The sequence below is a fragment of the Paenibacillus sp. MAEPY2 genome (assembly GCF_000499205.1).
Lineage (GTDB): Bacteria > Bacillota > Bacilli > Paenibacillales > Paenibacillaceae > Paenibacillus > Paenibacillus vandeheii.
Map to the genome: position 1 here is coordinate 115343 of NZ_AWUK01000028.1, position 46859 is coordinate 162201.

At 46.8% G+C, this 46859-nt stretch carries 39 protein-coding genes (1 of these 39 cut by a window edge); 8 read left to right on the plus strand and 31 right to left on the minus strand.

All coding sequences use genetic code 11. The features are described 5' to 3' along the window. The 13 genes from P364_RS0120825 to P364_RS0120885 form a co-directional block, all read right to left on the minus strand. Positions 1–1119, minus strand: the 5' portion of a protein-coding gene (locus P364_RS0120825) for a 5'-deoxyadenosine deaminase (protein ID WP_024632009.1). 204 nt of this gene lie to the left of the window's left edge; the window shows 1119 of its 1323 coding nt (coding positions 1–1119); its start codon is at positions 1117–1119; its stop codon lies beyond the left edge, outside the window. A 110-nt stretch (positions 1120–1229) separates the two neighbouring features. Then, positions 1230–2825, minus strand: coding sequence for a gamma-glutamyltransferase (gene ggt / locus P364_RS0120830; RefSeq protein ID WP_029881165.1), 1596 nt, complete (start codon positions 2823–2825; stop codon positions 1230–1232). Next, a complete protein-coding gene (locus P364_RS0120835; protein WP_024632011.1) occupies positions 2819–4060 on the minus strand; it encodes a pyridoxal-phosphate-dependent aminotransferase family protein in 1242 nt (413 codons plus the stop codon). Before P364_RS0120835 ends, ggt begins: the two co-directional genes overlap by 7 nt. 6 nt (positions 4061–4066) lie before the next feature. Next, positions 4067–5368: a Zn-dependent hydrolase gene (locus P364_RS0120840; RefSeq protein ID WP_029881166.1), complete on the minus strand. Its 1302-nt coding sequence runs from the start codon at positions 5366–5368 to the stop codon at positions 4067–4069. Next, positions 5365–6771, minus strand: coding sequence for an allantoinase AllB (allB, locus tag P364_RS0120845; protein ID WP_024632013.1), 1407 nt, complete (start codon positions 6769–6771; stop codon positions 5365–5367). Before allB ends, P364_RS0120840 begins: the two co-directional genes overlap by 4 nt. Positions 6772–6809: 38 nt before the next feature. After that, entirely contained in the window at positions 6810–7187 is a 378-nt protein-coding gene (gene uraH / locus P364_RS0120850; RefSeq protein ID WP_036664803.1) for a hydroxyisourate hydrolase, read from the minus strand. After that, on the minus strand, positions 7187–8692 hold the full coding sequence (gene pucL, locus P364_RS0120855) for a factor-independent urate hydroxylase (protein ID WP_024632015.1): 1506 nt from the start codon (positions 8690–8692) through the stop codon (positions 7187–7189). Before pucL ends, uraH begins: the two co-directional genes overlap by 1 nt. Before the next feature lie 257 nt (positions 8693–8949). After that, positions 8950–10572 carry a PucR family transcriptional regulator gene (locus P364_RS0120860; protein ID WP_024632016.1) on the minus strand — a complete coding sequence of 541 codons (1623 nt, stop codon included), beginning with the start codon at positions 10570–10572 and terminating at the stop codon, positions 8950–8952. Between the two features lie 255 nt (positions 10573–10827). Then, complete coding sequence (locus P364_RS0120865) at positions 10828–13572, minus strand: CHASE3 domain-containing protein (protein WP_024632017.1); 2745 nt, start codon at positions 13570–13572, stop codon at positions 10828–10830. A gap of 178 nt (positions 13573–13750) precedes the next feature. Further along, positions 13751–15139 (minus strand): class II fumarate hydratase, encoded by a 1389-nt coding sequence (gene fumC, locus P364_RS0120870; protein ID WP_024632018.1) that lies wholly within the window; start codon positions 15137–15139, stop codon positions 13751–13753. Between the two features lie 231 nt (positions 15140–15370). Next, positions 15371–16375 (minus strand): aldose 1-epimerase, encoded by a 1005-nt coding sequence (locus P364_RS0120875; protein WP_024632019.1) that lies wholly within the window; start codon positions 16373–16375, stop codon positions 15371–15373. 213 nt (positions 16376–16588) lie between these two features. Beyond that, on the minus strand, positions 16589–17398 hold the full coding sequence (locus tag P364_RS0120880; RefSeq protein ID WP_024632020.1) for an MBL fold metallo-hydrolase: 810 nt from the start codon (positions 17396–17398) through the stop codon (positions 16589–16591). A 183-nt stretch (positions 17399–17581) separates the two neighbouring features. Continuing rightward, positions 17582–17848 carry a hypothetical protein gene (locus P364_RS0120885; protein WP_024632021.1) on the minus strand — a complete coding sequence of 89 codons (267 nt, stop codon included), beginning with the start codon at positions 17846–17848 and terminating at the stop codon, positions 17582–17584. Between the two features lie 214 nt (positions 17849–18062). Between P364_RS0120885 and P364_RS0120890 the strand changes: the two genes are divergently transcribed. From P364_RS0120890 to P364_RS0120910, 4 genes are all read left to right on the plus strand, one after another. Next, complete coding sequence (locus P364_RS0120890) at positions 18063–19295, plus strand: aminopeptidase (RefSeq protein ID WP_024632022.1); 1233 nt, start codon at positions 18063–18065, stop codon at positions 19293–19295. A 99-nt stretch (positions 19296–19394) separates the two neighbouring features. Beyond that, a complete protein-coding gene (locus tag P364_RS0120895; protein WP_024632023.1) occupies positions 19395–20627 on the plus strand; it encodes an aminopeptidase in 1233 nt (410 codons plus the stop codon). A 213-nt stretch (positions 20628–20840) separates the two neighbouring features. After that, on the plus strand, positions 20841–21431 hold the full coding sequence (locus tag P364_RS0120905) for an RNA polymerase sigma factor (protein ID WP_024632024.1): 591 nt from the start codon (positions 20841–20843) through the stop codon (positions 21429–21431). Further along, positions 21409–22374 carry a hypothetical protein gene (locus P364_RS0120910; protein ID WP_024632025.1) on the plus strand — a complete coding sequence of 322 codons (966 nt, stop codon included), beginning with the start codon at positions 21409–21411 and terminating at the stop codon, positions 22372–22374. Before P364_RS0120905 ends, P364_RS0120910 begins: the two co-directional genes overlap by 23 nt. Position 22375: 1 nt before the next feature. On the opposite strand, the gene P364_RS0120915 is transcribed toward P364_RS0120910, so the two are convergent. The 8 genes from P364_RS0120915 to P364_RS0120950 all read right to left on the minus strand — a co-directional run bounded on the left by P364_RS0120915 (position 22376) and on the right by P364_RS0120950 (position 31535). Then, the gene (locus P364_RS0120915) at positions 22376–22870 is read right to left on the minus strand and encodes a hypothetical protein (protein ID WP_029881169.1); all 495 of its coding nucleotides are present in this window, start codon (positions 22868–22870) and stop codon (positions 22376–22378) included. A 272-nt stretch (positions 22871–23142) separates the two neighbouring features. Continuing rightward, the gene (locus P364_RS0120920; protein WP_024632027.1) at positions 23143–24108 is read right to left on the minus strand and encodes an ABC transporter ATP-binding protein; all 966 of its coding nucleotides are present in this window, start codon (positions 24106–24108) and stop codon (positions 23143–23145) included. Next, the gene (locus P364_RS0120925) at positions 24101–25084 is read right to left on the minus strand and encodes an ABC transporter ATP-binding protein (protein WP_024632028.1); all 984 of its coding nucleotides are present in this window, start codon (positions 25082–25084) and stop codon (positions 24101–24103) included. Before P364_RS0120925 ends, P364_RS0120920 begins: the two co-directional genes overlap by 8 nt. A gap of 9 nt (positions 25085–25093) precedes the next feature. After that, positions 25094–26035: an oligopeptide ABC transporter permease gene (gene opp4C / locus P364_RS0120930; RefSeq protein WP_024632029.1), complete on the minus strand. Its 942-nt coding sequence runs from the start codon at positions 26033–26035 to the stop codon at positions 25094–25096. A 12-nt stretch (positions 26036–26047) separates the two neighbouring features. Then, entirely contained in the window at positions 26048–27004 is a 957-nt protein-coding gene (locus P364_RS0120935) for an ABC transporter permease (protein WP_024632030.1), read from the minus strand. A gap of 100 nt (positions 27005–27104) precedes the next feature. Continuing rightward, positions 27105–28829 carry an ABC transporter substrate-binding protein gene (locus P364_RS0120940; RefSeq protein WP_024632031.1) on the minus strand — a complete coding sequence of 575 codons (1725 nt, stop codon included), beginning with the start codon at positions 28827–28829 and terminating at the stop codon, positions 27105–27107. A gap of 321 nt (positions 28830–29150) precedes the next feature. Beyond that, positions 29151–30059 carry an ArsR/SmtB family transcription factor gene (locus P364_RS0120945; protein WP_024632032.1) on the minus strand — a complete coding sequence of 303 codons (909 nt, stop codon included), beginning with the start codon at positions 30057–30059 and terminating at the stop codon, positions 29151–29153. Positions 30060–30218: 159 nt separating this feature from the next. Continuing rightward, positions 30219–31535 carry a hemolysin family protein gene (locus P364_RS0120950; protein WP_024632033.1) on the minus strand — a complete coding sequence of 439 codons (1317 nt, stop codon included), beginning with the start codon at positions 31533–31535 and terminating at the stop codon, positions 30219–30221. Positions 31536–31914: 379 nt separating this feature from the next. Here P364_RS0120950 and P364_RS0120955 point away from each other — a divergent pair, with 379 nt between their 5' ends. Then, complete coding sequence (locus P364_RS0120955) at positions 31915–33771, plus strand: alkaline phosphatase (RefSeq protein ID WP_052016700.1); 1857 nt, start codon at positions 31915–31917, stop codon at positions 33769–33771. 163 nt (positions 33772–33934) lie between these two features. Here the strand turns inward: P364_RS0120955 and P364_RS0120960 are convergent, their stop codons facing one another. From P364_RS0120960 to P364_RS0120995, 8 genes are all read right to left on the minus strand, one after another. Further along, entirely contained in the window at positions 33935–35506 is a 1572-nt protein-coding gene (locus tag P364_RS0120960) for a sigma-70 family RNA polymerase sigma factor (protein ID WP_024632034.1), read from the minus strand. A 216-nt stretch (positions 35507–35722) separates the two neighbouring features. Beyond that, entirely contained in the window at positions 35723–36244 is a 522-nt protein-coding gene (gene gerQ, locus P364_RS0120965) for a spore coat protein GerQ (RefSeq protein ID WP_024632035.1), read from the minus strand. A gap of 18 nt (positions 36245–36262) precedes the next feature. Beyond that, positions 36263–36685, minus strand: coding sequence for a cell wall hydrolase (locus tag P364_RS0120970; protein ID WP_024632036.1), 423 nt, complete (start codon positions 36683–36685; stop codon positions 36263–36265). A gap of 159 nt (positions 36686–36844) precedes the next feature. Further along, a complete protein-coding gene (locus P364_RS0120975; RefSeq protein WP_236642211.1) occupies positions 36845–38530 on the minus strand; it encodes a hypothetical protein in 1686 nt (561 codons plus the stop codon). Positions 38531–38734: 204 nt separating this feature from the next. Then, the gene (locus P364_RS0120980) at positions 38735–39484 is read right to left on the minus strand and encodes an SDR family NAD(P)-dependent oxidoreductase (protein WP_024632038.1); all 750 of its coding nucleotides are present in this window, start codon (positions 39482–39484) and stop codon (positions 38735–38737) included. 184 nt (positions 39485–39668) lie between these two features. Beyond that, positions 39669–40061 (minus strand): DUF2500 domain-containing protein, encoded by a 393-nt coding sequence (locus P364_RS0120985; RefSeq protein WP_024632039.1) that lies wholly within the window; start codon positions 40059–40061, stop codon positions 39669–39671. A 304-nt stretch (positions 40062–40365) separates the two neighbouring features. Beyond that, entirely contained in the window at positions 40366–41601 is a 1236-nt protein-coding gene (locus P364_RS0120990) for a hypothetical protein (RefSeq protein WP_094939859.1), read from the minus strand. A gap of 19 nt (positions 41602–41620) precedes the next feature. Next, positions 41621–41989 (minus strand): hypothetical protein, encoded by a 369-nt coding sequence (locus P364_RS0120995; protein ID WP_024632041.1) that lies wholly within the window; start codon positions 41987–41989, stop codon positions 41621–41623. Between the two features lie 193 nt (positions 41990–42182). Between P364_RS0120995 and P364_RS37400 the strand changes: the two genes are divergently transcribed. Further along, positions 42183–42629 carry a hypothetical protein gene (locus P364_RS37400; protein ID WP_152532730.1) on the plus strand — a complete coding sequence of 149 codons (447 nt, stop codon included), beginning with the start codon at positions 42183–42185 and terminating at the stop codon, positions 42627–42629. 43 nt (positions 42630–42672) lie between these two features. Then, entirely contained in the window at positions 42673–43125 is a 453-nt protein-coding gene (locus P364_RS0121000; RefSeq protein WP_024632042.1) for a hypothetical protein, read from the plus strand. Between the two features lie 332 nt (positions 43126–43457). Here the strand turns inward: P364_RS0121000 and P364_RS0121005 are convergent, their stop codons facing one another. Continuing rightward, on the minus strand, positions 43458–43667 hold the full coding sequence (locus P364_RS0121005; protein WP_024632043.1) for a hypothetical protein: 210 nt from the start codon (positions 43665–43667) through the stop codon (positions 43458–43460). A gap of 135 nt (positions 43668–43802) precedes the next feature. Next, a complete protein-coding gene (locus P364_RS0121010) occupies positions 43803–45080 on the minus strand; it encodes a VPS10 domain-containing protein (protein ID WP_024632044.1) in 1278 nt (425 codons plus the stop codon). A gap of 312 nt (positions 45081–45392) precedes the next feature. Between P364_RS0121010 and P364_RS0121015 the strand changes: the two genes are divergently transcribed. Continuing rightward, entirely contained in the window at positions 45393–46322 is a 930-nt protein-coding gene (locus tag P364_RS0121015) for an L-lactate dehydrogenase (protein WP_024632045.1), read from the plus strand. Positions 46323–46859 lie beyond the last annotated feature (537 nt).

Genomic DNA, 46859 nt, shown 5'->3' on the forward strand with positions numbered 1-46859 from the left:
CAGCAGCAGCATATCTGCCTTTTTACCTATTTCCAGACTGCCGATCTCCTTGGACATACCGAGCACTTCTGCTCCACCCATTGTAGCCATGCGCAGCACCGTCCGGGCATCCATCACTGTTGGGCCATGAGGTACCTTTTGAATAAGCGCGGTCAGGCGCATTTCCTGAAACATATCCAGGTTGTTGTTACATGGCGCACCATCGGCACCTATTCCTACCGCAATCTGGCGATTCAGCAGATCAGGAATATCTGCTATACCCGAGGAAAGTTTCATATTTGATCCAGGACAGTGGGTGACTTTCACGCCGCGTTTGCGAATAATCTCCTTCTCTTCTTCACTCAGCCACACACAGTGTGCAAGCACCAGTCTTGGGGTAGCCAAGCCAATATGATCCAGATAGACGATATTACGCATGCCGCGTTCGTGTTCGACCAATTCGATCTCGCCACGGTTTTCGGAGGCATGGGTGTGCACTTTCACATGGTATTTATTCGACAGGTCGCGTACCTCAACCAATAATTCCTCGGTGCACGAGACGACGAAGCGTGGACAAAATGCATACTGAATGCGGCCACCGCCGAATCCGTTCCATTTCTCCAGCAAGTCCACACTTTGTTGCAACGAAGTGGCTGTATCTTCACGCAATGGTTTAGGAACTTCATCCCCGTGATCCATCATCACCTTACCGGAAATCACCCGAATTCCGCTCTGTGCCATCGCCTGAAAAGCCGAATCGGTATGATGCACCGTCTCCATATCCAAAATGGTCGTTGTACCGCTGGAGATCAATTCACCCAAGCCGAGCATCGCAGAGTAATAGACAGATTCCTCATCATGCGCTGCCTCAAGCGGCCAGATGCGTTGACGAAGCCAATCCATCAGCTCCAGATCGTCCGCACGTCCTCGGAACAAGGTCTGACATAGATGAATATGCGTCTGGATAAAACCTGGAAGCAGCACTTTTCCCTGAGCATCAATGACCTGATCTGCCTGAACATCAATATGCTCTGCAATTTCTTTAATTTTATTGTCCTCGATCAGCAAATCTCCCGTAAATACATCCTCTTCTGCATTCATTGTGACGAGCTGAGCGCCTTTCAGCAGGATTGTTCCCATGATAATCTCCCCTATCCGTATCTATCTGCGTACATTTTATTTTTTCTATGATCCTGCACATTGAAGATAATTTTCCTTGGATCTATACATGATCCACTGCATAAATCACGTTACCACCCGATAGCCATGCCATCTCCCCTGGGGTCTGCTGCGCCGCTGATCATGCCGTCTTCACGGATGACGATGCCCTGCGACTGTCCCATGATCCCGTCCCACGGCGCTCTGGATTCGACGTTATGCCCCCATTGAGCCAAGGTGATACATACGTCGTCATGATAGCGGTTCTCCACTCGCATCGTGTCGCCTTCCTCGCCCCAGGTGCGTCCGTACACCCAACGTGGGAGAGCGATCGCTTCCTGAATGGTCAGGCCATAATCCAACACGCCCGTAAGAACGGATAACTGTGTCTGAGGCTGGCCCTCACCGCCTTGTGTGCCAACAAGCATATAAGGCTTTCCATTACGTGTGACAAGACCAGGCATTAACGTGTGAAAAGAGCGTTTATTCGGCTCCAGCACATTGGCATCCATTGGATCAAGCGAGAAAAAGGACCCCCGGTTCTGCATAATCACCCCAGTATCCCCAGGCACATAGGCAGCCCCAAAATCAAAATACAGGCTTTGAATAAACGAAACAGCATTGCCTTCATTGTCCACAATCGCCGCATATGCCGTATCCTGACCCATCGTTTTGGACAGAAAAGGCTGCGCTACAGGGGGAGCGGACTGAATCTCGTTCCACAATTCATCTCCATAAACCTTGGATAACAGATCCTTCACCGGAATATCCCTGAACTCCGGGTCTGTGAGATAACGATCACGGTCACGAAAAGCCTTTTTGACCACTTCAGCCATCAGGTGATAAAACTCGGGGGACGTGCGCGCCACGGAAGATAGATCAATATGTTCCAGCATATTCAACATCATCAGCATCGAGAAGCCCTGTGAATTGGGTGGCATCTGGTGAACTTGATAGCCGCGGTAATCGGTAGTAATTGGCTTTACCCACTCTCCCTTGTGAGCAGCGAAATCCGCTGGGGCAAGCATGCCGCCATCTTCACGAATAGCCGAAGTTAGCTGCTCCGCCAATTCCCCGGTATAAAAAACATCGCGTCCACCTGCCTGAATCAGGCGAATGGAGGCGGCCAGCTCAGGCTGTAAGAGTAGTTCACCTTCCTGCAAAAGTGTACCAAAAGGGGCAAATACCGCTCGAAGCGGCGTATGCCCCATAATGAAATCCTCATCACGTTCCAGCCACAGGCGCAGATTCCGGGATACAGGACATCCCTTTTCCGCATACTGCGCAGCTGGTTCAAGCAGCTGCTCCCACTTCAACTTCCCGTAGCGGGACCAGACCTCCCACCATGCATCCACCATTCCCGGAACGGTAATGGCACTGAGCACGCCTCGTTGAGGAATGGTGCTCATCCCCATCGCTTTGAACGTATCGGCATGAATGCCTGCTGCGGAACGGCCACTTCCGTTGTAGGCAGTTATATCACCACTTGATCCGTCGTGGATCAGAAAGAACGCATCTCCGCCAAGTCCTGTCATGTGCGGGTAGACTACGCCCAATGCGGCACTTACAGCAACAGCAGCATCGTAAGCGTTACCTCCCTGCTGGAGGATTGAGCTGCCCACCGCGCTCGCCAAATAATGCGGGGAGGTGACCATCACCTCTCGGGTTATCGGCATTTGATTCAGCATAAGGCCTCCTCCTTCCCGGCATATACATCCAGCGCTGCCTGTACCGCATCCCCTGCCGGCAAGGCGTGACGATGACGCAATAGCACTGCTTCCAGTGCACCTAGTACATGCAGTACATTTTTGCGCTGGCAGCTGAATCCCATCGTACCAATACGCCAGATTTTGCCCTTCAACGGGCCGAACGAACTGGCTATCTCAATACTAAAATCATTCAGAAGCATGCTGCGTACCGATTCTCCATCCACACCGTCTGGAATTTGGATACAAGTGACCACAGGAAGTTTACTGGACATATCCCCATACAGTTTGAGCCCCATTCCCTGAATCCCTGCAACCAACGCTCGTTCATTGATCCGATGTCTCTCGAAACGGGTCTCCAGCCCTTCCTGAAGCAGAATACGCAATCCTTCGTGAAGTCCGTAAAGCATGGAGGTGGCTTCTGTATGATGATTCAATCGTGCTGAGCTCCAGTAATCTTGCAATTGGCTCAGGTCAAAATAGTTACTGGCAATAGTGCGACCTTCAGCCCGAGCACTAGTTGCATCCCGCAGTCCACGCTCAACCGTTTTACGGCTCATGAGTTTCTTCTCCACACGGCTGTTATACGTTAAAGGCGCCATCCCGGATGGAACGGACAGACACTTCTGTGTTCCGCCCATCACCGCATCCAGATGCCATGCATCTGTCTTGACCGGTGTACCGCCAATGGTAGCAACTGCATCTACAACGAGTAAAATATCGAGTTCACGACAGGCTTTGCCAATCTCGGCGAGAGGCTGCATTTGCCCGGTTGATGTCTCGCCATGAACCATCGCGACCAGACTTGGCTTATGTGCATGGATCGCCTTCATTACCTCTTCCGGATCAAATACCTTTCCCCATTCTGTTTCAAAAAAAATAACTTCGGCACCACAACGTTCCGATAGTTCCACAAGTAAATGCCCGAAGCGTCCATAGATCGGGACCAGCACCTTGTCCCCTGGCTGGATCAGACTGACCAGCACGGCTTCGATCCCTGAGCGGGATGTACCATCTACTGGATAACACCACTCATTATCTGTCATGTATAGTTCACGCAGCATCGCCATCGTCTCATTCATCAGGGAAGTGAACTCCGGATCAAACTGCCCCAGGATCGGGAAGGATAATGCCCTCAGAACTCTTGGGTCGACCTCAACTGGCCCCGGTGTCATGATCGTCCGCAAGGAAGGGGACAATTCTTTATAGTTGGACATCTTCACTCAACTCCCGTAACCGTATTTATAGAGTAGCTGCACCAGGACCCGGAAGCCTTTCATCAGGTCCTCTTCAGCTGTATATTCAAGGGGATTATGGCTAATGCCATCTTGGCTGGGCACAAAGACCATCGCTGTTGGGCAAGCCGGTTGAAAGATCTGCGAATCATGTCCTGCGCCGCTTGGCATGTGTATATAGGACAGCTGCTCCACTTCACAGATAGTACGAATGTCTACAGTCATCTGTTCGTTCATCGGAATAGGCGTGACTGACAAGTGTTCTTCCCAGTTCAGTCCGAGCTGCTGCTCGGCTGCGATGCGGCTAAATGCCTGAAGCATATCCTGCCAGCATCGGTCAATGCTCTCTTGCCTGATGTGCCGGATATCCAGTGAGAATACAGCTCGTGAAGCAACAACGTTGCCGACACCCGGTTCTGCGATTACTCGTCCCACGGTGGCTACAAGCGGTTCTCCTGCTCCCAGCGCGATACTTCTTACAGCTGTAATCATCTCGGCTGCACCTGCAAGTGCATCCTTACGCCAGAGCATTGGTGTAGTTCCGGCATGATTGGCCTCACCACTTACTGTGATGCTAAAGCGTTTCTGACCTACAATATCCGATACAATACCAATCGAATGGCCCAATCGTTCAAGGACTTGGCCTTGCTCGATGTGAAGTTCAATAAAGGCACCGTACGTGTGTGAAGCCGTTCTATAACAACTATCTGGTCCAAAGCCTGCATCACGTATCGCCTGTGCAAAGGTTATGCCCTCTTGATCCTTCAAATGCTGGACATCTTCCAGAACGGAGACGCCCGTTATACTTCGCGATCCCCAATAAGCAAACGGAAATCGGCTGCCTTCTTCTTCACAGAGCGAGACCACCTGAAGTGTTCGTTTCGGGGCCCCGAAATGGTTTTGCAGATACTCCAGTGCAAGCACTCCCGCAGCTACGCCATAAGCACCATCATACTTTCCACCATGTACGACAGTATCGATATGTGATCCTGTAACAATTGGCGCTTCTTCCGTTCCTGTTAATGAACCTGTTCCCTTCAATGTGCCATACAGGTTGCCAGATTGATCGAATTCGGGAGCCAACCCTTTCTGCTGCATTTTTGCCGCAAGCGCATGCTGTGCTTCACACCATGCTTTGTCATACAACAGACGTGTAACTCCTCCTAGGGAATCAGCCCCATATGCGGACAACCAGTCCAGCATGCTTTGCATCTTCACCTGCTCCAATTGCGGCAAAGGCTGGATGGAACATTCCGTACCAGACGGCGTGTGCACTTCAAAGTCCGTCATGATAACCCCTCCATTCCTTCAATACCAGCTGGAACAGATGAGTTGGCACGGACAAACCGTCCTACAGGTGGATCGGATAATCCTGTTTTTGAACTGTATACTCGCTCACCCCGGCAGAACACATCTGCAATGCAGGAAGAAAACGTGCGTCCCACATAAGGACTCTGTTTATGGGTGTAGAGCAGGTCATCCGTATTCAGGGTTGTAGTCTTCTCCCAATCAATAAGTACCAGATCCGCATCCTTGCCGATGGCGATTTCACCTTTACTATCCAACCCAAGCCTTCTGGCAGGTTGCAGAGCCAGAACTCTTCCAAGCAACGGAAGGGCTATATTTCGCCGAAGATGTCCTTCCTCCAACATAAGCAGCAACGTACTTTGCGCCCCGGAGATGCCACCCCAGATTTCGAAGAAATGATCAGATTGTTTCATCGAGGGAGGACAGGGTGAGTGGTCGGAAGCAATAACATCTATCAGGCCCGCTGCAAGGGCATCCCATAACTGATCTTGCTCAGCCTGACTACGCAATGGCGGCGCGCACTTAGCTACAGCACCCAACCGGACAACATCCTCATCAGTCAGACTCAGGTAATGCGGACATGTTTCGGAAGTTACATCCTGTCCGCGCCGTTTTGCCTCTGCAATCAGATCAAGCGCTTCCCGTGTACTGATATGAACAAAATGCAGTGCACATCCGGTCTGCTCCCCATATTGCAGCGCTCGGGTTACCGCTCGAACTTCTGCTTCAGCTGGACGAGATTGCACGTAATCCATTGGGCCGATGCGTCCTGCTGCAATACTTCTGGTCGCAAGTTCAGCAACCATCGCTTCGTCTTCGGCATGGAGCGCCAACACGCGGTTTAGCCTTGCAATCTCGTACATGCCATTCAAGAGTGTGTCCTCATCGGCTCTGGTGAAGATGTCTTCCCCTTCTCCGCCGGGTTCGGACATAAATGCCTTGAATCCAGCCGCTCCCATATGGGCCAAAGGAGCAAGCTCGGCCCGATTACCGGGAACAAGTCCTCCCCAGAACGCATAATCAACATAGGATTGACCGTCGGCTGCTTTCATTTTCATCTCCCACGCATCCGGTCTAATTGTTGGGGGGACACCATTGAGCGGCATATCAACATACGTCGTAATTCCGCCAGCAGCCAGCGATGCTGATCCCGACTTGAACCCCTCCCAACTCGCGAGTCCGGGCTCATTGAAATGAACATGAATGTCCACTACCCCTGGCATTACAGTAAGGCCAGCCGCTTCTATCATTTCCGTATCTTCATCACCCACCAGCTGTGGGGACAAAGCGATTATTTTTTCACCAGCAATCCCAATATCCAGTTCTTCTACGTTATCTCTCAATACAACCCGGGCCCCCCGGATGATCGTATCTATTTTTGCCATATGGATGCCCTCCCTGATCAGAACCGGATTCATGCATTTCAGCTTCCCCGGTATGTACTGTAACCTCCTGGAGCAATCAATAAAGGTATGTGGTAGTGGCTTGCAGCATCGGATACGGCAAACCGAATCGGCACAACTGTCCATAACACCTGCCCTAGTTCCTCAAGAGATCGCTGTGCATAATAATCCTCAACGTTGAACTGAAGCTCATACACCGCCTGCTCAAGCCTGCCGCTGTCCAGCAATGGCGCATTCAGACGCCCATCGGCATTGGTCACCGATTCAGCTACTTTTATTTTGGTTTCTTTTTCACCATCTCTGCGCAGTACATACAGTTCAACCCGCACATCTGCAGCCGGAACGCCCTTGGAAGTATCCAGCACATGCGTAGTAATCCGTCCTCTGGCCACTGACATCATGCCTCCCCTTCTTTCTTAGAGCCACCGATGTCATTCCCCAGATCGTCCCTTGTCATCGAGAAGCCTTGGAACCCATAAGGTGGTCTGGGCTCGGTAAATACTTTGCCCTCTCCTTCTTTTACTTCCTCCAACACCGTCTCCCATGTCCGATTGTTGGATTCGAATGAAACTTCACTGAGCTGTCCAAATCGACGCAAGAGCCTTGATCCAATCTGATAAATCAGATGCTGAATGGATGCGGAACGACACGTATGGAACACTGCTGCAGCTACATCTCTTACCTGCTCTGCCGCTACATAACGCCCGCGCTGATCATCCATGCCATCTCTCGGATCTTCATAACGCCAATTGATATTCAGGAAAATGAATAGCGGACGGTCCCACGTCTCTGGTAAGGTGGTGTATTCATCCTTGACAAAACCGGCAAATTCACTGCCCTTCACCTTAATCAGTCTGATATCTGCAACACCACTGAAATGATTGCTCAGCTCAACTCGACTTCCATTTCGCTGCGCTTCAATGGCAGCCGTCGCTCGTTCATTCTGGGAATAACGGAATACCAGCTCGCTTGGGCGAAGGCTTCCCTCTCTGCGAACAGGCACATCTTCAAAAGGAATCTGATCTGCGGTCATCTGAACTTTGCTCATCTGCGGATAGGTCTCCAGAAAACGTTGGCTGACGTAAGCGAGGAAGCCCTCCACTGTAGCTCCGGTGTAATCCGCAGCATATACTAGAATAAAATTCTTCATTGAATCCGTGGCAACAACACGGGAATTATCTCCTTCTATAAAAGAAGGCAGAAATTCGTCACCTTGGACGGCTACTTTAATGTTCAAACCAAACAGGATATTATTGCGTCCGGTAAATGGAGATTCCGGAATAGGCTGGATGCCCGTCAACGGCTTGGCGTATGAACGGTACACCCATACATCCCCTTTGCCGTAATACATCGTCCGCTGCTTCACTTCGGATGGTTTAAACTCACTTTCATGTTCATGACCAATCTGTACCAACCACTGCTCCAATCGAATGGAAGCAATCTTGAATACCTCTTTCAGAGCGGTTTGGAATTCTTCCTGCCTGCCACGCTGATTGCGCCTCCGCATGGACTCCAGGATGGACTGAGCCGTATGGCCTTTCACGGCTAATATAAAAGGAAAGCCGAATTGGCTTGTATATTCTTTATTTAACTTACGAAGTTCGTTATATTGCTCCGGCGAGAGTGAATTAAGCCCTGCACCAGCTTGTTCTTGCACGGAATTGCTGCTCATACTGATTCGCGCCCCGAGATCCGGGTGATTGCAAAGCAACTGCAGCTTCATCTTTTCATCGGATGTCTGAACCACGTTCTTCATCACATTCATCATTTGTTCAAAAGAGTCAAATGGCCGTAAAGGCCAGGAACGCTCCGCTACCCAGGGTGATTCTTCGAATAGTCCGCCAAACGTATGTACGAACTGTGTGATAGACCAGCTGTTAACGAGTTTAATGAAGTCGCTCATGTTAGAACCTCCGGTCTTCAGTAGATTATTGTTCTTCATTTTAAGTGTCTCTCTGTTTTGCGACAACAATATTTACGCAATTTTGTAATATAACATAACATCAGATATGTGATTTGTTTGCAATGCACGGGATTTGATTCATCAAATGCAGTAAAAACCCAAAAAAACCGCACTTCCTCAAGGGAAATACGGTTTTATCTGACATGCCAACTTCATTGTTATGCTGCACAATGCTTTTTCTATGGCCCAACTTTAGATTAATGATGCTGCGCCTGAAGTCTTGCTGCTGTTTTGTCCCGCACAAACTTGCGGAAGGTGAACACCAGTTTTAATTTCAGCAAATCATTGGTCTTCTTAAAGTCCATTTGCAGCAAACTTCCGACTTTCTCCATCCGATAGGTGACGGTGTTCCGATGCACAAACAGTTGCTTGGCAGCTTCGTTAATGAGTCCATCATTCTCGATAAAAGATTCCAACGTATTCATCAGCACCTGATTGGGATCGCCATCCCTGGCCAGTAAAGGTTCAAGTACTTTATTGCAGTAATTCTCCATGATGTTATCCGGTACATGTTGGAATACATAGGCGAATTCCAGCATCTCGAACTGGAGAGCCCGATCCTTCATTCCAAAACGGCGAGCCAGTTGTCGGGTATCCAGACATTCCTGATAGGCTTCACGCAGCGACTTCGGCTCATGCTTCATTTTACTGATCCAGAATCTTGGTGCGGATTCTCCCTTGGCTTCCTGTGCAGCAAGCACATCTCCGAATCGACTCAGCAGGAAAGCTGACAATTCCTCACCGTAATCTCGCCCCGTTGGACAGGTGTAAATGGACAATATGCCATCTTCGATCTGAAAATGCTGTGAGGCCGTGAATTGCATAAGCGGATTGTACTGCAATTCACGGTGGATCTGCTTCAGCAGCTTCCCTTCTGAAAAAACAGACGGTTCCAACGTGATCAACACGCATTGATAGGTCCCCTGGAACAGGTGAACACCTTTATTCTCGCTAAGTCTCGTTAGTTCATCTACTGTCATTTTGTTATCCAGATACTGGCTTAGCAATGTACGCATCTCATCCTGAACGGTCGGGTTAATATGCTCCCGATATGTCATATCCATATAGAATGCTAAGACATCCGCAGCCTGCTGGAATAGTTCTTCTTCCGCTCTAAGGGACAGCGCCGAGTCTGTAAAGACGAGCAAAAATCCGTATTCTTCATCATTCTGCTTGATGGGTACTCGGTGGCAACTTCCCTGATTCCATTTCACCCGGTGCATGACGGATTTCCAGGGCCAACCCTGCACTAACGAGTCTCCGGCAATGCCTTCACTGCCATATAACACATGTCCACGGGAGCCAATAACTGCAAGGGGGTAATTCAGTACAGTGGCAAGCTCGGCAAATACATTCCGATGCTGTTGTTGTTGCAGTGCAAACTGCATCAATTTTTTCTGTTTCTGCACCACTTCATGCAATAAACGATTGCTGCGTTCATGTTCAGCCTTGAATAACGCATTCATCTGGTCGGAAAAGGTGAACTGAAACGGCAGTTCGAGCAGCGGTAGGCGCAGCCGGTCCGCTTCTTCAATAATCCCTTGGGGAATGGACTGCCAGAAGCGTCCCAATTTAATGCCGAGTCCGGCACAACCGCGTTCATTCAGACGGCGCATCAAACGAAGTGCATCGGTCTCATTGTCTTTCATAATGAACGCGGTTGTGAACAGCAGTTCTCCGGATTTAATCCAATCCGCTATATCTGGAGCGTCCATGACGTTAACGGATTTCATCATCCGTGAAGTCCCTTCCCCACCTGCAACCAGTCTGGCCTCAGACAACGGGTATACCTGTAAAGCCTCTTTAACCGTAAGCTGCATGGACATTACCTCCCATATATATAACGCAAAAAGCGGTTTTAATCCTTGAATGGACATGAATAAAGGATAAACTCTTGATTTGTCCCCATATTTTTGAAACCCGTCTTGAATGTTGTTAAGTATTATAACATCATTTTCAATTGAATAGCTTACATGAGAAAAAAATAAAACCCATGACATCATTGCAGCAATCGTTGCGCAACTGGCATAGGTTTTATTTTAGAGTTGATACATATTGAATTCCCAAACGAAAGGTCAGATTTCCAATGTTTCATGACTCAACCACAGTTTCATCCGGGACAGTACCTCTTTCATATTCAGCGGTTTACTAAGATAATCCGAGGCACCTGCCGCGATACATTTATCGCGATCCTCTTTCATGGCTTTGGCAGTCAGAGCAATAATAGGGAGCTGCTTGAGATTTAATCTCTCTCGGATCTGGCGAGTGGTTTCATAACCATCCAGCTCTGGCATCATGATGTCCATCATGATAATATCCGGCTTTGCTTCCCCACGTTCCAGCATCTCCAGACATTCGTATCCATTCTGTGCGGTGATTACATTCATCCCATATTGCTCAAGGGCATTCGCCAAGGCATATACATTTCGAATATCATCATCCACAACCAGGACTTGGCGCCCATTTAGTAACGATTTTTCCAATGGAGTCAGCAGCATCTCGACGTTTGTTGAATTCATTCCTGTCGTGCTGTGTACTTCAGGAACAGTGACAGCAACCTCGTTCAAGAACAATCTGGAGTTCTGCATAACCTCAGGCTCTTCCCTTCTAAGCGGGAGGAATAGAGTGAAGACACTTCCTTGTCCCTCGCGGCTCGTTGCCGAGATTGATCCACCCAGCAGATTGGCAAGGGATTGAGAGATCGACAGTCCTAGTCCGGTTCCACCGTATTTTCGGGCTGTGGCTCCATCTGCCTGCTTGAACGCATCAAAGATCTGCAACAGCTTGTCTTCAGAAATGCCAATTCCGGTATCACTAACCGAGAAGGCAATGACTTCAGCCTCTACCCCGTTTTCTTCAGGATTGGGCAGACCGACTCTGGAGATCGTTAAGGCCACTTCACCTTCATTGGTAAACTTGAATGCATTGGAGAGTAAATTCCGCAAAATCTGGTGTAAGCGCATCTCATCGGAAACAATCGTTTCTGGCAAAGGACTTTGCAGCTGAATCCGGAAATCAACTCCTTTTTGCTCAGCCGTTTTCAGGAAATATTGATTCATCGCTTCGGGCAGGCTTCCAAGATAGACATCATCAAAATCCACTTCCATCTCCCCTGCTTCCACTTTGGAAAGATCGAGAATATCGTTAATCAGGTTGAGCAGATCCTTTCCTGACGCATGGATCACCGAAGCATATTTTTGTTCTTCACTATTTAAATGCTGATGCTTGTTCTCAGCCAAAATCTCAGACAGAATCAGCATACTGTTCAGCGGAGTACGCAGTTCATGTGACATATTCGCCAGAAACTCAGACTTGTAACCAGAACTTGTCCGCAGCTGATCAGCTACTTCTGCAAGCTCGCTGGCAGAGGTCTCAGCCACATCTTTTTGCAATTCCAAACGCTCGTTCAGCATGTGCAGTTCTTCTGTCTGCATATGTAACTCTTCTGTCTGAGACATCATCTCTTCAGTCTGTGCCTGGAGCTTCTCCGATTGTGTCTGCAATTCTTCATTCAGTACCTGGGACTCATCATACAAATGCTGTAATTCCATCCGTGTGACGGTGGAATGAAGCGACACTCCGAAGATTTCAATTAGTTCAGTTAGCAGCTTAGTCTCCGTTGATTGGATCGGCTTCATAGAAGCCAGTTCGATGACAGCTATTGTTTTACCTTCAAATACCACTGGGGCTACCGTGAGTGATGCAGCTGAAGCATCACCAAGTCCCGAAGAGATGCGAATATAATTTTGCGGCAAGTCGTTCATCTGCAAAACTCGCTTCTCAATCGCACTCTGCCCCACTAATCCCTCACCCGGTGCAATGGATACTTTACCGAGGGAACGCTCTTTCTCTCCATCTGCTGCATAGGCAGCCACACGAATGAGACGATTCTCTTTCATCGCATATAACACGCCATAAGGAGCTTCCAGCAGAATCGCGACCTGGTTGAGGAACAACCGTGACAGTCCCTCCAGACTTGTTGGGTTCTGAAGGAGTGTAGCTATGCTCGCAACACGATCCTTAAGCCGATTCTGTTCCTGTACTGTGTCCAGTAATAAATTCGTTTCTTGACCCAAATCACCGACTTCATCATGTGTTCGTACAACAATACGCTGTGTAAGATTGCCACCTTGAGATATATCGCTGATGGTTTGTTTGACTTCACGCAGGGTCTTCACAATATTGCCCGAAATCACAAGAGCTGCAGCAACAGATAGTCCGGCTACGACAGCCCATAAAGTATACATTATCGTCAGCAGTGTGGAACTTCGCTCTGCAAGCTCGCTTACCCGAATTTCTGTCAGGCCCATTTCCGTGTTGCGGAAGGTTTGGAACTGTGACCTCAACAAATCAATTTCGCTTTTCCCTGGATCAGACTGGAAAAACTCAATGACTTTCTCCTGATTCTCTTGCTTTTTCAGGGCTATCGAGGCTGCTCCGGCAACATCAATCCAGCGGTTAATATGTGTTTTGATGTTTTCCAGACTCATCTGCTGGGATGGGTTATCGCTGATCAGCTCGTACAGTTCGGCATAATTGGAGTTCCACTGGGTCATTGCTTGCGTGTATGGCTCCAAATAACTTTCTTCACCAGTAAGCATGAATCCCCGTTGTCCTGTTTCCATATTCAGAACATTTTTTTCAATTGCGTTGGTCAGGTTATGCACTTCCAGGTCGTGGTGAGTGATAAAATCAATTTCCTTCTGCGAGGCATTAATTTGGGCGGACAGAATCATCAAAACAGCCCCAAACAACAGCACCACCACGAGATAGCCCAAAACGATTTTGGAGCGTATCGTAAATCTTCTCTTTTTCGACAACGCAGAAACCTCCAATGAAATAAACAATTCCGCTCGATTAATAAAATAGTTGCATATGTAGTTTATATGTATACGTATATACAGACAAGCATTAGTTCAAGAACCTCCGAGCGAGAAAAACGACCTGCGGATGCAGGTCGCTTGATTATTCGAATGAAGTTCACTAAATGAGGATGGATTAGGCTTTCGGGGCAATCATCTTCGCCGGATCAACATACTGATCGAATTGCTCTTCCGTAAGCAGACCTGTCTGCAATGTTGCTTCTTTCAGAGACAGTCCTTCCTTGTGTGCAAGCTTGGCAATTTTGGCTGCATTCTCATAACCGATATGCGGATTAAGCGCAGTAACCAGCATAAGCGAATTATTCAGATTGTGTTCAATCTGACCGAGGTTAGGCTCAATGCCCACCGCACATTTATCGTTGAACGCCACAATAGAATCAGCAAGAAGCTGAACAGATTGCAGGAAGTTATAGATAATAACCGGTTTGAACACATTCAACTCAAAGTTCCCCTGACTAGCTGCGAAGCCAATCGCCGCATCATTCCCCATTACTTGCGTAACTACCATGGTCATCGCTTCGCTCTGGGTCGGATTCACTTTACCCGGCATAATGGAACTGCCCGGTTCGTTCTCCGGAATGCGAATTTCTCCCAAACCACTGCGCGGGCCACTAGCCAGCCAGCGAACATCATTAGCAATTTTCATCAAGTCAGCTGCAAGCGCTTTAACTGCACCGTGAGCGTAGACCACTTCATCATGACTTGTAAGCGCGTGGAATTTGTTTGGCGCTGATACAAAATCCTTGCCGGTATGCTTGCCAATTTCCTTGGCTGTATAATCACCAAAGTCAGGATGGGCATTAATTCCGGTACCCACAGCAGTACCGCCAATAGCGAGTTCTTTCATATAATTCACACTATCACGAATCATGCGTTCACTCTTGTCCAGCATCGCTTCCCAGCCGCTGATCTCCTGACCGAGTGTAATTGGCGTTGCATCCTGAAGATGGGTACGTCCAATTTTGATAATGTCTTTGAATTTTTCCGATTTGTCTGCAAAAGTGGCTTTCAGCACCGCAATCGCTGGCAAAAGCTGATCTTCAACTGCAAGTACGCCTGCAACATGCAGAGCCGTTGGGAATGTATCATTAGAGCTCTGGGACATGTTCACATCATCATTCGGATGCAGACGTTCTTCCTTGCCCTTCTGTTCAAGCAGCTGATTGCCCAAATTGGCAATAACTTCATTTACGTTCATGTTGGACTGCGTTCCGCTACCCGTCTGCCACACCACGAGCGGGAAATGATCATCAATCCGTCCTGCAATAATTTCATCAGCTGCATAAGCGATAGCATCCGATTTGGCAGCTGACAATTTACCTAATTTATGGTTACTTGCAGCAGCGCTTTTTTTCAAAATGGCCAGGGCACGTACGACTTCCATCGGCATATGCTCGCGACCAATCGGAAAATTCTCCTTGCTGCGCTGCGTTTGAGCTCCCCACAGCCTGTCGGCTGGAACTTTCATTTCACCTAACGTATCTCTCTCAATGCGGTATTCCACTTGCTTGTCCTCCTCCAAAAAGATGGTTTGGGTCTCTACAACAATACGTATACATTCTTTTCTACATCGCATCTTGCATCTGTTAATTCCAAAGTCGTTTTTGGAATTTATGCAAAATGCTCTTCATGAACAAAGCCTGTGTATCTCGTCATATTATACATGATTGTCTGCTAGATTTTCACCTTTTCGACAAAATTGTAAGCGTGCCGCAAAATGTGCGAACGTTTATTTTTACGGCTTGATTGGGTACAGACGACTGGTTTGTTCGAATAATTCACCCGACTCAAGACCGATAAGACCGATCTCTTCAGCAGGAATGCTTTGTACATTCGGAGCATTAACCAGGTTAATCTGTGGCTCAGGGCAGAAGAAGTCACCAGCCATGTTGTTATTCCAGATCATCCAGTGCTTGTAGGACGTCCCTACATCGTACACCAGCTTGTCACCGGTACGATGATCGGTAAGCTCCATATAGTTACGCCCATTCTGCGGTTCTGCCGTGTAGTGGTTGTCCATTGCTGCAAAAAACGGACTAACGCCTTTACCCTTTAATTGCTCTTCCTCCGGTGTAAGCGGTTGAAATTGTCCCGTAGGCAAAGAACGTTCATTCAATTCACGACGCTGACCAATTGTTACTTTGGCCGTGTAATCGGATGCCTGGCTTTCCGGTGCAAAAGGTACGCTAATAGCTGTATGGAATGCGAACAAATTCGGCATACGTTCCTTTCCGTTATTGCGGACATTCAATTGCTGCTGAAGTCCCAGGCTGCTCAGTGAGTAACGGAGCGTCACAGTGAAGGTGAATGGCAAGTATTTGTAGAACTCATGTCCATCCTTCACTTCCTGACTAAGCAGAACGTAACTCTCCAGCTCGTCAGATCCATAGCCCTCCACCTTCCACTCGACGTTATGCAGGAATCCGTGCAAATGGTTGCCTGTAGCCGGTTCGTTTATAGGTAGTTGATAGACTTCACCATTCCAGGGGAAGCGACCATCCTCATAACGATTGGGTGGGGAAAGAATTGGAATTCCGTATACGGCAGGTGCAGCCATAAACTCGTCCATACGTTCCAGGTCTGGCTCACGCAAATACCGGAATCCTTGCTCTGTATCACGAAACGCGACAAGGTTCGCACCCACGCTCGGAATGACAGCCGCTTCGAATTGATTAAAGCGAAGCCAGACGGCAGGTATACCTCCAAATTGTTCTTCGAAAGCTGCATTTTGCTGTGTCATCGTTATATGTACCTCCTGCATACTAAGGTTATATTATACGGCTCGACTATATCATGACCACGCACAAAATACCAATCTATGATAGAGAACAAATTCATGATGGAATGACAAAAAAGACAGCCACGGAGCTTCGCAGCTGTCTCCATCCATTTATACTGCCATAATGGAATCACTCCAGATTATACTGGAATGCCATGTCTGGCATCCGCTTTATTAATCCACATATTTGCCGTGATCCGGTACGGCGGTCTGTTCGAAATCCAGATCGAGTCTCTCCAGCGAATCCTTCAGCATTTCGCCAGTTAAGGAATGCCCGTGCCCGGTAACGGCGACTAATGGCTCCAGTCTTCGAATAATCTGAACCGATCGATGGGCTGCTTGCCAATCCGTTGTAAAATATGCGGGTGGACCGTGCAACTGTTTGTCCTGAAGCAGCACACTCCAGAGCGACTCCTGCTTCACGGTGACAATCGCGTCTCCGGCAATCAGGATACGGTCTTCTTTCCGAAATAGCGAGACATGCCCCGGTGTATGACCGGGTGTATGCAGCCATTCCCATCCAGAGACACCTGGAATTGAATGGTCTTCAGGCAGACTGAATATCCGATCATCCAGATTAATAGCTTCATTGGGATATGCAAATGACAATCGTGCCATCAAACCGCCACCTACGGAAGGATCGGCAGGAGGGTAATCCTTTACACCTGTTAAATAAGGCAGTTCCAGCGGATGTGCATACACCGGAACACCCCAGAATTGTTCCAGTTCAATGACGGTCCCCACGTGATCAAAGTGACCATGTGTCAAAATAATCGCCGACGGCGGACCTGGAAAACGCTCTGATGCCACATGAAGTATCTGATCCGTGAAACTTGCCATTCCAGTGTCCACGAGCACCCAGTTCCTGCTTCCCGGCTCACCGATGAACACAACATTAACGAATAGTGTACGCAGACTGAGGATATCGTGCCCGACTGCTTCAAGTCCCGTCATTCCTGCTGTAATCAAATTGTCAGATGCCATTCACGGTTACCTCCCATTCAGGCGGATTGTCTCTCTGGTTCCATTCATCTGTCGTAGACTTCCCTTTTCTGGAGCATCTATTCCTTCATACCAATAAAATAGACGGTGGACACCCTGTTTCAGGCATACACCGTCTAGTATAATCAGCTACATTCCATAATAGAACAACAATATCTCGGACAGTTACGCCGGATATGCTTCCAGTGCCGCATCAAGCAACTGGTTGTACATATCGTCATCGTTTTCCAACAGCTCGTCCATACGCAGCAGTTCCTCTTCATCACCGGATTGTTCAGTGAAATGCAGACTATAGTCCCAATCCTTGCCGTTCTTGCTCATAAACGTAATTTCATAAACTGACTTTTCGCCTTCTGCACGAAAAACCGTATTCCCTACAAAATTCTTCTCATCTTCACGACGCATCTCTGCACGAATAATCTCAATATTCACAATCGTTCTCTCCTTTAAACTTTCATCTGTTGCAGGTCTCCACAATTTATGGTAAACCTAGTTTGGTAATTATTATTGGTTAATTGTACAATATATATCGTAGCAACGTATACCTTATTCAATGAGGGAACAATACTGACTCCTTACATACCTGTAATGAGGACTATAATAACAAACAGCTACGATATTATACCAAACGGGAGGAAAAAATAGCATGAACAATTTCGAAACGAATTTACAACAATATGCCGAACTGGCTGTCAAAGTCGGTGTCAATGTCCATTCTGGTCAGACTCTCGTCGTGAACGCACCAATTTCGGCAGCACATTTTGTGCGCCTGATTGTCAAAGCCGCTTATGGCACAGGTGCCAAGCTGGTCAAAGTAAACTGGAGTGATGAAGTCATCACACGTCTTCACTATGATCTCGCACCAGAGGAATCCTTCTCCATTGAACCAAAATGGTTTGCAGGCGAAATGACTGAACTCGTAGAAGAAGGTGCCGCCATTCTGCACGTTATCGCAGAAAATCCTGACCTGCTTGCAGGTGTTCCTCAAGAACGCATCGTGACTAGTCAGAAAGTTCGCGGTAAAGCATTGGAGAAGTATCGTTCCTATCAGATGGCGGACAAATTCAGCTGGTCCATTGTGGCAGTTCCTTCCCCTGAATGGGCAGCGAAAGTATTCCCTGATCTTCCGGCTGAGCAGCAAATCGATAAATTGTGGGATGTTATCTTCAAAACCGTTCGCATTGGTGAGCAGGATGCTGTCGCGGAATGGAAAACACATTTGCTGAATCTCGACTCCCGCGCTGATCTGCTCAACGAGAAGAAATACAAAAAGCTTCACTATACTGCCCCTGGCACAGACCTGACTATCGAACTTCCAGAAGGACATCTGTGGGTATCCGGTGGCAGCATCAATGAGCAGGGACACGTATTCGTTGCCAATATGCCTACTGAGGAAGTGTTCACCGCTCCACTGAAGACCGGAGTTAACGGTACCGTTCGCAGCACCAAGCCACTAAGCTATGGCGGTAACCTGATCGACGGCTTCTCCCTCACGTTCGAAAATGGTCGGATTGTCGATTATACTGCTGAACAGGGAATTGATTCACTGAAAAGCTTGATTGAAATGGATGAAGGCGCGCATTATCTCGGCGAAGTAGCTCTTGTTCCACATCAATCGCCGATTTCCGATACGAATATTTTGTTCTACAACACCCTTTTTGATGAAAATGCATCCAACCACTTGGCGATCGGTAATGCGTATGCCTTCTGTCTGGAAGGTGGCAAAACGATGTCCAAAGAGGAATTGATCAAGAATGGCTTGAACTCCAGTCTCACTCATGTGGATTTCATGATTGGATCTGGAGAAATGAACATTCACGGTGTCACTTCCGAAGGTAGTGAAGAGCCAATCTTCCTGCAAGGCAACTGGGCTTTTTAATTTTAAACAGTACAATTAAATAAACGGTGAATTGAGAGAGAGGATCACTCCTCTCTTTTCCTGCGTATGCGGGTCATTCATGATATGGAGGAACCTGATATGTTGAGTTTTGAACAGAAACTGGATCGTTATGCTGAACTGGCCGTAAAAGTAGGCGCTAATGTTCAACCCGGGCAAATCTTTGTCATCAGCGCCATGATTGATACAGCTGAATTCGTGCGTTTGTTGGTGCGCAAAGGTTACGAGGCCGGAGCAAAGAAAGTCATCGTCAAGTATGGAGATGAAACAGTCAATCGGCTGCGGTTTGAAATGGCTCCCGAGGATTCCTTTCAGAACCCGCCGAAATGGCATGCCGCTGAACTTGAGGAGCTGGCAGCGAACGATGCTGCGTTCTTGACCGTTTTGTCATCCAGTCCCGACCTCTTGAAAGGCATTGATCCGGAGCGTATTTCCACCCACCAGCGTACATATGGTCAGGCCATGTCCAAATACCGTCAGTATCAGCAGGCCGACAAAATGAGCTGGACAGGAGTGGCCTGTCCTTCACTGGATTGGGCCGCAAAAGTCTTCCCTGATCTTCCCCCTGCCGAGCAGATGAAACAGCTCTGGGAAGCCATTTTTGCCGCTGTAAGAGCCGATCTGGAAGATCCTATTACAGCTTGGGAGCAGCATATTGAACGTTTGGAGCACAAAGCAGTTGCCCTGAACAGCAAAAAATATAAAGCTCTGCATTTTGTCTCACCGGGAACGGATCTTACCGTTGAGCTTCCTGAAGGGCACATTTGGGCGCAGGCGGGAAGTATTAACGAACAAGGTACCCGTTTTGTGGCCAACATTCCGACAGAGGAAGTGTTCACTGCGCCAGCCAAATATGGAGTGAACGGCACAGTATCCAGCACCAAACCGCTTAGTTACGGCGGAAGCATCATTGATCGCTTCTCCCTTACGTTTGAGAATGGACGTATCATTGATTTCCACGCCGAAGAAGGTCAGGATACACTAGAAAGACTCATCAGTATGGATGAAGGCTCGCATTATCTCGGGGAAGTCGCTTTGGTACCCTTCCATTCTCCAATCTCGGAGAGCGGTATTCTCTATTACACAACGCTGTATGATGAAAATGCTTCATGTCACCTCGCGATCGGTAGCTCCTATGCCTTCAATATCGATGGCGGCAAGACCATGTCTACTGAAGAGCTGGCAGCTCGCGGTATGAACTCCAGCATTACACATGTGGACTTCATGATGGGTTCATCGGAAACGAATATTTACGGGATAACGGCAAATGGTGAGCGTGAAGCCATCTTCCTGAACGGCGACTGGGCTTTCTAAGCCTTTTATATCCGTTCTACTACGATTATTAGATAACTCATAGAGGCTGCCCTTCTGACCATGATTTACTGGTTAGTAGAGCAGCCTCTCTCTATTTTGAATATATTTTTTCTGCTTCTGTCGGACTAACCTCCCATTGTATCGCTTCCATATAATGTTGTAAAATGAAATGATACCAATGTTTGTGGATTGTTCACCAGAAAGGAGAACATCATGGCCAATCGGCTCCAATTACTCTTAGCCTCGGATTTCCATAATTTGGGCCCTCAGCTTCAAGAAGAAGTGTACTACGAATACTATAATATGGTTCATGGTCTCATCGTTTACATCATCAAAGAACGTGCAGCAGCAGAAGATATCATTCAGGAAGCTTTTATCAAAATCATTAAAAACAAACCGATCTTCGACAACGAAGTCAAACTGAAAGCATGGCTGAAGGTTGTCACACGGAATACCGCCATTAATTATCTGAGAAAAAATAAAAATAACCGTAACCAACTCGATACGGATAGTGTTTTTATAGATATGGAGACAATTAATCAGACGGCAGCTTCCGTGGAGAGCACGGTGGAAACTCAAATGATGCAGGAATCTATCGAGTTCTATCTGGAACAGCTTAAACCGGAATATCGTGTTCTCGTAGAGCTGCGCTGGAAAGAAGGTCTTTCCTATAGGGAAATGGCCGATCTGCTTGATACATCCGAAGAAATTGTGAAGCAACGTTTGTTCAGAGCCCGCGGAAGTATCAAGAAGAAATTACATAAGGAATGGGGTGGAAGTATTGAGCAAAGGCAAGTCCGATAAGCATATTGATTCATTCGATTCAGAGCTGGAAGACGATTTTTTCGATGCCGCGTTTGATATGGCTTTTGACGAAGCCTTCCATCAGGCTGTATCTGCCACCCCGACTGTGTCCAACACCGAACCCATGCGTCAATCCTGGCTCCAAGTTCAAAAGGAAATCGCCCGAATTGGCGCGCGCAAGAAAAGAATGCGCACCGTACGATTATCTGTCATTGTGGCTGCGTCCGTGACCATCGGCGCCGTCATCTTCAGTCTGCCTTCCGGGACACAAGCTGTTTCCCCCTTTGTTCAATCAGTTAAGGAGTGGGGTAATGGCGTAAAATCCATTGTTATCGAAGATCGTACGACTCAGTTGGGTGCTGATCCATCTACAGCCAAGACCCCCCCGCCTCCTGAACGGGGAATCAATGAAGCTCCCAAATTCTATTCCGGAGACATACCAGAAGATGAGATTGTACTCCCCTTCTATGAGGAGTCACACTTGCTTGAACCTATTATCGTAACAAAGGATATCGCACGTTCAGGATTTAAGGGTGACTTTTTGCTGTCAAAAGCCATACCCGAGCGGTTTACAAAGATTAAATATGAACTTATGCTGGACACCCTCAATCCCGTCAATCCGGAAGATTATTATGAATCTGAACGCATGAGAGTTCGTTATACTGGTGTAGGCAAAAATGGTGAAGAAGAAATCATTCAGTTTGATTATGCCTATGTTTTGCCGGGTCAGGTCATTGAGGGGCCCATGCTTCGTGAAACAAGTATCGTCAAATTGGCAGATGGCAGCGAGGCATTTATGTACCTCGGGCCCCCCTATAATACCTTTCAATGGATGATGGGTTCTGTAAACATGAGCTTATTCGGAACCGTCTCGGAAGAGGAAATGACTGCTATTGCCAATGACCTGCAAGAACAAAAATTTCCGGGCAGTACCCAAAAATAAATTAAAATAACACGTTGCTTGAAATATGTGTTGTCGTCTCAGGTTTGACCCCGTCATCGGCCGTGTGAAGACTGACGACTCGATAGTAATATCCGGTTATAACGGTCCAGCTCGATTGGGCATTAAGGGACTGAGTTTGTGTTTTCTTCTTGGAACCGGATTGAAAAAGTATCCAGGCTGATCCCGTCCAGCGTTCAAGTCGATAATCGACTTGCAGTGATTTCATTTCCGAGAAGGTCGTTGTCGTTGTATTTACAATCGCAGTCAACCCGCCTCCAGGTGTAACAGTCCCCACTGCCTGATAGATATATTTTGGAGAAGACAGTGTATTAATACTTGGTTCCAAGGGCGGTGGTGGTGGAGTAAGTGCGTGCGGTTTGATACTTGGACTGGCGACAGCTACCCCGGTGGTTGTTTGTACGGCAAGGACCATAGGTGCTGATAGTGCTGCAACAATCATGACTTTTAGCATGGACGTTATTCTCAAATTCCGCATATGTATCCACCCTTCACTTCCAAATTTTGTTTTTGTGTAAATATTAAACGGATGTAGTGGTTTGAAGGTTTCAAAAAAAATAAAAGACGCTCCGACATTCATGTTGGCAGCGTCTTTTGGTTCTTTAATGCATCTTTAGGTGAATACTGACAGAATGAATGAAACCTAAATAATTCCATTCCGTATCCACTAGATAACGTCTATATGAATTGATTCTCACGTGAATCGTCTCCATTTGTTAGGTCCCTCATCAAAATAACGATAACGATGAATCAGACCAAATGACAGGCTACAAAGTGATCGGCACCTACGTTTCGATACGCAGGAACCTGCTGCTTGCAAACATCTTCTGCCCATGGACAACGTGTATGGAACTTGCAGCCGGCTGGCGGATTCACCGGGCTGGGAATATCACCTTTGAGCACGATTCGTTCCCGTTTCAATTTGGGAATTGGTACGGGTACAGCTGATAGTAAGGCTTTCGTATACGGATGCAATGGATTGCCGAACAATTCATCTCTGGAAGCCGTCTCGACCATCGAGCCCAGATACATCACTCCGATGCGGTCACACAGATGTTCCACCACACTCAGATCATGCGAAATAAATAAGTAAGCAAGGCCGCGCTCTTGCTGAAGTCGTCTGAACAGGTTGATAATCTGGGCCTGAATAGATACATCCAGTGCAGATACCGGTTCATCTGCGATGATCAGTTTCGGATTTAAGATCAAGGCTCGGGCAATCCCAATCCGCTGGCGCTGTCCTCCAGAGAACTCATGAGGAAAGCGATCAATATGATAGGATGACAACCCGCAGGCTGCGAGTACCTCTTTGACCAAATCACGCACCTCACTTGCTGTGGCTAACCCGTGATCCAGTACGGCCTCCCCGATCGCATCACCAATGCGTATGCGTGGATTCAGTGAACTGTAGGGGTCCTGGAAAATAAGCTGAAGCTGCGGACGGATCTTCCGCACTTCCTGCATGGACAACTGGTGCAAGTCTACACCTTGAAATCGAATCTGTCCCTCCGTTTTCTCTGTTAAACGCACGATCGTTTTTCCAACGGTGCTCTTGCCACTACCGGATTCACCGACTAATCCAAATGTCTCGCCTTCATGGATCGTGATGCTGATATCATCGACCGCTTTCACATGAGCTACTGTACGATTTAATAGACCTTTGCGCACCGGGAAATAGGTTTTGAGATGTTCAATTTCCAATAAGGGCTCAGACATGGCTCAAAGCCTCCTCATACAGCCAACATGCAGCTTTCTGTCCGGGTCCAAGCTGTTTCAGCGTCGGCATTTGCGTAGTGCATATTGACATACAGTGTTCACAACGATCAGCAAAATGGCATGATTCCTTTAAAGATAATGGATCAGGTACATGGCCAGGTATAGAATACAATTCATCCTGCCTTTGATTAATAATGGGCTTGGAGCGAAGCAATCCCTGGGTATATGGATGTTTGGGAGACTCAAACAATTGCACAACTTCCCCTTCTTCCACCACTTTTCCTGCATACATTACAACGACATAATCCGCCATTTCCGCTACAACTCCAAGGTCATGCGTAATCATCAGGATGGAGGTTCCTGACTGGGATTTAATATGTTGTAACATATCCAGTATCTGTGCTTGAATGGTCACATCCAGTGCGGTGGTTGGTTCATCCGCGATTAACAGTTTCGGGTTACATGAGATGGCAATAGCAATCATAATGCGCTGTAACATGCCTCCACTCAGCTCATGCGGATAGCTGTTCGCAATCTGTTCCGGGCGTGAAATACCCACTTCGGCGATCAGCTCAACTGCTCTGGCGCGAGCCTGCTTTTTGCTCATTTTCAAATGTACAATCAGCGGTTCCATCAGTTGCTCACCGATTTTCAGTACAGGATTCAGCGAGGACATTGGTTCCTGGAAAATCATTGAGATGTCGTTGCCCCGGATGGCACGCAGTGAGGATTTACTTTCACGGAGCAGATCCCGTCCACCAAAACGGATTGCACCACCTACCACCTTGCCTGCCGGTTCTTCGATCAATCCCATAATCGACATGGCGGTTACACTTTTGCCACAGCCCGATTCACCAACAATACACACCGTCTCCCCTTCGCGTACATTCAGACTTACACCATCCACCGCTTTAACATTGCCCTCTTCCGAATAAAAATGAGTTTCAAGTTGTTCAATTTCAATCATGTTTTGCATGGGAAGTGCTCACCTTCTCTTCTGTTTGGGATCTAATACGTCTCGAAGACCATCACCAAAAATGTTAATCGCAATAACGGTCACGAAAATGGACAGCCCTGGCGGAATCCATAACCACGGATGCTGCTGAAAATCAATCATGTTGTTGGCGGCATCGATCATATTGCCCCATGTAGGCGTTGGCGGCATGACACCCAGTCCAAAAAAGCTGAGTACCGACTCGCTGAGAATGGACCCTCCGATATTCAGGGTAGCCATGACGATGAGAAGAGGTACGATATTGGGCAAAAGATGATGAAACAGTTTGCGTCGGTCACGCAAGCCCAGAACAACAGCAGCCTGCATGAATTCCCGTTCCCGCAAGCTTAACATCTGACCTCGTACCATTCGGGCCATACCGGGCCAGTTAACAAAGCTTAGCATCAGCATGACGATATACATTCGGGAATCCGGCGGAACCTTCCAATCCGATAGCAGAGCGCCGAAAATGAACAGCAGCGGCAGTCCCGGAATCGTTAGCAGCAAGTCGGCAATCCGCATAATGACCTGATCTACAATGCCGCGATAATATCCGGCGATGGCTCCAAGCAAGGAACCGATAAATACCGATAGAACCATGGAGGCCAGACCAACGGTGAGCGAAATACGACCAGCCATCAGCACACGGGTCAGCACATCCCTGCCGAGTGCATCCGTACCAAGCCAGTGATGAATGCCTGGACCTTGTTTCATCGCTGCCATATTTATCTTGTTATCGGTATAAGGTGAGAACAGCGGTCCGATGAAACAAGCCACAAACATCAGCAGAACCACGATAAGTCCGCCAACAGCAAGCTTGTTTTTGAGTAGTCTTCGCATCGACAATTTCCATAAAGAAGACTTGGCAGGAACCTGTAAAGGTAAGGCTGCATCTGCGGAACTTCTCGTTACAGACGATGAGGAGGTTGTCATTTTCATACCCCCCTATTGCAAACGGACACGCGGATCTGCGATGTGATAGAGCACATCAGACAGCAGCGTTCCAATGACGGTCAGGATGGCGATAAACATGGTAAAGCCCATCAGCAGCGGATAATCCCGCAGTGAGAAGGACTGCATATATAACTGACCGATCCCGGGCCAACTGAATATTTTCTCAATAATCAGTGATCCGCCGAATAAGGACGGCAGCTCGAATCCAATCAGTGTAATCGCAGGCAAAAGAGCGTTGCGCAAGGCATGGGTGTATAACACTTTGCTTTCTTTTAAACCTTTGGCTCGTGCTGTTCGAATATAATCCTGCTTGATAACATCAATCATGTTACTGCGGAAGTAACGGGTAAGCGAGCCTACCCCGAGCAGGGTCATGACAATTACAGGCAGGGTCATGTGCTGAATCACCTCTTTGACATAAGCCAGACCGGTGGCATTACTTCCTGTGGTCATCATGCCGCCTGGAGGCAACCATTTTAAGTCAACCGCCAACAGCTTAATCAAAAACAATCCGATAAAGAAAGATGGCACGGACATCGCAGCAAATATGCCTATCATCACGAAAGTGTCGAACCACGAGTACTGCTTGTAAGCAGCAATCACGCCGATAATAACCGCAATGAACCAGGTCAGAAACGTGGTCACCGCAGCCAGCAGGAATGAATTCCAGATATACTCGTTAAACAGCGCGAGCACGGGCTTCTGTTGTGCCAATGAATATCCAAAGTCCCCGTGTAAAGCATTTTTCATCCAGATGAGATACCGTTCGATCACTGGCTTGTCCAGTCCATACAATTCGCGCAGCTCGGCCTTGCGTTCTGGACTCAGCTTAATGTTGCTGGAGATGTAGTCTCCGGGAGTAAGTGCATACAGGCTGAAAATCAGAACGGAGGCGGCCAGCAAAATAAGAACCATGTATGTCATCCGTTTCACAATGTAAGTGCTCATATCAGGCTCCTTATCAATGCGTCCCCTGCATCTGCGACATCGCAAACACAAGGGACGTTTGTTTATTTCGGTATTTATGTTTTTGGATCTATGCCACCGCTTATTTCAGAGACCATTCCGGCAAGCTGGTTGCAATCCCGCGGTATGGACTGACAGAGAGCCCATCGATCCGACCGTTATAGGCATAGACTGTCTTTTTGTAACTGGTGAAGATGACAGGCAGCTCATCATTGAGCAGCTGATACAGCTCTTTGTATACTGCCTTGCGTTCCTCTATGTCTGTCGTAGCCAGACCTTTGTTATACAATTCTTTCACTTTGGGATTGTCGTATCCTTTAAGCTCACCATCCACAAATTGCAGCACTCCGTCCGAAGGATCCGTTAGCATCGCTGTGGAGAAGGAAGCCACATCATAATCGCCGCCCTCCACTTTGGAGACAAGCGAGTTGAAATCGGCAAACACTTCAGGCTGGAACTGCACGCCAATCGCTTCGAAGTTTTCTTTGGCTACAGCTATGAAGATATCCGTGGCCGGACTTTTCGTTCCGAGGAAATGAAGGGACAGCTTCTTCCCGTTCTTCTCACGGATACCATCGGCTCCAGGTGCCCAGCCTGCATCATCCAGCAATTGATTCGCTTTATCCGGGTCGTAGGCGTATGGATTAATGCCCTCTTCCGTATAAGACCAGGAAATAGGCGAAGTCGGGATGTTGGCAACAGCACCTGCGCCCTGATTGGCGTCCACATAGATGGACTGACGGTCCAGACCATATGTGAGGGCTTGCCGCACCTCTTTTTCCTGAAGCTGTTCATGTTCCAGATTGAGCTGTAAATATCCGTATGTACTTGGTGTGTAAGGCAGAAGGTTAAGATATGGGATATTTTTCAGCTTATCAACATTCTCCTGGGTAGCCGTGAACGAAGTGAAGTCGATCTCTCCGGTCTCAATAAACTGCCAGGTATCTCCTTCCGATGTTTTATATATGAAATGCTCGGTCTTTGGTTTTCCCTTGTAGTAGAACTCGTTAGCAACGAATCGAACTTCCTGACCAGTGATGAACTTTTCAAGTTTGTAAGGGCCATTGCCTACAGGTGTTGCATGAAGATTTTTAATGTACTCGAGCTTCCCGAATTGATAATCTTTGCCGTAGTAGGCTTTGGACAACACTTCAGAGCCCAATATAAGTAAAGCAGTAGCGTTAGGCTGTTCCAGTGTGACCGAGATCGTTAACGGATCAACGACTTGAATACCCTCAATGTGATCTGCTTTTCCTTCCGTATAGGCTTTGCCACCTTTAACCTTGGTCGAGAAAATATCAAATCCCCCGTCATAAGACTTATCATGCAGAATGGTCCATGTAAAAGCGACGTCATCTGCGGTGAGCGGTGAACCGTCACTGAACTTGGAACCTTTTCTAAGATGAAACGTGTATGTACGCTGATCCTCGGACACATCCCAGCTTTCAGCGAGATCGGGAACCGGCAATCCTTTCTCATCTACGGTCACAAGCGAAGCAAAAAGCAATGAAGCAACGTTGCCATCATAACCGCTCTGATGGAAGTATGGTGTGAAAGCCCCACTGGGATCCGTAAGTCCCACAATAATCGTATCGGTTCTCTTTTTTGCCGTCTCAGGTAATTGATTCAGATCCGTCGCCTGAAATGGTGTATCCAGTGCTGCTGCAACTGGAGTCGCTTGTGTGGCCGAATTCGTTGTTCCGCTTCCAGAAGAAGTGGTCTCTGCTCCCCCACCTCCTGCACATGCAGATAACACAATCGCACTACTGATGATTAATGATGCCACGGATAAACCCTTCATTCTCATAAAATCCTCCCCAACTCATAAATAATCCATATTTTTCTCGCTCAGCCATTCCTAATTCCCGAAATAATCCAGAATATATATAATTCCTATGAAATTAGTAAGGTATAAGTTCGATAAGCCCTATTATAAGAATCGTATTCGGTTCTGTAAATAGAGAACCACAAAAAAATATTTATATTAAACCCATTAATATCCACTTTAAAGCGATAAAATAGCCGTATGTTTTGCGCGGATTTCCTGAATAAAATTCAGTTCGGCCACAACAAACATACGGCTGTATCGGAGGGATATTTTTTTCTAAAAACCACATTTTGATAAACGTTATTGCTCCAGATAATTCATGACATTCGGTAAAATTTGTTCCAGTGCATGAAGACGAAGTGAATACTCAACCAGGCTCTCTCCTTCAAAATGCGCATAGACAAGTCCAGCTCCACGAAGCTTGGAAAGATGGTCATGAGTAATTCCTTTGGAGAGCTTCAAGTGACGAACAATTTCTATGAACGAACGCGGTCCCTGATGCAGAAAACGCATGATTTTCAGTCTATTTTTCTCTCCCAGGCTGCGAATCACACGCAAATGATGGGTCGGGATATACTCGTCGTCTCCCATATACAATCTGGCGGAATAATGACACAACAGGGTATCCCCAAAATGCAGAATGACATTTAGCGGCTGAAAATGAAATTGCGGCACCAGCAGCAATGTTTCTAGCCCCTTCATATCCCTAAACATCAAACCGTTGGTTGCCTCGTCCAATACATTCTCCTGAGGAGCTTGTCGCAATTGCTCCTTACGGCTTAGAACCTCTTGTCTCAAATGCTGTAAGACCGCTGGATCAAGAAAGCGAAAATATTGCTCATTCCACCCTTTTAATACATAAGTCATTCGAGTCTGGAAAGCAGCGATATCATCCGTATACGGAAAACTATAACGGGCAAAAATGTCACGGAGCTCCGGCACGGTTTGCTTACTGAACCATTCAATAAAATCCTCTGGCTCCTCATCTTTCATTCTCAAACAGACAAGTAGATACATCCATTTCCAATCATCATCCACTTTCATATCTTGCAAAATGTCAGCAAGCTCCGAACTTAGCTGCCCTTCTGTTTCTTGCGCCCAGGCTATAGATAAATCCATTTTTTTATGTGATTTCCGGCAAATATATGTATGCAAGCTGGCCATGAATTCAAATACAGGCGTAAATCCAACCTCAATGCGATAGCTCAATCTTAACCTCTCCTATCTTGCAAAGTCGTTCCATTATACCCTGTTTGCAGCCGTGCATGCTACGATTAAAGGGCGAAACAAAAGCCGCACAGTGAAATCATTCACCGCACGGCTTCTCTATAGATCGGGATCTCCTGTCACCCAAAAATGATACCTTGATCAGGCTCCTTCGCCTTCAACCATCAGATCCAGCTTAATCACATTCACACGTGAAATCCGCTTATGCTCGGTCTCTTGAATAACAAAGATATATCCGCCATACTCTACCGACTGCCCCACTTCTGGAGGGATGGCCTCCACTCTGGAGTATAACCAGCCGCCAATCGTATCATAATCCGCCCGGTCCATATCCAGCCCAAAGCGTTCACTAACCTCTTCAATCAGCATAAGACCGTCAATGGAGTACTCCATCTCATCCACTTTCTCAATGGAAGGACGCTCTTGGTCAAATTCGTCCTGAATCTCGCCCACGATCTCTTCCATGATATCTTCCAGCGTCACAAGGCCGGAGGTTCCTCCGTACTCATCAATCAGGATGGCAATCTGTGTCTTGCTGCGCTGCATCCGCTTGAGCAGGTCACTGATCGGGGTAGAATCGGGTACCGCTAGAATCGGTCGAATCACCGAGATGGTATCTGTAAGCTGCGACCGCATCAGGTCTTTAATGTGAATAAAACCGATAATATGGTCTTTGTCACCGTTATATACCGGATAACGGGTACGCATGCTTTCACTGGCGATTTCCAAGTTTTCAAGCATGGACTGATTGGCATTCAGACAGATCATTTCCGTCCGCGGAATCATAATTTCACGGGCGGTTGTTGCCGTAAAATCAAATATATTATCAACAAGCGCCAATTCAGTATTGTCAATTAAACCGCTCTTATTGCTTTCTTTCATGAGAATGCGTATTTCATCTTCACTATGCGCCGAGTCATGTTCCGAGGCCGGTGCCATGCGAAACACTCTCAGCAGGCTATTCGCCATACCATTCAATGCCCATATAAAGGGATACATCAATTTGTAAAAGAACGTAAGCAGCGCCGCAGACCATAACGTGATCGTCTCTGATTTGCGGATTGCCATCGTCTTGGGAGCAAGTTCCCCGAGTACAATATGCAAAATTGTAATAATAACAAAAGCAATCGCAATGGAAATTCCGTGTACGTATACCGGACCCATTCCAAATGCAGTAAACATGGGCTCTAACAGGTGAGCAATCGCCGGCTCTCCCAGCCACCCGAGTCCAAGTGAAGCAAGCGTTATGCCCAATTGGCAAGCGGATAGGTAAGCATCCAGGTTGCGTACAATATTGGAAGCATACATCGCATTTTTATTGCCTGTTTCCACCAAAGCTTCAATCCGGCTGCCACGAACTTTGACCATCGCGAATTCTGCCGAGACAAAGAAACCATTCATCAATACAAGCAAAGCAATTAAAAATAAATTTAATATACTCGGTAAGGGGTCACTCAAATTATCATCCTATTCGCCGTCAATCTTCGGCAAATAGGTCCACCTCCTTCGAAAATGTAGGATATTTGCCATTCTGCCGCTCATTTGCAGTTTCAACTTCCCAATGCGTTCACCTCCACCTTCTTCTGTCGAATAACAAGGATATGCTTCTTTTATTATATAATTCTACACTACACAGTCAAACCGTGTCCTATGACAACGAAATGATGCTTACGGGCTATTTCGTTAACAAATGTACCGAATGCGCAGTTTTTTTTACGTTTTACTAACAAACATATGCATCTTCTTGCTTATGGTTTAACCTTTCTCTTACGCTCAGATGATCATTCAGCTATATACTTCCAATTAGAACACCAATTTGATTTCGGAGGTATGCACATTGAAAATTAATCATGCAATGAAATGGAACGTGCTGCTGCTTAGTGCAGCTGTCGCAATTACAGCAGTGCCTTGGCAAGTCCATGCGGAACCCCTCTCCACGCAACAGCAGACGGCACCTGCCGCATTTACCATTCTGCCTATTGACCGTGCTCAGATTCTGGCAGGACAAAAGCTGGATTTCCGGGTTGAGTTGAATGGGGCCAAGCTGAAATCCGGAGATATCAAAATCCAGATTAATGGTTTGTCACCTGACAAATACTTCGGTAAGTCCGGTACATGGACAAGCAGTAACGATCTGAGCACAGAGTACACCATTCAGGAGGTTACCTTTAAAGAGAGCGATTCCATCGTGGTAACCGCCGAAACGACTGCTACAGGCAAGCGTACATATTCACGGGTCGTATACCAAGTGTTCGATCCTTCCAAAGACACAGCCACACTGACAAACGGTGAGCAGGCCAAAAATGTCGTTCTGATGATTGGTGATGGCATGAGCGCTAATATTCGCACCGCTGCTCGCGTGGTATCCAAGGGCATTCACGAAGGCAAATTCAATGGCTGGCTGGAGATGGAACAGATGGATGCCATGGGTATGGTCACAACGTCAGGTATGGATTCCATCGTCACCGATTCGGCCAATAGTGCTTCCGCTTATGCAACAGGTCACAAAACGGCTGTAAATGCCGAGGGTGTCTACCCGGACAATACGCCAGATCCTTTTGACGATCCAAAGGTGGAAAACATCGTCGAGTTGGTCAAACGGACACGCGGCATGGCTACCGGTCTTGTAACGACTGCGGATGTAACGGATGCCACACCGGCAGCGATGGCCGTTCATACGCGTAAGCGCGGGGAACAAGAAGCGATCGCCAGCATGTATCTGAATGAAGCCAACCGACCGGATGTTATTCTGGGTGGTGGACTGGAATGGTTCCTTCCAGCGAATGATGGTGGAAAACGCAAAGATGGACGTAATATTGTGGAGGAGTTCAAAAAAGAAGGATATACCTACGTTACAGATGCAACGAATCTGGACAAGTCTGGCTCTACCAAATCATTGCTTGGTTTATTCCGCAAAGGCAACATGAACGTATATTATGACCGGGAATATACTCAGCCTAACAATGCAGAGATTGTAGGCAAGGATACGGATCAGCCAACGTTGATGGAAATGACCGATACTGCCCTCCAGGTGCTGGAGCAGAATAAAAATGGATTTTTCCTGATGGTCGAAGGAGCATCCATTGATAAGCAGGCGCACACCATGGATTTTGAACGCTCGATATGGGATGCGATTGAATTCGATCAAACGGTCGGTCGTGTTAAGGCCTACGCAAAGGAACATCCGGATACGCTCATTATCGTTACATCAGACCACGGTCATTCCCTTACGCTTAACGGAACGTATAACACGGAAGCCGCCAAAGGAAAATCTGGTGACGAACTCCGTGAATTGATCGGCACATATGCGGATTCCAAATTTCCGACGTATGTGGATGAAGACGGTGATGGCTTCCCGGACAACCCGGACTCGGAGTGGAAAATTGCTGTAGGCTGGGGCAATATGCCGGACAACAATGAGGATTATCTTGCCAATCCGGTGCCAATTAGTCCCACTATTCAAGACCCTAACGTGAAGGACAAATCCTGGTATATCGCCAACCCGGATAAGGACCCGGACGGTGTGCACTATACGGGTAACCTGCCTCATGATGAAGGCCAGGAAGTACACACATTCGACGATGTGCCAATCAATGCCTCGGGACCCGGGGCTCGTCTGTTTACCGGTTATCTCGATAATACGGATGTATTCCGCAAGATGGTAACCGCATTGAAGTTGGATGCATCCAAGTAAAAAAAGGTTGAACAAACAAAGAGTATCCTCGCTCATGTTCAGGCATGGCGGGAGGATACTCTTTTTTCATGACGATATGGATGAGAATTGGATAGCACGCCTATCCGCCGCTCTACGGCTTCTGTTGCTTTGCTTTTATTCTGCTTCTACTGCCATCTCACCTCTACAGGATCACTATGGTCTCATTAACGGTGTCCCAGCGCCAAGGCGTGTCATTGCCTTCACCAATCTGAAGACCACCAATCCAGGATTTATCATTTCTTAATAGTGTCCAATCTGCTTCTCCATTCAGCACCTGAACACCCAGATCGGTCAGAGACAAGACACTGTGACGGAAATCGTTATGCTGCTGCTGAAAATCAGGAAACGCTTGTACACCGCTTAATTGAAGTAATGCATGAGGTTCCTCCGTCATTCTCTTCAGATGAGCCCAGTACTCCAGATCACCCATTCCCAGGATATGTAGATGGTTTCCAACATGCTTAAATAATGGATAAGGGCTGTTCACGCCCTCTCTCACGGCCTCCAGTGTGGATTGCTCAATCACGCCCAGTCCGTTCGATACAGAAGGCAGACGAGACAGGTGGGCCTTGAATGCAGCATGTGCAAAAGGGAGCACCGATGTGCTTTTCAGCAAGTAGTCCTTGTGATCCTGAATGTCAGATGATGCATACGCTGTCCAAAACTCGCTCCCAGCCCGGATTTCCTCTGATCCCATCACATGCCAGGTACCTGATAAACGTCCGATTTGCGAAGGTGTAAGCTGCCCCAGGCCCCGAAAATGTTCAATATCCGGATAGGCATCGATACATAACAGATTCAGCTTCGTATCCCGTAGATCCTGTTCCTTGAAATAGTGAAGCAAGTACGATAGCATCGCCTGATCGTAGAGATCATACTCAAACCACAGAACGATCTCTTTGTATTGATGGAATGATTGTAACGTTTGCTCAAGTTCCTTAATTTTCAAATATTCAGTCTGTGGTATACCCAAGTGCTGCTCCAAATACTGTGCACGTTCACTTCGTGCCGTCTCATTCCCCATTTCTCTCGTTAACGGTCCAAATGTATAGAGCTCTCGCCAGACCAGAATCTCACCTTTAATCCCGCTTTGTCTTAATCGATCTGCCGCATGGTCACCATTCATAATGTGAAGCATCCCTTTTCCTCCTTCATATAGATCACTAAATACTGAAATTACATCCGCCACAGGCAGTGAACGTCTGAGCCTGGACCTGGCATCATACAGCCGTTTTTTTAGCACCGGAACGTTGACCCCGAGGTATTCTGACATTTCCTTGAGTGAATAGCCTTGAAAGTAAAATAGTTCAACCGCAAGCTGCATGGAAGATGGCAAAATCGAAATTGATTCTCGCAGGAGACGATACACCTCTCCTTTCAAAGCCTGTTCTTCAGGATTATGAGCCTGATCCTCTTCCTGGAATAAATCCTGAATTTCCATAACCGGAACAGTGGCATGTTGTTTACGCCTGAGCTGACGATAACACTGTCTCTCCACAATGACTTTGAACCACCCGGGAAAAGCATCCGGATTGTCCAGTTTGGACAGATTGGCAAAGGCCTCTGTGAACGCCTCTTGAACCGCATCTTCGGCCAGGAACATGTCCTCTAATTTTTGATAGGCGACAGCCAGTGCCATACCGCGAAATTGCGACATCAGCTGTTCGTAAGCCTCGGCTTTCCCCCGAATTGCTCCATCGATCCAGTTCTTCAATGTGTTTGCTCCTTCCTGTGTACTTGCTGCATGATGTATTTATCTTTAAGTGCCCTGATCTGAGAAAAAGGTTACTTTCGACTGTGTTTTTATTTTATTTAAATTTATGTTCTATATCATAATATAGGAAAAGCCGTCCCGTTTGCGGAATAACATCCACATTCGAGACAGCCTGTGTAGGGTCATGTTATATTATGTTTTGTTTTTAGCTGCAGATTAGCGTCTGCTTGGTTGTTGCGGATAGTTCCCGATCACACCTGGATATTGGTACAACAACGGCTCATCGAATGTAGCGTAGTCGAAATTGACCATCAAAAGCATAATCCGTTTTCCATTGTTCGGGTCACTGATAATGATATGGTCACGACCAGCTGCTTCCAGTATGCCTTGGAAAATGCGGGCGTTCCACTCTTTGTTACCTTCGTAAGTCATGTAGAATGTTCCACATTTGCCCAAGTTGAGCCGCAGGATATTTTCGATATAGGACTGTTCAAACTGCGGCGCAGTTGTTGTTACTACACCACCCGTTGGAGTCATTGGGGCACCGCTGGATACGAGCGGAGGTACGCCGCCTGTGGAGCTAGGTGAGACCATGCCTGGTGTTGGCGACATCATGGGCATACCGTTACCGATTTTATAAGACGTTCCTTGCACTTGCGAATTGGCCTGTTGGCCCATAACTTGCGAATTGGCCTGCTGACCCATAACCTGTGTTTGTTGATAAGGCTGGTTAATCATTGTGATTCCTCCCCAAATTTAATATACGGACGGACAGTCTTCGCCTGTTGGACTAAAGAAACAATGCGCCTTGAAGCGGCCTGTATTTTGCTGGTCATACCAGGTTGGTGGACATTCTCCCACAGGACGGAAAAACCACAGAGAGTTGCTGGCTGGCCAGAAGCGTTCGCCATTAATGACACGCTGTGCCAGGCGTATTTCCGATTGTCTTGCCCGTTGGTAGAAGTACCCTTTTTGCGTGGACTCGAAGCCACCCGGATTCTGAAATACCATTCGATTAATGTCCCGAATATCACCGAAATCCAAGCAATCGCCAAGCACCCGGTTTACACCTACATTGCCCACAAGCAGCATGCCTTGTTGGCCGTCACCTTCGGCCTCCGCTCTCATCAACCTAGCGAGCAGCCTGACGTCTTCCGAGTTGGCTTTAATAACAGCCATATCCTGTTTCCTCCCTTGTTGAACCTCTGCATCACCGTATATCGTATTGTGCAGACGCCCATTCGGTGACACAATTTCACATTTTGCCATAAAAAAAAGCCCGGAACCTCACACTATGTGAAGTCCCGAGACAAATCATTTCCTATATTACCCGCCTATTTAGGGCTTGGCTTGAATCCAGTAATCGTAAGCATGAACGATATTGCCTTTGTAGGCTTTATACTCGCTCAACAGTTCTGGAAGCAGTGCGAGCTGACGTTCCATTTCCGCTGCTCCCTTATCATAAAATGAAATATGTCTGCCTTCAAAATTCTCTTTCATCTCCACCGAGATCAAAAGTGATTTACCCAGACGGTCCGCGATTTTCATTTCCTGACTAACGACATCCGCAATTCCATTGGAGCCTTCAGCAATGTTACGGAATGCCATTAGGGATACGTGATCCAGTGTTGTGATCATGTATTCACTGACAGACATGTCTTTACCCGGTAACGGTAACGTATCGAGCCAGACGGCCAGATCGGCACTCGTTTCCAGATCACTGTCCTTTTTCGTCTCATCATGGAAATAAGCAATATTGGCCGCCCATTCGGTCAGCAATGTATCCCGATCATATTCCCATTCAGGTAGGGTGTATGGCTCGATATCAAGATGGATGCCCTTAAAATGTTCATCCGGTTCAGATTCGGCGTTATAATTTTTCACATAATCGATCAGGCGCGTTATCCGTGGCCGGTTCTCCTTTTTGCCCCAGATCGGATGACCACCCATGGCATGGACCTCAATCCCTTGAGCCTGAGCACGTTTCACAAAACTGCGATAACTGGAATACGGTTGATCCAGATCAAGCCTCACGTATAACCAATTAATGTTTTGCGCTTTGGCGAACTCCAGAATGTGGTCTCCCCCGTCATTCGTAACCTGAGAAGCTTGCCAGATGTAGGTTCCTCGAATTTCCGGTTGATTGGTCGGTTCCTCGGGTTCAGGCTGTTCCTCCGGCTCCAGCTGTCCCCAGTAAACGATGTCATGAACAGCCGAACCTGCGTAGGAAGCATGATCCGTGAATGCGGAGGCTACCTCTTTTACCACACTCTCCAATTGCGTTGCACCTTTGCCGGCAAACGTTGTGAACTCTTCCCCAGGCATCGGCTTGGTGTTTACCCCAACGGTAATAGAACCATTTCTGGCGTCGGCCCATATCATTTCCTGTTCTACCAAACGTATAATTCCATTGTTTCCTTGCGCACTATCACGATAAGCGAGCAGCGTAATATGATCAAATTGCCCGATAAACCAGTGTGACAATGACTCGTTATCCGCATCATCAGTCGTTCTGCTGCCCGTCACGGTGTAAGAATCCAGCCAAAAAGGCAAGTCAACATTCACTTCAACCGCCCCGGCCTGTTTCACCTGTTCCTGTAATAGCTTCATATTGGTAACCCAGGATTGCACCAGCGGCTTGGCATCTTCTTTCCACTGTGGCAGTACATAGGGCTTGATATCCAGGTGTATGGCGTCAAATCGCTCTTCCGGCTCTGCAGCCAGATTGTAATTGTTCACCCAGGACGCCAGCTTGAGCATCGGACCTTCACGACCACTCACTGCCCAGGACGGATCTCCCCCAAGAGCTTCAACTGCAATTCCAGCATTGCTAGCTTTGGATATAAACGTATGATAGACCTCCTCTGACAGATTCATATCCACATTCACATACAGTCTGTTAATCTTATGTTTAGCTGCATTCTCCAGCAGCTCATTTCCTCCATCACTGACAGACTTGGCCTGCCATACCCAGGCTGCTCGTATATCTGCGTCAGCATCAGCAGTAGATTCAAAGCCTGTCATTATAATCCCTCCAATCAGCAGTAATAGCCAAAACACTTTCCGGGATGAGTTCCCGAACATATTCTCCCTCCATTCCTGTACTGTGGTAAAATCACATTTATTATAGCAACCGAGTTATCAAAAACAAATAAGCCCAAGTGCTTAACTTGGGCTTATTTCTGCTATGTTTTCAAAAGTTTACAATCGACCGGATAAATCCCGGTACTAGTCCTCATATATCATTTTTCGGGTCATGCCCCCGTCAATAATAAGGTTGGTCCCTGTGACAAAGGTATTGCTCGGATCGGACAAATATAAACAAGCGCGGGAGATATCCGAAGGAACGCCCACACGTCCTGCCGGGTGTTGTTCATGGTCCTCTGGCTTCAATTTCTCAACATTTCCTGTCTCAATCCATCCCGGACTGATACAATTGACCCGAATTCGGTCCTTGCCCAAAGAGACCGCCATCGCATGTGTCAACGCCACGATCGCACCCTTGGACGCAGCATAAGCCTCTGTTTCGGGCTCTGACATAAACGCACGTGTTGAGGCCATGTTCACGATTGCCGCACCATTTTCGTTGTGCTTCATATGTTTGGCCGCTTCCCTGCTTGCGAGAAAGCAACTTCGCACATTCGTATTGAGTATATCGTCCCACTCTTCAAGCGTTAGCTCGTAGGGAGACTTCCATCTGGAAACACCTGCATTGTTGACGAGCACATCAATCTGTTTAAATTCGTCTATTGTAGTTTGAATGAGATTCGTTATATCCTTCTCTTGACGTACATCACACTGGACAAAAATGGCTTCTCCGCCTTCATTACGAATAGAAGCTGCCGCCGCTGCCCCTTCTGCTTCCTGATAGTCGGCAAGTACGACTTTAGCCCCTGCAACCGCATAGGCCTCAGCCACGCTTCGCCCGATTCCCTGGGCTGCTCCCGTCACAACCACGACTTGATCTGTAAATGACATCATCATTTCCTCCTCTATTGAGATGGTCCTTTCATCATATAAATTTACATACAACTCACTGATTATGGACCATAAATTGAACAAAGTCTCTTCTTATATAGAAACACGTTAGCCCCATTAAGAAACGCTTGTCCGTAAAAGAAATTAAAAAAAGCTTACGCCACTGTGGCGCAAGCCAGCCGGTTTATCCGCGTACACGCTCTGAATACAAACGATTGTAGCGTTCAAAGCCTACATAACGCGTTCCCTTGAAAGAGAGTCGACCTTCATCTCCCTCAGCGCACAAGCCGTACTCATCACCATTCACCTTGAATTCGAGACGATCCCCGCTCTCCACTTCAAAAGTGATGTAATAAAGCGTACGGGCTGTACTTCCTGGTTCGGAGTGCGACTGACTCATCTGTATCCTCCTGCTGGTAATACGTGAAGGTACGGTAAGCAGAGGCTCTGAGTTATTACGGCCCCATCTCCATACTTCTTTCCCTACCGACAGCAGAACAATACCTATAATCAGGACAAATACTACCGGAAAGACGGTTCCAAAAAAATCAAACATCCAGGATGATTCAATGCCCATGTCTCTCCCCTCCGTTCTTCAAACCTAGGACAGCCGGAGTCTTGACCCGTCTTCTGTAATATATATGCGCATGAACAAGGAAATTGTTATTTGGAATTCAAATTAACCGGGGGATAAAAAGACTATTCCAGGAAACGCCAGCAGAACCTAGAGCTTGTGAACCCTCTGCGGTTAACTTAATCTATGGAATACGTTTCTTCATGTACTTGCGGTGTGTCTTCGTTATTCAACAGATAAAAATACCCAGTCCATTGAACCAGGCATCCTCTGTTTTATTATTTTTTTGGAGAGATAGCTCCTTAATTCAGGTTCCGAAATATACATCCAATTTCCCGGTTGGTGGCGTGGTAGCCATCCAAACAGCGGCCAGATTGTCTGGTGCAGAGGTTGCAGCAGTAATATAATCCCCAATAAGCACAGTAGGTACGGGTGATATTCCATTGGGATTAAACGAAGTCGTAGTCAATCTACGATTGGTAAAGGTAATCCCTCCATCAAAAGACTCTGCAACATATACATCCAATAAAAAACCGTCAATACGATTGGAGTAATATATAACCCGAATTGTTCCAGCAAACGGAGATACGGTGATCGATGGAAAGAAATTTTGTGAACCTGCTGGTGCTCCTGTAATACTTATAGGATCGGACCATAACAACCCATCCGGAGATTGGCATAACAGTACATCTGTGTAGCCATTTCTGGCATCATTCCACACAGCGTAAACTGTCCCGCTGTTAGGTCCGACCGATATGTCTGCTCCTAGACTCAGATTGGTCTGCACTCGAAAAGCGTAATTCGGTACAGGTAATGGGGATGGGGCTGGTACAACGGAGGATATGAATGTAGATTGTCGATTTATAGGTGGTTCGTAGTTAATTCCACCGTTATAAGAGATACGTAAAAGGGCAGATGGGCTATCGGGACCAGTGACGATATATCCGGCATAGACCTCTCCAGAGAAACCAATTGCAATTGATGAGCGATCATGGATTCCCCTCGGATCGGATAATCGATTAGGGGGTTGTTCCCAACTCGCTCCCTGATCAAGGGTTCTCTGGACAAAGATTGAAGAAGATGTTGTTGCAAGCGGAGTGTAACCTACATAGGCATTCCCTCGATAAGGGCTCCCGGGAGAACGATCTACGGCAATGTACGGTTCATCGTTATGAACAACGGTTCCGTAACCTCTTTGCACAATAACTGGCGCAGCCCAAGTTGCTCCGTTATCTACTGAAGTATAACTTACTATGGTACCATCTAAATCGCCGTTAAATACGTGTGCAGTTACAATAAATGTGCTTGGGAAGGTGTAATCTATAGTTGGAGCTTCCGCACCTGCAAATCCCGCAGGCAAAGGAAGTAATGATGTGGACCAGGTATTTCCCGCATTCAAGGATCGATAAATTCCAATTAAGGTCGGTCCGCTACTTGTATCCACTGCAACAACACACATGATATTAGTATCCAGCGTATTGACTGCAATTGAAGGCTCGAATTGGCTACCACCCAAAGCTCCTGTAATATTAACAACGGCCAACGATATCACCTTCCTTTTATTATGGAATATTAGTAAATCGGTCTATTAACGACATTTCTGACTGAAGAACACGTTGTATGACCTGACCTGTAGAGTCAACGCCGTAAACATTAATAATTGTACTGGTCGCACTGAAATAATCGCTCTGGATTTCGTAAAAAGCAGCATTGGTAAGCCCATAAATTAAACTTCGAGTGGCTTGAGGAAGAAGTTGAAACAAATCATGTCCTATAGGTATCCGCATGGATTGTGTTGTGTCCCATTTAAAAACTTCAATCTCAATATTAACTGGAACATTAAGCGAGTCGTTTATACAAGTGACAATAATCTGAGTAGCAATATTTATACCTGTTGGTGAGTTATAGAGCAAGCCTGTAGAGTTTGGCAATAGAATAACTCTCCTCTCAGAAAATGATCTTGTCTATATACTATGATTGCATACTATATGAGTGCACGGTACCAAAAGAAATAATCTGAACGAAGAAAAGCCCCATTATTCAGAAACTTCTTACCACTATGCGGACAACACTTTCAATCTAGCTACATATGATATTCAAAATAATAGATTGGAGGAAAAAACTATGGTTCGTACACATGATGCCAGAACCTCTTTAGGATCCAACGGAGTTAATCCGCTTAATGTCCCACTCGCTCAGAACACGCCCACCTTGGTAGGCATACTAGGACTTAATATTTCAAATCCAGGGCCATTGATTCGAACTCAATTTAATGGCACTTATCGAATTTCGGTGGCCAATTTGTCTTCACAACCTTCTTCAATATTAATTGAAATTTTCAGAGGCTCCACCCATACAGGCACGCCAATCTATGTCGTTTCTCAACCCATATTCCCAGCTGAAGCTAGCATATTAGCAAGTTTTGAAGGCTCCGATTATAATGTCTCCCCCCCACCGTCTGGACAACTTATCTATTCTTGTTATTTGACATTTGTTCCCGTGTCACCAATGGAGCAAGCGACACGTGTTGGACCAGAATGCTTCAATGCGGTCACTTACAGTGACGATTAAATCTGTTTAGTACCGGATCTCATCTGAGAAAGGAGGGCATCCCATGGTTAAAACATTAGATGCAAGGACTTCTCAAGGTTCCAATGGTCAGAACATTGTTACTCCAAGCTTTACCAATGGAGTCCCGCTCTTGTTTGCACAAGTAGGCCTGCAAGTTAGCAACCCGGGAACATTGATTCGAACTCTTTTTTCGGGCATCATTGAAGTCACAGCAAATCAGCTGCCTGTTAACGGGAATCTCGTCATAGAAGTATACCGAGGATTGAGCAGTTCACAACAGCTTGTTTATCGTGCGGGTACAATCGTTCTAGCCAACCCATTTTTCAGTCCTTGCGTATTCAGGTTTAGCGGTTCGGATTATAATGTGATGCCACCAGGAAATGGTCAGCTTGTCTATTCTGTATACGCTACATTCACCTATAATCCAAGTTTCAATGTCAGCAGCTTGCGCCTGGGTCCCGAAAGTTTCAATGCTACAGTTTATTCCGATGATTAATATAAATTCCTCAAAATAGTCGTGAGTTAATTTTAGGTTCAATGTCGATCTTTGAATTCATTAAATGCCATTAAGGAGAGCTAGAACTCAATAGCTCTCCTTAATGGCGTTTGTTATTTAGCACACAGATACTTTGTATTTCGGAACCCAATAATTATCCTATTCATCAGAACATGCAAAGGAATGCAGACAAACATAAATAAATTTACTGACGTATTGAAATTGTGTATGCTGCAGTTAATGTTATTTTTAATGTGTTTTTTCATATAAGAAAAGCCCCCTATTGGGGGCAAAACGTTGATACAGCTGTGTTTTTTGATCAGTATTGATAACTAAGCGTACATTAGGTCCATGTATCCGCGTGTTACTTCTCCACCATCCGTCTGTTCAGGTTCATCTGCCTGCGCATATTTTGCCATACAGGCTTTGACTTCTTCCTCGGTTGTACAACGGTTGGCGTCATCACATGTGTAGCATAATTGGAGCATGTATCTGGTTAACTCGTCCGCCTGCGTGAATTGAGCTTGTTCATTCGTTCTCATGTTCATCACTCCCATCTCTTCTTGAATTCAATATAACATCATTTGAAGGGATCTATTGTGATTTAATTCACAAGATAAATAAAATGAAAAGAAACCCGCAGGTTCCTCTTCAAAAAGCGTTGTAATTCAACGCAATTATAGTACTTTCCAACGTACTCCACCGTCCATGGTTTGTAGTAACAGTGATCTTTTGGCATCCGTATTTTCGACCAAAATCCAGCCTAGTTTCGAAGAAACCATCTGGAGCTTGACGATCTCCGGGTAGTCTTCGAGAATGTTTTCCAATACTTTACTTACAGGAAGTGCCTTCCAGGTTTTACCTGAATCTTTGGTGTAATATGTCTTGCCTTTCTGCATGACCCAGCCTTCCAAGGGATTCAGAAATGTAGGAGTGAGACCACGATTGATTCCGGTTTGTTTATTCAGACTGAACGTTGATAATTGCCAGCTCTCTCCGCCATTGGTTGTGAAAAATCCGTTGAATTTGGTACTTTCCCCCTGAGAGCAGGATATCGACATCCAGGCTGTCTGGGCTTCCCGTCCAAAAAACTGCGGCGAGCTGATGTTAAAGTTACCACACCCGTTAAATTTGTTTCGGTCAAAGAACGACGGTCCAGCCTTCCAATGTTGGCCACCATCAGCTGTAACATACAATTTCGGTGTACCGAACTCCAGAGCGGTCAAGAACCCGTGATCCGAGTCCGAGAAAGTCATGCCTGTCGTATAACCCCGTGTAGGAATCTCTGCAGATGCTGGTTTGCCGTCCTCGTCACTCGACGTCATCTGATTCCAGGTAATACCGCCATCTTCGGTAACATACAATTTCTTGTCTTGCTTGCCAATCGAAGTATCCACCGTGGTCAGTATCCAGCCTTTTTCAGGAGATACAAATGTGATGGCAGTCACCTTATCCGTCTTCGACAAGGAGGACAGGCTCCAGCTTGCTCCTCCGTTGTTGGTCCGGAGAACCATCGTATCGGTTCCGCCCATTCCTTCACGAACAATCCATCCATGTGTACTGTCTACAAAATAAATGCTTTGTCCATACTGCGGGTTCGCCGGAAACTGTACGTTTTCCGAAGGTGAGATGTTAATCCAGGTACTCCCCTGATCCTGAGTATAATACAGACGCAGGGCATTCCGCGTCACTCCCCATGCTAATCCGCCGTTCCCGTTCAGCAGCTGGAAATCAGTTAACCGGGTCTGAATTTGATATTTGGCTGTATCCGCAGCTTGTGTACTGTTTGCAGGGGGGACAACAGTTAATGTCTGGCCCGTATTCCCGTTATCTTCTTGCTCCTGCGGCGGCTTTGACACCTTGGGCTGTTCCGAATCGGTGCAAGCCGCCAGCAGAGCAGCTATACCGATAGACAGCAGTACTGTCTGCGCGATTTTGATCCATTGCGAACGCAAGTGGTTTCCACCTCTCTCAAACAATAAGCAGGCGCGCATGCCTGTCCATTCATGTTGTTTTTACGATTCATCTGAATCCACTGCTCCTATTCTACCACAAACGATGTCGAAAAGGATCATCTCCACTCTCTGGAAGGTGGAAGCGATCTTTTGGACGCACCTGTTTCTTCTGCGAAACACTAATCAGGTTTTCGACGAAATCTTCCGCAAATAGACATGAAATGTGAGAAAGTTTATAGACGCGGCTCGCTTTTCACACGCTTATCCCTTAATATGGATGGAAGTATACCCCAAAAAGGAGAGGATATGAAAATGGTAAACAGTGCAGCGCTCAAACCAAGTCGTGTCGTTATTGTAGGCATGGGTGCGGTGGGAACAACAACGGGATACACGCTGATGTTAAGACAGCGTTCGTCCGAGTTGGTATTTGTGGATGTGAATCATGATAAGGCTACCGGCGAAATGCTGGATATGAACCACGGACTCCCATTTACCGGGGGCGTAAAAGTATGGGCAGGCGATTACTCCGACTGCAAAGACGCAGATATCATTATTATTACAGCGGGCGCTTCCCAAAAACCAGGAGAGACTCGAATTGATCTGTTGAAGAAAAATGCAAGCATTTTCAAAGAGATCATTGAACGTATTACCGAGGTGAATTCCCATGGAATTCTGTTGATTGCTACCAACCCTGTAGATATTTTGTCCTATACTTCGTGGAAACAAAGCGGTTGGCCCGCGTCGCGTGTGATTGGTTCCGGTACGTTACTGGACAGCGCACGTTTCCGTTATCTGATTGGTAAAAACAAAGGCATTGATCCACGCAGCATTCACGCTCATATTATTGGAGAGCATGGTGATTCCGAAGTACCGGTTTGGAGCCTCGCTAACGTTGCAGGAACCGACCTGGAGCTGGATGAAGAAACACAGCAGGATATCTTTGACCGGACCAAAAATGCGGCGTATGAGATTATTAATGCCAAAGGAGCTACTTCCTATGCAATTGCGCTCGCTCTGGACCGTATCGTGGCTGCTATTCTGGGTAACGAAGGCTCCGTACTGAACGTTTCCACATTGCTGGAAGACTATAATGGTGTATCCGATGTATATCTGGGCGTTCCATGTGTAGTTGATCGCAATGGCGTGCGTGAGATTCTGCCACTTCCATTGAATGAGACGGAGAAAGTCGCTTTCCAGGCCTCCGCGAACAAATTGAAGGAACAGATTGCCGGACTGGAGTAAATCCAAATCCTGGATTTGACTAATCACGTTATTTTTTAATGAGTAAATAGCGTTAAGGTTGTACAACTAAAGGACCACCTGTATCTTCCTTGCGAAGATGCGAGTGGTCCTTTGGTCTTAATCGAATTTTGATTTAAGTTAACATAATAATTGTTCCGTTAATAAAAAACGAGGTTATTTAATAATTTCTGATTAATACTTATACTTCCATTAAATGTATTAATGCATTTCTACATCAAAAAGCAAAAAAACCTGTCGTTCTGGACAGGTTTCTCTATCATTACTTGCTTCAAAATAAATTGAACTAAACATTTACACGATAACGGAGAGGACAGAAATAACCTGAAGAAGCGGAGCGTTCGCCTTTATCCCTGGATTTCCCCCTTTATATAAGGGATTCAAAAAAATCTAGGGATAACAGCGATCGGAAGGTTGTTCTGTCATCGGAGTGGCAAGTGTAAATATTCTTTAGTTCAATATATATATAAACGAAGCTTACCTTTTACATATCAGCCACAAATGCAGGAAGTTTGACAT

What these genes read in the sequence shown, in the direction of transcription:
- ggt (WP_029881165.1), bottom strand. Translation starts at nt 2,825, where the DNA reads ATGCTGAATCAAATGCCGATAACCCGAGAGGTGATGGTCACCTCCCCG.
- P364_RS0120835 (WP_024632011.1), bottom strand. Translation starts at nt 4,060, where the DNA reads ATGTCCAACTATAAAGAATTGTCCCCTTCCTTGCGGACGATCATGACA.
- P364_RS0120840 (WP_029881166.1), bottom strand. Translation starts at nt 5,368, where the DNA reads ATGACGGACTTTGAAGTGCACACGCCGTCTGGTACGGAATGTTCCATC.
- allB (WP_024632013.1), bottom strand. Translation starts at nt 6,771, where the DNA reads ATGGCAAAAATAGATACGATCATCCGGGGGGCCCGGGTTGTATTGAGA.
- uraH (WP_036664803.1), bottom strand. Translation starts at nt 7,187, where the DNA reads ATGTCAGTGGCCAGAGGACGGATTACTACGCATGTGCTGGATACTTCC.
- pucL (WP_024632015.1), bottom strand. Translation starts at nt 8,692, where the DNA reads ATGAGCGACTTCATTAAACTCGTTAACAGCTGGTCTATCACACAGTTC.
- P364_RS0120860 (WP_024632016.1), bottom strand. Translation starts at nt 10,572, where the DNA reads ATGCAGCTTACGGTTAAAGAGGCTTTACAGGTATACCCGTTGTCTGAG.
- P364_RS0120875 (WP_024632019.1), bottom strand. Translation starts at nt 16,375, where the DNA reads ATGACACAGCAAAATGCAGCTTTCGAAGAACAATTTGGAGGTATACCT.
- P364_RS0120880 (WP_024632020.1), bottom strand. Translation starts at nt 17,398, where the DNA reads ATGGCATCTGACAATTTGATTACAGCAGGAATGACGGGACTTGAAGCA.
- P364_RS0120890 (WP_024632022.1), top strand. Translation starts at nt 18,063, where the DNA reads ATGAACAATTTCGAAACGAATTTACAACAATATGCCGAACTGGCTGTC.
- P364_RS0120895 (WP_024632023.1), top strand. Translation starts at nt 19,395, where the DNA reads ATGTTGAGTTTTGAACAGAAACTGGATCGTTATGCTGAACTGGCCGTA.
- P364_RS0120905 (WP_024632024.1), top strand. Translation starts at nt 20,841, where the DNA reads ATGGCCAATCGGCTCCAATTACTCTTAGCCTCGGATTTCCATAATTTG.
- P364_RS0120915 (WP_029881169.1), bottom strand. Translation starts at nt 22,870, where the DNA reads ATGCGGAATTTGAGAATAACGTCCATGCTAAAAGTCATGATTGTTGCA.
- P364_RS0120920 (WP_024632027.1), bottom strand. Translation starts at nt 24,108, where the DNA reads ATGTCTGAGCCCTTATTGGAAATTGAACATCTCAAAACCTATTTCCCG.
- P364_RS0120925 (WP_024632028.1), bottom strand. Translation starts at nt 25,084, where the DNA reads ATGCAAAACATGATTGAAATTGAACAACTTGAAACTCATTTTTATTCG.
- opp4C (WP_024632029.1), bottom strand. Translation starts at nt 26,035, where the DNA reads ATGACAACCTCCTCATCGTCTGTAACGAGAAGTTCCGCAGATGCAGCC.
- P364_RS0120935 (WP_024632030.1), bottom strand. Translation starts at nt 27,004, where the DNA reads ATGAGCACTTACATTGTGAAACGGATGACATACATGGTTCTTATTTTG.
- P364_RS0120940 (WP_024632031.1), bottom strand. Translation starts at nt 28,829, where the DNA reads ATGAGAATGAAGGGTTTATCCGTGGCATCATTAATCATCAGTAGTGCG.
- gerQ (WP_024632035.1), bottom strand. Translation starts at nt 36,244, where the DNA reads ATGATTAACCAGCCTTATCAACAAACACAGGTTATGGGTCAGCAGGCC.
- P364_RS0120970 (WP_024632036.1), bottom strand. Translation starts at nt 36,685, where the DNA reads ATGGCTGTTATTAAAGCCAACTCGGAAGACGTCAGGCTGCTCGCTAGG.
- P364_RS0120975 (WP_236642211.1), bottom strand. Translation starts at nt 38,530, where the DNA reads ATGACAGGCTTTGAATCTACTGCTGATGCTGACGCAGATATACGAGCA.
- P364_RS0120980 (WP_024632038.1), bottom strand. Translation starts at nt 39,484, where the DNA reads ATGTCATTTACAGATCAAGTCGTGGTTGTGACGGGAGCAGCCCAGGGA.
- P364_RS0120985 (WP_024632039.1), bottom strand. Translation starts at nt 40,061, where the DNA reads ATGGGCATTGAATCATCCTGGATGTTTGATTTTTTTGGAACCGTCTTT.
- P364_RS37400 (WP_152532730.1), top strand. Translation starts at nt 42,183, where the DNA reads ATGGTTCGTACACATGATGCCAGAACCTCTTTAGGATCCAACGGAGTT.
- P364_RS0121000 (WP_024632042.1), top strand. Translation starts at nt 42,673, where the DNA reads ATGGTTAAAACATTAGATGCAAGGACTTCTCAAGGTTCCAATGGTCAG.
- P364_RS0121005 (WP_024632043.1), bottom strand. Translation starts at nt 43,667, where the DNA reads ATGAGAACGAATGAACAAGCTCAATTCACGCAGGCGGACGAGTTAACC.
- P364_RS0121015 (WP_024632045.1), top strand. Translation starts at nt 45,393, where the DNA reads ATGGTAAACAGTGCAGCGCTCAAACCAAGTCGTGTCGTTATTGTAGGC.